Source organism: Bacteroides sp. RTP21281st1_H5_RTP21281_210402 (genome assembly GCF_040918965.1).
Classification (GTDB): Bacteria; Bacteroidota; Bacteroidia; order Bacteroidales; family Bacteroidaceae; genus Bacteroides; species Bacteroides congonensis.
Genome location: NZ_JBCOWR010000016.1, coordinates 57,672 through 99,853, shown reverse-complemented (window position 1 = coordinate 99,853; position 42,182 = coordinate 57,672). Strand labels below are relative to the sequence as shown.

Genomic DNA, 42,182 nt, shown 5'->3' with positions numbered 1-42,182 from the left:
GCTGTACACCTACCCAGCCACTGTATGTCACGGTAGGCGAACTGACCTTTCCTTTCTTTGTAGTCACCAGAATTACCCCATTCGCACCTCTCGCACCATAGATAGCCGTAGCCGACGCGTCTTTCAAAATTTCAATAGATTCGATTTCTTCGGGGTTCAGCATATTTCCCACCGCCATTTCCAGCGGAAAGCCGTCCACTACATATAATGGGGAATTATCCTGAGTCACCGAGTTATTACCACGGATGACAATCTGCAAGTCACTGCCCGGCTGTCCGTCGGACGAAGTAACCTGTACACCTGCCACACGCCCTGCAAGACTTTCTTCAAAGTTAAAAACCGGCGCTTTGCGCATATCTTGCACATTCGCCTTCGCGATAGCTCCCGTCAAGTCCTTACGAGGGCCGGAACCATATGCAGTAATCACTACCTCATCCAGCAATTCTGAAACGGCACGCAAGCGGACAGTCAGCTTCTTTCCATCCGCTACCGTTACTGTCTGCTTTTCGTATCCAATAAAAGAAATCTCCAAGTTTATATTATCCCCATCTACCCGGATAGAAAAATTCCCATCCAAGTCACTGATAGTACCCACACTTTTCCCAGCGACCGCCACAGAAGCCCCGATAATAGGCTCTCCTGTTTCAAAATCAATCACCGAGCCAACTACCGTCCGCGTTTTTGCCTGTTGGGCAATCGCCACACTGTTCATTTTTGAAACATCCTCTGCCGAATATACTACAGAAGAAAAGGAAACAGATAAATACACAAGACTACAGCATCTAATGTACCACTTCGCTTTTGAAATAATTGCGTTCTTCATGGTGCAATACTTAATTTCTCGTTAACAATTTAAATGGTATATCTAAGTTTTCAATCTTAGCAACTGGTCTACTCTGGTCTGCTAGACTTTGCAAACATAGCGATTATTTATTAAACTCCAAATAAATTTAAAGAAAAAAGTATAATCATTCTTGCCGGATGCCCTGAGAAGCCCATAAACAAAGGAAAGTACAGTTTTATTTTTTTTCAGAAGCAGAAATAAAGAAAAGCGAGACACACCTCTTTAATATAGAAAAGACTATGTCCCGCAAATAATCCGATACGAGAAAACGAGGTTTCAACTCGTCTTCCTAAGAGAAGATTCCCTGATATTCAGTTTGGCATCCAGAATGATTGACTTCGAAAGCATTTTATCTTCATTATTGATATTATGCTTGATTTGCTCCAGTAATAATTGCGCGGCATTCCGCCCCATCTCAAAAGTAGGCTGCTCCACACTAGTCAGATTGGGTTCCACAATAAATGCCGCTTTCGATTCGGAAAAACCGACTACCGCCATATCCTCCGGTATTCTGATTCTGTTTTTCTGAAGAGTTTTCATCGCCCCTATCGCCACCGGATCGTTCACCGCAAAGATTCCATCCGGCATTTTCTCCATTTCAAGAATCTGGTGAGCCGCCATTATTCCTTTCTCCATCATTATTCCGCAGTCGATAATCAAAGATTCATCAACCGCCAAGCCATACTTCCGCAAGGCATCCATATATCCACTCTTGCGTTTCTGCGCGATAAGCAAATCCTCAGAGCCTGCCAAATGGACAATCCGGCTACACCCCTGCCGGATCAAGTGTTCGACCGCAGCAAAAGCCCACTTATAATCGTCAATAACCACATGGGGGGCATTCAACCCCGCACAAATCCGGTTGAAGAAAACCACCGGAAAATTATTCCGGATCAAATCAGAGAAGTAACTGGTGTTTTCCGATTCCTGAGTAACCGAAATCAGAAAGCCATCCACCATCTGCGCTTCCAATGCCTTCATATTCCGCAATTCATTCTCATGCGATTCATTAGACTGCATTATCAGCACATGATACCCTTCGGGATTCAGCACACTCTGAATGCCCATAATCACTTCAGAGAAGAAAGAATTGACAAATTCAGGGACAATCACTCCGATAAACATGGACTGGCTTTGTTTCAGGCTCAGAGAAATCGGATTCGGCTTATAATTCCACTTTTCCGCAAGCTCCAGAACAGCTTTGCGTGTCTCAGGATTCACATCCCATTTATCACACAAGGCTCTGGAAACAGTAGAAGTCGAAATCTTCAATTCCCTGGCCAAATCCTTGATAGTCACTCTTGGTTTACTCATAAACTGCTCCTCATTCTAAAAAATTTCCCGAATATAATCAAATTCCGGTAATTGGAAGGTTAAAACTCCAAGAGTTTAATTTCGGGAACGTTTGCGGTAACGTTCCCGATGATTTATATTCCGAATTGCTTGTTTATCTGTAGAATCGAAAATATATTTGCTGCCGGCTTAGATGTTTTTCAAGCCTGTTTTGTTAACTAAATCATTTGATATGACTACTCTTGACATCATTACTATCGTACTATTTTCCCTTGGAGTTGTTTTAGTCGGACTGGCTTTCTCCAGAAAAGGTAAAAGTATGCAATCTTTCTTCGCCGCCAACGGAACCATGCCGTGGTACATGAGCGGCCTCTCACTGTTTATGGGATTTTTCTCTGCCGGCACATTCGTCGTATGGGGTTCTATTGCTTATTCCATGGGCTGGGTGTCAATCACTATCCAATGGACAATGGCAGTTGCCGGTTTCATTGTAGGGTTACTCATCGCACCCAAATGGCATAAAACGGGAGCACTCACAGCAGCAGAATACATACATAAGAGACTGGGCAAGTCGACGCAGAAGATATATACCTACCTGTTCTTGTTTATCTCCGTGTTTCTTACCGCTTCTTTCCTCTATCCGGTAGCCAAAATATTAGAGGTTTCCACCGGACTGCCTTTAAATACCTGCATTTTATTATTAGGCGGGCTATGCATTTTGTATGTGTCCGCAGGCGGATTATGGGCAGTAATCTCGACGGACGTACTTCAGTTCGTCATCCTAACAGCGGCGGTTATCATCGTGGTTCCTTTATCTTTCGATAAAATCGACGGAGTCACTGCCTTGATAGAGCAGGTGCCCGACACATTCTATAATCTTCTGAACGATGAATATACGTTCGGCTTCCTGATAGCATTCGGTATCTACAACACTATATTCCTGGGTGGAAACTGGGCATACGTACAGCGATATACCTGTGTCAAGACGCAGAAGGACTCCCGGAAAGTAGGTTACCTGTTCGGAGCTTTATACATAATCAGTCCGGTGTTATGGATGCTCCCGCCAATGGTTTACAGAGTATATGACCCTTCGCTCTCATTGCTTGAAGCAGAAGGCGCATATCTGATGATGTGCAAGGAAGTACTTCCCAACGGACTTTTGGGCTTAATGATCGGCGGCATGATTTTCGCGACCACCAGTGCGCTGAATTCAAAGTTGAACATTGCTTCAGGGGTCATCACCAATGATATATTCAGAAACCTGAGACCGAAAAGTTCCGACCGTACCCTTATGTACGTTGCGAGGATTTCGACTATTCTCTTCGGGGTATTCAGCATATTGATAGCTATGCTCATTCCTAAAATGGGGGGAGTCGTCAACGTTGTTATCAGCCTAGCGGCATTGACAGGTGTCCCTTTATATCTGCCCATCGTCTGGACACTCTTTTCTAAAAGGCAGACCGCAGTCTCTAATATCACTACCACTTTACTAAGTCTGGCTGTCAATGGTTTATTCAAATTCATCACTCCGTCAATGGGCTTCTCCCTCAATCGTGCCGAGGAAATGATTCTCGGAGTTACTTTCCCAATCCTATGCCTGGCTATTTTTGAGGTATATTATAAAGCAAAGAACAAGGAATCGGAAAGGTATCAATCTTACTTAATATGGAATAAGGAGAACAATGCCCGGAAGTTGAAAGAAATCAAAGAAAATGAATCGGCAGAGAAAGCGGGCAATAATTTCAGCAAACGGGTAATCGGTTATGGTATCTTCGCTTCCGGAGCCGGCATTGCCATATTGGGTGGCATGGCAGATAACGGACAGCAACTTATCATCACAACGGGTGTCGTTTTTGCCTTGCTCGGGTTAGTGATGACAAGAAACCCAAAATCATTCATAAAAAGGGGAACTCCTGAATAAATCCATTCCATGTAAAAGAAAATACAGGCTGATATATTCATATTCTCATTTAATGCTTATCTTTGTCTATATTTCATTTACAAAACAGCCGTATATCATGGAAATGAATTTCAGAAGATACCCGATAGGAATACAAAATTTCGAACAGTTGCGTACTGACAATTACGTATATGTAGATAAAACGCCCTTAGTTTATAAATTGGCGAATACCAATACGACTTATTTTCTGAGCCGCCCCCGACGTTTTGGAAAAAGTCTGTTGGTATCCACACTCGAGGCATATTTTCAGGGAAAGAAAGAATTGTTCACCGGGCTGGCAATGGAAACTCTGGAAAAGGAATGGACAGTGTATCCGGTGTTGCATATAGATTTCAGTATAAGCAAATATGTAGTTGCCAGCAGTTTATGTGCATATCTTCATTATCAATTGGCCCTGTGGGAAAAAGTCTATGGAAAATCTGAAGATGAAGGAACATTCAGTCTTCGCTTCGGTGGCGTCATCCGCCGTGCTTATGAACAGACAGGAAAGCGGGTTGTGATATTGATTGACGAATACGATTCACCGATGCTGGACAGCAACAATAACGAAGAAGTTCAATCGGAAATCCGGAATATTATGCGGGACTTTTTCAGCCCTCTCAAAAGTCAAGGGCAATATTTACGCTTCCTATTCTTAACGGGTATCAGTAAATTCAGCCAAATGAGTATTTTCAGCGAACTGAATAATCTGCAAAATATCAGTATGTGGGATGAATATAGTGCGATTTGCGGCATCACAGAAGAAGAATTGCGTTCTCAAATGCAAATTGATATCGAACAGATAGCACAGGCTAACAGCGAAACATATGAAGAAGCCTGCGCGCATTTAAAACAACAATATGACGGTTATCATTTCAGTAAGAATTGCGCAGACATTTACAATCCTTTTAGTTTAATCAATGCATTTACTCAGAAGAGTTATGAGAATTTCTGGTTCTCAACCGGAACCCCTACATTCCTGATAGACCTTCTGCAAGAAAGCGACTTTGATATACGCGATTTGGATGCCACTACTGCCACAGCGGAACAGTTTGACGCCCCCAGTAATAGAATTACCGACCCGCTTCCGGTGCTCTACCAGAGCGGTTATCTCACCATAAAAGGTTACGACCCGAATTTTCAAGCCTATACATTGGGATATCCCAACAAAGAGGTAAGGAAAGGGTTTATCGAATCTCTCATGCCTGCCTATGTACATTTGCCTGCACGCGAAAATACATTCTATGTCATATCGTTTATCAAAGACTTACGTGCCGGGAAATTGAACGAATGCTTGGAAAGGATGAAATCTTTCTTCGCTTCCATCCCTAACAAACTAAACAATAAAGAAGAGAAACATTATCAGACTATCTTCTATCTGTTTTTCCGCTTGATGGGACAATATATAGATGTGGAAGTAGACACAGCTATCGGTAGAGCCGATGCAGTCGTCAAGATGCAAGATGCCATTTACGTCTTTGAATTCAAGGTGGACGGCACACCGGAAGAGGCGTTGGCACAGATTAACAGTAAGGGGTATGCCATTCCTTATCAGACAGGGAGTTTGAAAATAATAAAGATAGGCGTGAACTTCGACAGTGCAACAAGAACCATAGGCGACTGGAAGATTGAAGAATAATATTCTTGTTTGATGCACCAATCAGTTTCTTTCTCCGAAAAAAGTAATAACTTTGAGTGCATAAACTAATCCGTCCGGCTATAGGCAACCTTTCGTCCGCCTATAGGCAAACGCAAGATTACCTATAGGCGAATTTTCGTATGACTATAGGCGGACGAATTAGTCTATGAAGAAAGAAGAATTATTTATAGAACAAAAAAGAACAAATGTAGCTATGAGCGTCTATTACGATTTATACACAAGCGGAAATCCGCAAAAACACGATGAACAGCAACCACTTTACGCGCGGGTCATTCCCTCAGGAACCATCGACGCCAAGAAGTTTGTCGAAATGGTATCAAAAGCAAACGGGTTCAGCGAGGCAACCATAGAAGGCTGTCTGCAAGCAGTCACGAATGAACTGCAACATTGGCTCTCCCAAGGTTGGACAGTAGAAGTAGGCGAACTAGGACATTTCTCCTTATCACTGAAATGTGAACGTCCGGTAATGGAGAAAAAGGAAATCCGTTCTCCTTCTATCCATTTAAATAAGGTAAACTTACGTATCAACAAAAAGTTCCGCGAAAGTCTGGAGCCTTTACAACTGGAACGTATGGAATCACCTTATCGGTCTAATAATAATCTTACCGAAAATGAATGCCGTACACGATTGATACAACATATAAACGAACAAGGTTGCATCACCCGCTCCGATTTCATGAGATTAACAGGAATCAGCCGGAACAAGGCTATCGAATTACTCAAAGAGTATCAGGAAGAGGGAATTATCCGGAAATATGGCGGTGGCAAGACAGTGGTATATCTGAAAATACAATAATTTTGCAGCCACTATTCACTAGCGGCTGCAAAATATCAAATGCATTTTTTCATCAATTTGCTGAGATTTGTTTAAGGATATGTTGTGTGTTAAGTATTGTCTTTTCTGCTGTCCGGCCACTGGCTATATCTACGCTCTTTAGCGCAGCATCCAAAGCCGGAGCAGATACTATTTTAATTTTCTCATAATCCTGGATACCTTCGCGAAGCATCTCAAAACGTATACTGGCTACCGCCTTGCTTGATGCCGTGTTATCCGTACGGTATATCATATGGAAATCTCCGGCAGTATTGGTTCCATCCTGTATATTCAGGGGGTCAGGATTCTGCCAATAATCAAAAGCCCACCGGAGATAACCATTCAATCCTTTTGACGCGGCATACCATGACATCCAGACCATTTCTGCCGAAGATGTCTCCTTGGATACATAATTGTTAGGAAACATTTGCGAACAACTGGTGTAGAAAGTTGAAACCGGATTGGTGGAAGCTCTCTCATACCCCAGAAGCGTACAATAGTCATAGAGCTCATCCTCAATATCGGCAGCAATACGGCTTCCTGCCAGCCCTATTTTCCAATCCGAACCATTTTGCCTGATAAGATTCACCACTTTCCGGGTTTCTTCGTCACGCGCTTCATCAAGGAATAAAACGGTTTTATCAAACCAGCCTTTAGCAGTCAGATGTGCACGGAATGAGGTGAGAAATGCTGTCCAGACTTCATTATATTCATCCGTTCCTATCGGCAGTTCTTTGGTCTTGTAACTCAAAGTCGTTCTATCAAAATACCCTATTGAGTTGTTCCAACCTACTAAAGAAAAACAGTCTATCTGCTTGTTAATCCCTAAAGAGAACATGAATTCCACGAACTTGTCAAAATTGGCATAGTCAAAGCTCCACGTATTATCCTCATTCAAGCTCCAGTTGACCATCGTCTGCCCTCCCAAAAACGCCCCGTCTTTGATATAGGTCGTGACAGCCTTTTGACCGGCATCCGCCAGCATCTTATAGAACGAAGACATCAGAGATTCGTAAGCCGGAGAAAAAGGTTCTACCTCGTTGCCGTTCTTCCCGCATAAAGTAACCAACTGAAAAGGGAACTGCCATATATCCAGGTGATACGTCCAGTCTTTGACATCGGGCAAAGTGTGGTCTGTCACAAGAAGCTGAATATTGAAAGACAGTTTTTCTCCTGTTTCCTCCTGTTTCACGTCAATGCTTCCTTCATATAAGCCGGGCGAGGTATTCTTAGGGACATCAATCGTCACCCACACCTTTGTCGGGTCGGTTGAAGAAATTTGAGTCACCTGCTGTTCCGACAGCGCATCGGCAATGTATGCCGACTGGCGTGAAGTCTGCATACCGCAATCCAAAGCTTTTGTATCCCCCAATACATAGGTAGGGAATCGCAAACGGATATTTGAAGAAGATAACGTCTGTGCACCGCACTTCAAGTCATTCACCTGATAGCTTATCCCTTTCATATTCGTTTCCGCCCAGAGAATAAGTTGGGTATGCACACGCTCGTTTCTCCAGACCGTATCCCGCCATTGAGTCACAATCTTGTCAGGAAAACTCTGACCCTCATGTTTATCTCTCTGCGCATATCGCTTATATTTACTTTCAAAAGAGCCTTTCATGTTTTGAGGCGCTTCCACAGGCGGTTGTCCTCCACCTATGTCCGGAGCATCTTTTTCGTCACCACCGCAGCCCGGAAATGCGAGCAGCAAACAGAACATTGCAGTTAATATCATATGTTGTTTCATTTCAGTTATTTTAGTATTGAACAAGCAGTTTCCTGGCATTCTCAAAATCCGTAACAGCTTTTTGCCGTCCGTCCCGGTTTCTCACAGCCATGTCAATCGCTTCTTTTTTCTGTTTCGAGTCCACTATCTTGAGCAATTCAAAGTCTTCGATACCTTCTTTCAGCAATTCCCAACGAATGGAGCTGACAGGGCCGTTTTCTCCCGGATAAATATAATAATCATCCCCCTGAATAAAATTGAAAACTGGTTTGTTGTACGGCTCCTTATCAGACCAGCTGTTATATGCCCACCGCAGATATCCGTCGAGTCCGTAATGCGCCGCCAGCCAAGGTATCATCCTTGCCTCGATAGCAGGAGAATAGGTCAACGTATTCGGATGCGCAGGGTCGCCGCACAAATAAAAGTTCGTAATCTTATTCGGGTCTTTTTTCCTTTCCTGCAACCAGGTAGAGATTTCATCACCCGCAGTCAGTTCTTCGGGCAAGAAGGAGTAGAACAGCGAAAATGACTTTGCCAATGAAGAAGCCTCTTTCCTGCCTGCTATTGAAAATTGCTGCAGGAATACAGGCGCGCTATCACCCACTATATCCAAAATCGACTCGATCACCTCATGCGGACTTTCATCAAAGCTCAGATAAGTTTTACTTAGCCAGCCCTTTGAAGTCAGATGAGTTTCGAAGTCGCGCAAGAAAGATTTCCATACTTCTTTATATTCAGGAGCAAACTGGTCGTAATACAATGTATCCGAAGCGTTCGTCTCCTTATGACGGTAAACAATCTCGCGACGATCCGTCTTATGATTGAAAGGAGATAACGAAAACGCGTCAATACGCCGGTCAATCCCATGCTTGAAACAGGCCTCTACAAAGCGGTCGAAGACCGTATAATCAAAACTCCATTTTCCCGAACCGTCCAATAGCCAGGTAATCATGGCGGGATAGCCCATATAAGTCTGCGGACGCTGGCTGCCCGCCAGCCAGTCTACTTTCCAGGGATAAGGCACGATAGTGGTCGTGATGGTTTTCGCCCCTCTTGACGCTAAATCTTCCAGATATGGGTCTATCAGCTTCCAGTGTTCTTCGGACCATGCTTCCACTCCCTTCTCCACGGCTACCGCATTGGGATTGAACCACAAATCCAGGAAGAAACTATAATTTTCGGGTGCCGGCAATACTGGTTCCAGCACATTCACAGCCAGATTAAGGGCTACTTCCTGATACTGATCCGTATGGATCACAAGCTTCCCACGATAAATATCGGGAATGGCGGATTCCGGTATTTCTACCGTGAACCAGACAGGCTGCGCCCTGTAAGCAGGCACATCCACCACCGACAATTCCATCAAAGGGTCGGCAACGACATCCGGCGCCCCTGTCCCACTCACTTCCTGACCATAGACATCTTCCTGACGGGCAGTCCACGTATATTCGCTACGGGCGCGCTCCACAGGTACATAACGGACATACCTGACTTTCACACAACCGGCATCCAGCGTATCCCCCTTTTCCGAAATTAAATCTTCCACCCTGACAGAAAGTCCGGTGAGTTCGTGAACCGCCGCAACCGAGAGTTGAAAAGACTGCTGCTCGTTACGCACGCCCGTAATTGAATGAATGGCTGAAAAATCAACAGGCAGGATATCAAACGGCGAAGGCTGCTTGTCATTCTCATGCTTGGGCGCAGGAAATCTGGGAACCCGTATCAATGACGATGTCGCAAGCTCCCCGGTAGGTATCCATACATTCAATGAATCCGAGGGCAAGGCCGACTCCACCGTCACTTTCAACCATTCGGGAATTTCGGTGACAGGGTCCATTACCTGATTACGGACTGTTCCTCCTGACTGCGCCTGTCCGCAGCCACATAGAGCAGCGGACATACAAAGCGCATATATACTTAAACTAATACTATTTTTCATCTATTCAATAACTTTGATTAATACTCATTCTGGTCGAGAATACCCGGGATTATTTCCGTACCCGGTTTGGGCAGCAACCGGGCAGTTTCTTTCACATTCGGCAAGCGTTCCGCATTGGCCGTGACTACCATTTCTCTTCTGACAAGGTCATGCCACCTGTCCCCTTCGCAAGCAAACTCCCATGCCCTTTCCTCCAGGACTGCCCTGTCAAATTCATTTTGGGATGTCCGGAGTGTATATGGGGAACTTTCACCCCGTCCCCGGCTATATACCCTGTCGAATGCATCCAACGCTGCCTGATCCGGACCATTATTCACATAGTTAGCCGCTTCCGCATAAATCAACAAAACATCGGCGAAACGCAACATCGGACGGAAACCTTCACTGGAAGTACTCACCCGGCGACCACCGTCACGATATTTGGCTATAAAAGGTTCGACACCCGCTTCCGTAAAAGTCGTACCGTCGGCAAATACGGAAGTGAAAGTGGCATCTTTTCGGGGACCTTCGGGAAAAGCGTCGAAGAAGCGGGTTTCACTGAAATAGTCTCCCCATCCGCCTTCGCCGTTACCAAAGTATCTTGTAGCCAAATCCATGTGGCTTCCAGCCACTCCGTCTTCTGCAACCGAACCGTAGAAAGTGAAAATAAACTCTTTTGACTTCAGCTTATTAGCCTGTTTCCACAAATCGGCGAAATCTTCTTCCAGGTCATATCCATACTTTTCATCCATCACTTCCGCAGCCTTGTCTCTGGCCAACACGTAATAAGACTTATCATTCAATGGCCAGCCGGTCATGGTCAAATACACTTTAGCCATTAGAGTCTTTGCCGCTCCCCTTGTCGGTCTGCCTTTTTCCGCAAATGAAAGAGGCAGTTTGACTTCAGCTATCGACAGGTCTTCAAGAATGGCGTCATACACTTCGGCTACACTCGACTGTCTTACGGTTTCAATATTATTCTGATTCTCATAAGTCGTCACCTGCACAGAACCGAAAAAGCGAACCAGATAAAAATAGGTGAAAGCACGCAGGAACCTTGCCTGTCCTTCAAGCGCATCCAGTTTTTCCGCCGGAACGTCTCTGGCATTCTGAAGTTTGCTAATCAACGTATTGGCATTGGAAACCGCCTGATAGCATTTCATCCAGAAATCGTGAATGACAAGTTCACGGTCGTTGGGAACCAACCGGTCGAAATTTTTAAACAGGTCTGCGTCGGAACGAATATCCTCTGCCCCGGACGCCAGGATGAGGTCATATCCATAATCAAATCCCGACCAGTCGGAGTAAAGGGCTTTGATAATACCCGTCAAGGCGGCGTTATACTCGCTTTCCGAGGTATAAAAGTTTTGTGGCGACAAGTCTGACGGCGGATTCTCGTCCAAATCCACGCACGAAACGATCAAGGGCATTGTCAGGCACAACAGGGAAAGTCGTGCAATGTTTTTTATAAGTTTCATAATGTATATCTTTTTGATTATCATTCTTTAATTCTTTTTGCCAACACTATCAGAAAGTAATATCCAGACCGATTGCATACTGTTTCTGCGAAGGATAGGAAGCCATGTCAAATCCGGTAAACGGTCCCGAGTTATTGCCGGAAGCAATGCTGGAAGCATTATTGGCTTCGGGGTCAAATCCCGAATAGCTGGTGAAAGTCAACAGGTTCGTCCCGGTCACATATACTTTCACTGCGTTTATCTTGAATTTCTTCAGGAATTTGGAAGGTAGATTATAGCCGAAAGTGATGTTTTTCACCCGGAGATACGATCCGTTCTCTACCCACTGGCTGGAGTTCCGCTGATTTCCAAGTACATCGTGCCCCGCAACGTTCGTATTTTCATTTTCAGGCGTCCAGCGGTTCAGAAGGTTTCTGCCGACTCCGTCCGCGCCTCCCTCCAACATAAACTTTCCAAGGTTCACGATATCATTTCCCTGCACCCCGACAATCAGTACATTCAGGAACAGGTCTTTATAACGGAAGCTATTACTCCAGCTATACGTGAAGTCCGGCAGTGTTTTAGCAATTGTCACCATATCCTCACTATCTATCACTCCGTTATTATCCTTGTCGAAATATTTCGGAGAGCCGGGAGTGACTCCATACGCACCTGCCAGAATCTTCTCATCGCTTTTCCATACTCCGTCATACCTGAAACCTTTTACCAGACCGATAGGCTGCCCCACTTCCAAGCGGACTGCATCCGAGAATCCGGGCATACCGGCTCCTCCAAGAATCATTTCGTCCACTCCTTCATTGAGTGCCAGCACTTCACTACGGTTGGCGGCATAAGTCAGGTTGGTAGTCCACTCGAAGTTCTTCGTCCGTACAGGTGTTCCGCCCACAACCAACTCTATTCCCTGATTGCGGATTTTCCGGCGTTCACCAGTTGAGTGGCTTGTCCGGAAGCCATTTTCAGTTGTTTTTCAAACAACAAGTCCGAAGTTATCTTCCGGTAGGCATCGGCAGTGAGGTTGAGCCTGCCCTTAAATAAGGAAAGGTCGATACCTGCATTCCACTGTTTGGTAGTTTCCCATTTCAAATTCGGATTTCCCGCCAAAGTAGACAATGAAACGCCTTGGTGAAGTTTCTCACCGTCAAATGCATAAGCCGCTTTAGAACCTGTCACCAACAAGTCCAATGACTGATAAGGGGAAATAGCCTGATTGCCGACCACTCCGTAACTCAATCTCAACTTCAGATTATCTATGACGGAGACATTTTTCAAGAATTCCTCGTTTGAAATATTCCATGCCAGTCCGGCGGAAGGGAAATACCCCCATTTATTGTTCTTCGCAAATACCGACGAACCGTCTGCACGCATTGTCACCGTAGCCGAGTAACGGTCGGAATACGTATAACTGATTCGTCCCATATAGGATAAGAGCGTCTGGTCGGCCCTGTAAGAACCGGGCTGAATGGTTTCATTTCCGAGTCCCAGGTTATTATATAATTTCTCGTTCGTGAAGAAGCCTTTGGAAGAAGCATAGCTGGAAGTCGATTTAGATAATTGCTGTTCCAGAACCGCAGTGGCAATCAGATGGTGTTTGCCTGCAAAGGTATGGTCGTAGGTCAGCATATTCGTATTCTGGAATTGCATCCACTTATCATTACTTATGCTGGCTGTGCGTGTCGATTCGTCTCCATTAATCACTTTTTCGGTGTAATACCAGTCACTCTCCCCGTCTGTCATCTGCCAGGAGACGGACGACTGGAATTTGAGGTCTTTGAATAACTGGACGACGATTTCAGGATTAATGATATTCATTTTCTGGCGATATACATTCGTCTGTTCATTGGCAAGCGCCACCGGATTATATTCCGTATTCGAGCCGTAACCACCTCCCGGCTGCGAATAAGTGCCGTCACTCTCATACACGGGTCTTGTCGGCGCAAAGTTCAGAGCGGCATAGATAGGGCTTCCGTAAGCATCCCGCGCATTCTGAACCGTCGGATTATCTTTAGACGAAGAAAAGAAAGTATTCAGGTTCAGTTTGATTCTTTTGTTCAGGTCGATAGAGAGATTCGAGCGCAGCGACATTTTCTGGAATTTCGAGTTGATGACAATTCCCTTGGCTCCCAGGTAATCTCCCGCAATATTATAAGAGATAATCCCCGACTTCCCGCTGATACTAAGATGATGATTCTGCGTCATCCCGGTTCTGAATATCTCATCCTGCCAGTCGGTGCTGTTATTTTCAAAAACAGACACGTCGTCAAATACGGCAGGCAGTTTTCTCGCTTCCCTGTTCGTATTAATATATTGCGCATATTCCGAAGCGTTCATTATATCCAGCTTTTTGCGTACTTGCTGAAGGGCGCCGAATACATTGTAAGTGATAACCGGCTTTTGGCTGCCGCCCTTTTTAGTCGTAATCAGAATAACCCCACCAGCTCCCCGCGAGCCATAAATGGCAGTGGCTGAGGCATCTTTCAGAATCTCAATAGACTCGATATCATTGGGGTGCACGTTCGACATCGAGCCGCCCTGCATTCCATCGATGATAACCAGCGGGTCACTTGCGGCATTGATTGAATTTACCCCACGAATCCGGATGGAGATACTGGAATTGGGAGAGGCATCATTATTGACTACCTGCACTCCGGCTATTTGCCCCTGAAGCGCCTCATCGGTACGCGTGAAGGCTGCGTTCCGTATGTTTTCCGATTTGACGGAACTTACCGAACCGGTAATATCACTTTTTTTCTGGATACCATAGCCCACAACGACCACCTCATCCAGCAAAGCGACATCTTCTTCCAGCAAAATATCCATATTCGTCCGGCTACCCACCGGTATCTCCTGTGTCTTATAGCCTATAAAGCTGGCTACAAGTATATCTCCGGACTTCACATGGATAGAGAAGTTACCGTCCAAATCGGTGATTCCGCCTGTCAGCGTCCCTTTTATTGCAACAGATACCCCCGGAAGCGGCTGCTTATCGGCTTTCGACCGTATCGTACCTTTTAATGTCTGCTGTGCAAAGGCCGAAAAAGAAACAATCAGCCCAAGCATGATTAATAATACTATTTTCTTCATATCTTTCATATTATCCGATTATTAGTTTAGTCCGTAATCTCCACGTCAAAGTCCTTGACGGTACCAAATCTCACGCTGCCGCACGGTTCGAAAACAGAAAGGTCGACACCCCATGAGTCCACAGTAGCCGCACGCATACGTACCACACCAAGTGATGCATCTGCCGGAACATGCACGGATATGCTATACGGCCCATCGTTTGTTCCTTCAAACTCGCCGAACACTGCAATACGTTCTCCGTCATTCGTGAAATTCCTGTCACCGTTCCAGTCTATCCACACAGCACTGCATGACCAGTTGTTCGATTGTACCAGATGAAGGGTAAAGTCACTGCCTCTCTTCACGACAAGGCGGTCTTCGGGATAGTACTTATAATTATTAGTCGGTACGGCAGTATTCACGTGTGACAGATTTTGCGCAGCTCCCTCGGTGCGTACTTCATCCGGGCAATAGTCGCCATAACCTGTTATCGTACAATATTCTTTGCCGAACACCGGCGGATTGCCGCTTACAAATACTTCGACGGACGCGCTTCGTCCACCTTCCACCGTAGTGGCTGTTATGATGGAAGAACCTCGCGAGAGCGCTGTCACCACGCCATTATCGACACTGGCTACTTCGGGGTCGCTCGAAGTCCAGGTCAAATCCTGAATAGACGCGTCCGCCGGTGTGAAAAGAACATCATACCGTATTTTCCCCGGAGCTATGGGAACCTCAGGCGACAACCTTATTCCCGTCACTTTCACAATCACCCTGACCGGAAGCGACTGTTTCACTTTTCCGTCCGCAGTAGAGGCGGTTACGGTAGTGGTTCCCACCTTCAGCCCGATAATGCCCGATACCAATCCCTGTTCATTGGATTGCACCTGCGCTATCTCAGGATTAGCCGATTCCCATCTCAGCTTATCCGTCATATCGTCTGGAGACGCAACAGCTACAACAGACTGTATTTCATCAATACCTATCAATATATCCGACGTATTTAACGTAAAACTTTCGAGCGCAATGTTCTGCTCTTCCTCTTTACAGCCGTACTGCAACAAAGAAGCTGCAAGTAACAAAAAATAAAGGATTTTTTTGTAAACCAATTTTCTCATAAGCATTTTGATTTTTAATTATTATTCAGTTAACTAAGAAAATGACCGCCGTTGTGTGATTTCGATTCGCAAAATACGGCAATAGTGGGCTATAAAGGGGATACAAATTCGTAAAATAGGTGCTGTAAATTCGTAAACAAGGGATTTCGGTGGATATTCGAGCAAATAAAAACAGGAAGTTCTGAAAAAATATTGTAGTTTTGCTATCATCATTCCTTAAAAAGAAAATCCGATAATAGATGATTCTTATGAAAAACAACACACTGTTTACAGGAATCCTGCTCCTGTTCTTCCTTACACTGACAAACGCCCAAGCGCAACTCCGGCATACCGAGTTTCTAAACATAGGTGTCGAGAACGGTCTTTCGCACAGCAGTGTCACCTGCATTGCCCAGGACAGCATCGGATTTATCTGGGTGGGAACCAAGCACGGATTAAACAGGTATGACGGAACTAACTTCAAAGTCTACTCCCAACACCAACCTTATCAAATAGGAAACGATATTTCCGTTCTGAACATTGACAGCCGGAACCGTCTTTGGGTAGGGACTAACGGCGACGGTCTTTTCCTCTACAATCCTCTCAACGATACCTTCCAGCCCATATCCCTGGACTCCTCTCCCGGTAGAAGCAATCACTACATGGAAATCCACGCACTGTATGAAGATAAGGACGGGATTATGTGGATTGCCACCGAAAAGGGGCTTTACTCGTATGATGCATCCGGTAAGTCCGGACATTACCAACTGAAAGAGGACAAATCCGATTCATCAAACAAGAATGATATCAGGGCCATGCTCGAAGCACCTGCCGACCGGATCTGGATTGGCACATTCGGCTCGGGGCTTTATCTTTTCGATAAGAAATCGGGTGAGTTCACGCATTTCGATACAAAGCCATTCGACGGATTAAAGGACAATACCGATTATATCAATACATTATTTACGGACGAAAAAGGGAACTTACTTGTCGGAACCAACGGACAGGGACTGAAATATTTCGATTTCCAACAAAATAGAATTTCAAACTATCTGGCAGGCACTCCGTATGACGACCTGCTCATCGTCAGATGCATCTGGCAGGACAAACTCAACAACCTGTGGATAGGCACCGACGGGCTAGGCATATTGCACATCACAAGAAAGTCCGGACAGCCGCTCGCAATTAAAAACTTCCAGAACAACCATAACGTACACAATTCTCTTTCCTCAAATACGATTAATGTGTTTTTCGAGGACCGGCAATCCAATCTTTGGATAGGCAGCGCGAAAAAAGGTATCAACCTGATAAAAAAGGAAACTACAAATATCGAACAGTATTATAGCGACGGCAAAGGGGAATATAAGATACCTGTCCTTTCTGTTTTTCACGACAAGCACGGACTTTGGATAGGGACTGACGGAGAAGGGCTGACTCTATTAAGACCTCAGCATGAGAAGGCTTCTTACGAGATTTCCCGTTTTTTCTGTAAAGCGACCAACAACGGATATGTAGGCGATTTCATCCAATGTATCAAACCTGCCAATGACGGAAGTCTCTGGATAGCCATTTATGCCCAGGGGCTGCACCGTTTCTATCCGGAAATACAAAATACCCGCGATGAAACAGAAAAGTCCATTCCCCGTCATTTCGTTTTCCACAACAACGTTCAGGACATTCTTGTCTTGCCTTCCGGCGACTTATGGATAGCCACCTGGGGCGGCGGGCTTGTCTATTTCGACACCAAGGTTCAGATGAGTTGGCCATATAAGCACGAACCGGGAAATCCGGCATCACTCGGCGGGGATAATGTGCTGGCATTAAGTCCTGATAGCGACGGATGCTTATGGCTGGCAACGTATGGTGACGGGCTGTCAATGTATAATCCGGTCACCAAGAAATTCAAGAATTACAAAGTTGAAGATTATCCCGGACTAGCCAGTAACTACATTTTCGCCTTGCTGCGTGGAGACGACAACTGTCTATGGCTGGCTACGAAAGAAGGCCCTGTCCGCTTCAATCCCAAGACCTCAGAATTTGAAACGATTCCGATGAATGGGGCTGATATGCAACGCCGTAACACCGTAAGCCTGCTGAAAGACAAAGACGGGAACATCTGGGCAGGCACTCAGAAAGGAATCATGCGTATTCAAAAGGATGATAATAAGGTGAGTTTTATCCCCGGTCTTTATGACAATTTTTGTCTCAAATCCGCTTTTAAAGATGAAGACGGGAAGCTGTACTTCGGCAGTAACGAACGGGTAGTGGCGTTTTATCCTTCCCAAATACAATTTGAGACGCCCGTTCCCACAATGTGTCTCACCGACTTCAAACTGTTCAGCAAGTCTGTAGCCATAAATGCCCGAAGTGTGCTGAAACAACAGATATGTTTTGAGAAGAAAATAGTTCTCAAACATAACCAGACCGTATTTTCCATAGAATATGCCGCTTTGGACTATTCTTTCTCCAGGAATATAAACTATGAGTTCAAGTTGGCCGGCAGGGATGAGGACTGGCAAAGTGTAGGTACTCAGAATACAGTTACTTTCACTAATCTTCCGGCCGGCAAATATACCTTTATGGTACGTCCCGCCGGTGAGCCTTCTTATCAGCAGGCAACACCCGCACAAATTGAAATTCAGGTGCTTCCACCCTTCTGGCTTACTTGGTGGGCTTACCTTATCTATTTATCTCTTATCATAATCACCCTGTATCTATTCCGCAGATATACCTTAAAATGGTCGGAAATCAAAAATGAATTGAAACTTGAGAAATTCAAGCGTGAACAGGAAGAACATATCTACGAACTGAAACAGCATTTTTTTACGAATATCTCACATGACATCCGTACGCCGCTCACTTTGATTGCAGGCTCTATCAACAAACTCTTCAATAGGGAAAACATGGATGCAGCCGAACAGAAATACCTGAAACTGATAAGAACCAATACCAACCGCCTGCTGAACCTCACCGGAGAATTACTGAATTTCAGAAAACTGGAAACGGGAAACGTCACCCTTCGGGTATCCAGGGAAAATCTGGTTGAGTTTGTGCAAGAAATCTACATCAGTTATACCCAGTTTGCCATCAACAAGCATATAGCGTATAAATTCGAATATTCACAACCGGAAATCAGCGTCTGGATAGATAAAGTGCAATTTGAGAGAGCCGTTTGCAACCTCATCTCCAACGCGTTCAAATACACTCCCGAAAAAGGGGAAATTTCAGTGAGAGTCAATTATACCGATGCCGGGGAAGCGACAGTTTCAGTCGCCGACACAGGGGAAGGAATCGAAGCCGAAGAAATCAGCCATATCTTCAATCGTTTCTACCAGGTGGACAAGCAGGCTGAAGGTAACGGTTTCGGCGTAGGATTAGCCATTACACGTGAAATCGTACTGTTACATGGCGGTAATATCCAGGTGAAAAGTACCAGAGGAAAAGGTTCTGAATTTACCATTCATCTCCAACCGGGAAAAAAACATTTAAAAAACGCTGAGTTTATATCATCTCCTTCAAAAGCCGGTATTCTGTCGGAGTATTTCACGGATGACGAGGTAAAGGTATCTCCCGACCGCCTACCGGAACAGGAAGTAAAGGAGTTCTCCGTATTACTGATTGAAGACAATCCCGACATCAGAACTTATCTGACAGACCTGCTATCGCCACAATATTCGATATACGAGGCTTCAAACGGGCAGGAAGGTTTCGAAAGGGCATTGGAGCTTGTTCCCGACATTATTATAAGTGACATTATGATGCCCGTCATGGACGGCATTACTTTTTGCCGAAAACTAAAAAGTGATATGAGAATCAGTCATATTCCTGTTATTCTGTTAACTGCCAGAACCTTGGTCAATTCTATTATCGAGGGATTTGAAACCGGAGCCGATGAATATCTGACCAAGCCATTCAACGAACGTATCCTGTTGACCAGAGTCAACAACTTATTGCAAAACAGGAAAAGAATCAGGGAACAAATTAGTAAGGAAGCGATTATCAATCCGCAGGAGATAAGCCTGACGTCACAGGACAGTATCTTTCTTTCCAAGTTAGTCAGCTATATCGAGGAACATATTGAAGAACCGGAACTAAATATCGCCCAAATGGCAGGTACGATGGCAATGAGCCATTCCAACCTGTATAAAAAGATAAAAGCGCTTACGGGCATGACAGTTATCGGATTCGTGAAGGACTTCCGATTGAAAAGAGCCGCACAACTGCTTGTCCAAAACCAACTGAATATCACCGAAATCGCTTATATGGTAGGTTATTCGGAACGACGCTATTTCAGCGATGATTTCAAAAAGAGATTCGGGCAGAGTCCTAAAGAGTATATGGAGAAGCATAAAATCACGAATTAACATAAGGAAACATAGTGATGTAAGTATAAGAGAACGGATAAATACGTATAGTTCAATTCATTACACCAATATTCACGATTTTATTCACGCACTTCTTCAAAATTACTTGCCTGGTAAATTCAGTTACCCTATCTTTGCATCGTGATCACAAAATAAGAACTAGAATTACTAACGATTAAAACTATTAAAGATTATGGCACTGAAATATGTAGTCAAGAAAACAACCTTTGGCTTTGATGAGAATAAAGCCGAAAAATATGTAGCACGTCCATTTAATGTGGTTACTGTGGATTTTAAAATGTTATGCGACCAGGTAACCAAAGTCGGGTTCGTTCCACGCGGTACAGTAAAGTCTGTGCTCGACGGATTGATTGATTCCCTGAAAACATACATGGAAATCGGGGCATCTGTCAGCCTTGGAGAATTTGGTACTTTCCGCCCTTCCTTTGGATGTAAAAGCCAAAATAACGCAAAAGGAGTAACCACGGAAACGTTGAAGAACCGTAAAATCATTTTCACTCCGGGCAGTCTATTGAAAGGGATGATAAAAACTGTCAGTATTCAAAAACTGGAGCTACCGGATAGTGAGGCTTCTACTCCGCCTAGTGGCGGCGGAAATGAAGGTGGCGGTGAAAATGGCGGTGAAACGCCAGACCCGGCAGCATAAACATTCTCTTGTTTATTAATATTTAAAAGAATCCGGTTTGGGAGTACTCAAGCCGGATTTTTTAATATACCTAAGATTTGCTTATTTCACAAAAATTCCCGAATATTGCAGCATAAATACTAATCGAAAGGGCTTCATGAAAAGAGTCGACTCCGTTATTTCCCTGATATACTCACTATCGAAATCAGAAAAGAAACACTTCTCCTTGCAGGTCGTCAAAGACAAGGAGGAGAAGGATTATCTGGTGATTTACGATATTATCACGAAGAGTAAGCAGCCTGACGGAAATGCGGTGAAAGAAGAGTTTTATAAGCGCAGGCCGAAAGGTTCTTTTGAAGTGTCCATTCAATACTTATATGAGAAACTGGTAGATACATTACTCACATTAAGAAAGAAGAAAGATATCTACTATGATTTGTTGAACGACCTGTGCAAAGCCCGTATGCTATATGAGCGTTCCCTGTTTGAAGAGTGTTTCGAGATACTGTCCAACACAATAAAGCAGGCGCAATTCTACGAAAACAATGAGATTCTGACAATTGCACAGAAACAGGAACTGGAATATCTGCTACGGCTGAATTTCCCCAATATGACAGAGCAGGAACTGTTTCACAAACATTTTATCCAAAATGAATCTTTAAAGAAAATTCGGAAGATAACGGAGCAATCTTCTCTGCACAATTTATTGAAATACCGTCTTTCTCATATCGGAGCCATACGTACTGCGAAGCAAAAACAAGATATGAACGACCTTATGGTCAACGAACTGTATATAGCCGCTTCTTCAGACGCGGAAGGGAATTTTGAATTGACACGAAATCATAAACTTTTTCAGGCAAACTATTTAATGGGAGCGGGAGATTACAGAGCCGCCCTGAACTCATACAAAGAGCTGAATTCTTTGTTTGAGCAGAACCAACAGTTCTGGTCGAATCCACCTATTTATTATTTGTCAGTGCTCGAAGGGGTGCTCGGCAGTTTACGTTCAGTGGGCAACTACAACGAAATGCCGTATTTCCTGGAGAAATTAAAGAAACTAATCGTAGCGGACTCTTCACTGGAGTTTAAAGTGAACGCCACCTGCCTGCTCTTTCAATACGAGCTGTTCCCGTATTTGGATAAAGGTGATTTTTCCAGTTGCACAGAGCTCATGAATCATTATCAGGAGTTACTATACGACAAAGAAGCATGGCTGAGTCCTATACGCAAAAGCGAGCTATTACTCTACACAACTCTTATACACATCGGCAATCAGAACTACAAGGCAGCGAAGAAATATATAAGCAACGCCATTATAGATCATAATATCAAATACTTGCCGCTAATGAGGACGATTCGCCTGGTTCGTCTTATAGCATACTATGAAACACAGGAATTTGAACTGATAAAGCACGAATCACGCTCCATTACGCGCAGTCTGTCTTCACCGAAAGAGCAGACATTCAAGACAGAACGGATTATTCTATGGTTTCTAAATAAAAGGAACCTCCCTATCCTGCGCAAAGACCGGGAAGCATTTTGGGGAAAGTTATCTCCGGAAGTTCAGGAATTATATAATGATAAATACGAAAACCAGCTTTTACGCATCTTCGATTTCACTGCATGGATGGAGTCGAAAATCCGGAAAGAAAAACTTTCCGAGGTGCTGGGATGGCGTATGATTGCTAAAGAACTTTAAAACAAAAGATTGACGCCCTCTTTTTTCATCACAAAAAAGCACTTCCAAAACTCTTTTTTTCTCTTTGTAATTATATAAATGCACTTTATATATTTACCTTATTTCTCCATATTATCAAGAGAGATTTATCATTTTATATCCTTTTTGAAATTATATAAATCAATTATTAATGTCGAAAACTATACACTATTATTTCTTTCATTTGTATCGTCTTAATTTTTAATACCATGGAAACTGTATCTATTCATAAACCCAAAGTAGTAGTGATTGGAAGTTGCAACACTGACATGGTTGTAAAAGCCAATCGGCTACCAGTGCCGGGAGAAACCGTACTAGGCGGAACATTCTATATGAATCCTGGTGGTAAAGGAGCCAACCAAGCTATCGCAGCATCCCGGTTGGGAGCCGAGGTTACTTTCATCTCCAAAATCGGATATGACCTGTTCGGATTACAGGCACTGGAAATATATAAGTCGGAAAAGATTAATACCGAATTTATCTTCACTGACCAAAAAAATCCGTCAGGAGTAGCACTCATTTCCGTTGATTCTTTCGGAGAAAACAGTATAATCGTCGCACCGGGAGCCAGCCGTTCACTTTCCGAAGAAGATATCAACAAAGCTGAAGAAAAAATCAAGGAAGCTGATATTATCCTTATGCAACTTGAAGTTCCGATAGAAACTGCAGAATATGCAGCCACTATCGCCAATAAATATGGCAAAAAGGTAATACTCAATCCTGCGCCCGCATCTACCTTGAGTGATACGTTCCTAAAAAATGTTCACACTATACTTCCTAACCGGATTGAAGCCGAAATGCTGTCCGGAATTAAAGTTATGGATATGGAAAGCGCTCACCGTGCCGCTAAAACAATCGGAGATAAAGGTATAGAGAACGTTGTCATTACATTAGGAAAAGACGGTGCTTACGTGAAGGAGAAAGACAAATACGTCATGATTCCCGCCAAACAAGTGGAGACAGTCGATACTACCGGAGCCGGAGACGTATTCTGTGGCGCATTCAGTGTTTACCTATCCGGAAAACATTCACTGACGGAAGCGGTAGAATTTGCCAATGCAGCGGCAGCGATTGCCGTTACCCGTATCGGCGCACAGAGTGCCATCCCTTATAAAATGGAAGTCACTTTATAAAAAACAAAAAAGACCTAGGTTAAATATAAATCTGATTCACAATGAAAGTAGTAGTTATTGGAAGCTCAAACATCGACATGGTTGCCCAAGTCAACCATCTACCGGCACCCGGCGAGACTGTCGGCGATGCCTCTTTTATGCAATCCCTTGGTGGAAAGGGGGCGAACCAGGCCGTAGCTGCAGCACGGTTGGGTGGTTCCGTCACTTTTGTCACTTCATTAGGGAATGACATGTATGCCGACATACTCAGAAAAAATTTTGAAAAAGAGGGAATCACTACGGATTACATAATCAATGATACCCAACACCCGACAGGAACCGCACTTATTTTCGTGGCGGATAGCGGAGAAAATTGTATAGCCGTAGCCCCGGGAGCAAACTACTCTCTATCTCCCGACTCTATCAATCGCTTTTCCAAAGTAATTGACGAGACGGAAATAGTAGTTATGCAAGCCGAAATTCCTTACAATACAATTAAGAGTATTGCCCTGTTAGCACAGCAAAAAGGTAAAAAGGTGTTGTTTAACCCCGCACCTGCCTGCCTGATCGATGCAGAACTGATGAAAGCTATTGATATTTTGGTAGTCAATGAAGTAGAAGCAGCTTTTGTGTCAGGTATCAGACATACAGGAAACAATCTGGAAGAAATTGCCGGAGCATTAATTGCCGCAGGTGCGCAAAATGTTGTGATAACACTGGGAAGCCATGGCGTGTATATGAAAAACGCTTATACAAGCGCCCGGCTTCCCAGTTACAAAGTGAATGCCATTGACACAATTGCAGCCGGTGACACATTCTGTGGCGCTCTGGCTGTAATGTGTGCTCAAAAAGAGATAGACATGGAAACTCTCAAGTTTGCCAATGCGGCAGCGGCAATTGCCGTCACCCGCTCGGGAGCGCAACTATCTATCCCTACTCTCGAAGAAGTAAACCACTTCATCCTAAAAAACGAATTACCTTATCGCTCAACTTTTAAATTTAATGAACATGAAAACCTACTCGAACCGACGATTCATTCTATCAGGTAGAAATCTTCTGTCAGCAACTGGCAGTATAAGTCATAAGCTTATACTGTTACTAAGCTGCCTATTCATCTTCTCAATGAATATGTATGCTCAAAATACGGTATCAGGTACCGTCAGAGATGGTAATGGCGAGGCCCTGCTCGGAGTTTCCGTCATCGTTAAACATGGAAAAACAACTACCGGCACCGTTACAGACCTCAATGGTCACTATCAAGTGAAAGCAGATCCGAACGCTACCATTGAATTCAGCTTTGTCGGATTCAAATCGGTAACAGTACCAGCTAACCAGAAAGTTATCAATGTAACTTTGCACGACGACAATCAATTGTTGGATGAGGTGGTCGTTGTCGGATACGGTACCCAGAAAAAGGTCAACCTGACAGGTTCTGTCAGTCAGGTTACAGCCGAAGTGCTGGAAAACCGTTCCACCTCTTCCGTCACACAAATGTTACAGGGAGCTATGCCCAACGTTAACATCCAGGTAAATACCGGAAGCCCCGGAGCAGGCGGAACAATCTCAATCCGTGGAATGGGTTCTGTGAATTCAAGCTCCCCCCTTATTCTGGTGGACGGTATCCCCGGCAGTATAGACCAGTTGAATCCAAATGACATAGAGTCTATTTCCGTCCTCAAGGATGCTTCTTCGGCTGCCATCTATGGTGCACGTGCCGCATTCGGTGTAGTCTTGGTCACCACAAAGAAAGCTAAGTCCGGGAAAGCCAAAGTATCTTATGACGGTTATTTCTCCTGGTCGAAGCCGACAGTTTCTACCGACTTTGTCACTTCCGGCTATGACCATGCTTATATTTATGATACCTCTTACATGGGACAAAAAGGCTTCATGGGAGCTGCCACCGGATATACGGAAGAAGATTACAAAGAATTGGAAGCCCGCCGGTATGATACGACCGAGAACCCGGATCGCCCCTGGGTAGTCACAACCACAGAAAGCGACGGCAGGCAGAAGTACAACTACTACGCCAACTTCGACTGGTGGAACTGGATGTATAAAGAAAGAATGCCATCGCAATCCCATAATGTAAGCATCTCGGGCGGTACTGATAAAATCCAATATTACGTATCCGCAAACTTTTACACGAAGGATGGTATGATGAAACGGGTAGACGAAAAATACACACAATACACATTAACTTCCAAATTCAGTGCTGAAATAAAATCATGGCTGAAAATCGGAAACCAGACAAACTACTTTGACAGTTCCCACACGTATCCCGGTGAAAATGCAGCCAATGCAGCTTTTGCCAGAACCATGATAAACTGTGCACCTTACTACGTACCCATCGGCCCGGACGGCAACTATACCGGTCTGATGAAAAACGGAAAAGTCATCAACGAAGGGCGTGTTGCGGATATCTACGGTGGCGTATCCAAAGGTAATGTAGGAAAAAGACGTTTCCGGAATACATTCTCTGTCGAAGTTACCCCCATCAAGAATTTATCCGTAAATGCCGATTATACATTCGGTTTCACCATGGATGACAACTGGAAACGCCAGGGGGTGGTATCTATCTCAAACGGATATGCCAACGAAACACAATTAAGCACCACTTCCACACATAAAAAAGACTATATACAAAAATCAATGTCCTACAATCCTTCTCATGTATTCAATGCATACGCTACCTACGGCAACACTTTCGCGAAAGTGCATAACGTATCGGCAACAGTAGGTATGAACTATGAGAAACAACAGAACCACGACTTGCTCGGCTATCGTACAGATGTATTATCCGAGACATTGAATGACCTGAATCTGGCAACTGGAACCGGTGCGTCAGATCTCAAAGCCACGGGCGGTGCATCTGCCTATGAACTATTCGGCCTTTTCTTCAGAGCCAATTATAATTATAAGGAACGCTATCTGCTGGAAGTGAACGGAAGATATGACGGTTCTTCCAGATTCCTATCAGGAAACAGATATGGTTTCTTCCCTTCCGTATCTGCCGGATGGAGAATCAGTGAAGAGCAATTCATGAAAGGATTGAATATCTTTGATAACCTGAAAGTAAGAGCCTCATACGGTGTACTTGGAAACCAGTTGGGAGTAAGCATGTATCCCTATTCCACAATTACCCAAAAACAATCCTCTTATATTATAGGTAATTCACTGGCTTATTATCTGACCACCCCTGCTCCCGTAGCAGGTGACTACACCTGGGAAAAGGTAGGTACTCTCAATATGGGCATAGATATCAGTGTACTGGATAACAGACTGAATTTTAGCGGAGACTACTTTATCCGGAAAACGTCTGACATGTTCGTTGACGGTGTTACGCTCCCTGCTGTTTACGGTGCAAATCCTCCCAGGCAAAACGCCGGAGAAATGAAGACAAAAGGATATGAACTAACCGTAACCTGGCGCGACAATTTCAAACTGGCCGGAAAGTCACTGAGTTATGAGGTATTCGGTTCCTTGGGTGACGCTACCTCTGAGATTACCAAATATCAGGGAAACGATACGAATATCCTGACAGATTATTATGTAGGAAAGAAAATCGGTGAAATCTGGGGATACAGAACCGGTGGATTATTCCAGTCGGATGAGGAAGCTACGGAATGGACTAGCAAAATAGACCAGTCGGCAGTAAACAGGGATATTTTAAAGAGTCAAGGCAAATGGTCGGTTGCCCGTGGTGGAGATGTGAAATACCTCGACAAAGATGGCAATAACATTATCAACAATGGAGCAAACACACTCGACGACCATGGCGACCTCGAAGTAATCGGTAATGAGACACCGCGCTACAACTATGGTTTCGGAGCAAATATCAACTGGTACGGGTTTGATTTCTCCATCTCATTCCAGGGTATCGGAAAAAGAGATTTGTATCCGAACAAAGAAATGGAAAAATTCTGGGGTTCATGGGGACGTGTCAACAGTGCTTTTCTTCCTAAAGGAATTGCCGAACGAGCCTGGTCGGAAGACAATAAAGGAGCCTACTTCCCCCGACTCGAACGTGGTAGTGCAGCTTACAACGATAACGGACAGATGCAAGTTGTCAACGACAGATACTTACAGAATCTGGCATACCTGCGTTTGAAAAATCTATCGATAGGTTATACACTGCCTGCCAAGCTTACAACCAAAGCGGGAATCGAACGGCTGAGAATCTATTTCGCCGGTGAGAACTTATGTTACTGGTCACCTTTCAAGACCGATTACATAGACCCGGAACAAGCCATGTCCGCCAATGATGCACGTATCTATCCATTCTCAAAAACAGTATCTGTCGGTGTAAATCTGACTTTCTAACTTCTTCAAACTAAACATCTATAAGTATGAAAACAACAACGATACTAAAGAAAGCCTTTTTGATAAGTTCACTATCGCTTTCATTCTGTGCCTGCGACTTGGAACAGTTGCCACAAGATAAGATGACTCCGGAAAACTCCCTGAAGAATGAAACGGAGCTCAGGTTATACATTAACGGACTTCTGCCCATGTTGTCCGGAGCATCCAATGTAGACAACGGTGCCAGCGTAGCCGCCGGAAGAATGATGGAAAAGACCGACGATGTGATATGGCCTACACTTCCCGATTATATGACCGGCAAAAGAAGTTCAACACAATCGGCCGGAAGCTGGGACTGGGACAATCTGCGAAAGATTAATATTTTCTTAAAATACTCTGTAAACTGCCCCGACGAGACAGTCCGCGAGAAATATAACGCTATGGCATACTATTTGAGAGCACAGTTTTACTATGACAAGCTGAAAACATTCGGTGGGGTACCTTGGTACGACACTGTGCTCGAAGACAACAGCCCGGAACTATACAAACCGCGTGACTCCCGGGAAATGATTGCAGACAAAATACTGGAAGACTTGGATAGAGCCATAAAAAACGGTGTAGAAGCCAAAAGTCTGAATGAAATAACCAAATGGACTGCATTGGCTCTGAAAAGCCGTTTCTGCCTGTTCGAAGGAACATTCAGAAAATACCATAATATAGAAGGTTCGGAAAAGTTCCTGAAAGAGTGTGTATCGGCTTCTGAGGCACTAATGGCTTCGGGGAAATATACCATTGACAAGGGAGAAGGCACAGACGTAGCTTATAGGGACTTGTTTGCGCAACCTGCCACAAACAGTGCCAGTGATGTGGAAGTAATCACAGCTTATGCTTACAGTATTTCGTTAGGTATAAAACATAACACGAACTATTCCATCATCAACGCCAGCGGAAACCAGATTGGACTCAGCAAAGCATTTATGGATTCCTATCTGATGAATGACGGCAGCCGTTTCACAGACAGGCCGGGTTATGAGACTATGATTTTTGGCGAAGAGTTTGAAAACAGAGACCCTCGTATGTTCCAGACAGTCAGATGTCCCGGTTATGCCCGCATCGGAAAAAGTCATGACGTAAACAGATTGTATGAAGCCATGCAAATCTCTGCCACCGGATATATGCCGATTAAATATGTACAATCCGGCGACCATGACAAGCAGACCAGTAATGAGAATGATATTATCCTGTACCGCTATGCGGAAGTCCTGTTGAACTACGCTGAAGCTAAGGCCGAATTAGGTACACTTGTCCAGACAGACCTGGAACAAAGTATCAAGTTAATACGTGATCGTGTCGGAATGCCGAATATGAACATGGCGGCAGCAAATGCTAATCCGGATCCGGTATTGTCCGCACAATATCCGCTTGTATCAGGCAGCAACAAAGGAGTAATCCTCGAAATCCGAAGAGAACGCAGAGTAGAAATGGTTATGGAAAACCTGCGCTATGACGATATCATGCGTTGGAAGGCCGGTCATTTGTTTACCGAACAATTCAAGGGAGTTTATTTCTCAACAGTTACCGCACCTTCAACCAAATATGATTTGGATAAACCTGCATACACAGTCAGAAATGCCAACTTCCACATTTACATAGGTGAACGCCCCAGCAATCTTACAGAAAAGAATTCCATCGGACTGAATGTAGGTATCTTCCTGAGCAATGGAAACTCCGGTAACAAAGTGGTCAACACGGATAAAGTAAAGATCTGGAATGAAGAACGTGATTACCTGGCTCCATTGCCTAGCTCCGCACTTGTTGTCAATCCGAATCTGAAACAGAATCCGCATTGGGACAGTCCTTCCGATTAATTAACTTATCATAAAACAGTATATAAATGAAACGACGTGATTTTATAAAAAACGCAGGTTTGGCATTATCCGCAGCATTTGTCCCTAATATAGCATTCCCCTCTTTTTTAAGAGGGGGTGCTCCTCTAAACAATGTCCTGTATAATGGTGTCACACTACCTGACGTTTGGCCACCCAAAAATATCGGCATGAATTACGATCCAATGCCGGTACCTTATCTAACCAATCGTCCGGAAATTATTCCTATTGACTTGGGAAGGCAACTATTTGTAGACAATTTTCTGATTGAGCGGACAGATATGGAGCGAAGGTCATACAGACCTCGCAAAATGAGCCTCAACCCGATACTCAAACCGGAGACGGAACTGGAACAAGGGACTTACGGCATCCCCGGAGCCAGTGCCAAAGATGGCGGCGTATGGTGGGATCCGAAAGACCAACTCTTCAAAATGTGGTATGAAGCCGGATGGCTGCACAGAATGGCATACGCCACAAGCAAAGACGGGATACATTGGGAACGTCCTAATCTGGATGTAGTACCGGGAACCAACCAAATCGTTCCGGAAATTGTAGCTGACTCTTCTACTGTATGGCTGGATCACTTTACAAAAAATCCCGAAGAGCGTTTCAAAATGTTCCTGCGTTCTCCCAACTCGATTCCCGGCTCCACAGAACGCTTCAATTATGGATTCAGCATGGTTTCGCGGGACGGCATCCATTGGGGAAAACCTGTCAAGACAGGGCCATGCGGAGACCGGAGCACAATGTTCTATAATCCTTTCCGACAGAAATGGGTATATAGTCTCCGGAATCCGGAAAACATAAACCGCGTACCTATCGGACGCTTCCGCTATTACCACGAGCATTCTAATTTTCTGGAAGGAGCTAAATGGACAAAAGAAGATCTGATTTTCTGGCTTGGCGCTGATTATCGGGATGATCCGGATCCATATATCGGTGACAAGGCACAATTATACAACTTGTCTGCTGTGCCTTACGAAAGTATCATGCTATCATTGCCCCAGATACACTTGGGGCCATCTAACGAAAGATGCAGAGAGGCAGGAGTCCCTAAAATCACCGAACTGAAAGTGGCTTATAGTCGTGACGGTTTTTATTGGGATCGAACCGACCGCCATACCTTTATCCCTGCCGAACGAAAAGAAGGCTCATGGGATAGAGGGTATGTACAATCCGTGGGCGGGTTGTGCACTATCGTAGGTGACCAACTTTGGTTCTACTATATAGGCTTCGAAGGAAACAAGAGAAAGAAAAGTCCGGTATATGAAAAGAATGGTATGCACGCCAATGGAAGTACCGGTATAGCCGTATTGCGCAGAGACGGTTTTGTATCTTACTCTGCCCACAAGGAAAAAGGGACATTACTAACCCGTCCGGTAACATTCACCGGCGAATACATGTTTGTAAACGTAAACTGCCCGAACGGGGAGCTGAAAGTGGAAATTCTAGATGCAGATAATAATGTAATGCCGGGATTCTCCGCAAATGATTGCAAACCTCTCTCGACAGACAGTACTATCGCACAGATAAAGTGGAAAAATAAAAAAGACCTGTCCGCCTTAAAGAACCAACCGGTGCGATTCAAATTCTACCTTACCAATGGTGATTTGTATTCATTCTGGGTAAGTCCCGACACAGAGGGTGCCAGCAACGGATACAACGCAGCAGGTGGCCCGGGATTCGACGGCGGCACAGACAGAGAAGGGAAGAGAGCCTACAAAAAAGCAGAAGCCTTCCCAAACTTATTAGAAAGATGTTAAGATAATAATCAACAAAAAAAATAGACTATGATGGACAAAAAATTATTTGAAGGCGTGATAACTCCGATGGTGACGCCCCTTATCAACAGAGAAAATATAGATTTCAAAGGCTTGGAAAAATTGCTTGACCACCTGATAAACGGGGGAGTCAGCGGTGTTTTCCTCATGGGCACTACAGGGGAAGGAACAAGCATTTCTCCCCGAATGAGAAAGGAACTAATCAAATATTCGGTAGAATATGTAAAAGGACGTGTTCCCGTATTTGTCAGTATCGCCGACTGTTGCATCGAAGAAAGCCTGAATATGGCTCGTTACGCAAAAGAATGTGGAGCCAGTTATCTGGTATCTGCACTTCCGTTCTATTTAGGATTGACTCAGACAGAAATTATCGACTATTATACAACGATTGCCGATAATGTACCTCTACCCTTGTTTTTATACAACATCCCGGCGCAAACCAAATTAATGATTTCCGTCGAAGCAGTCAAGACATTGGCAAAACATCCGAACATCATCGGCATGAAGGACAGTTCCGGCAACGGTACCTATTTCAATACGTTACTTGCAGAAGTGAAAGCTGAGCATCCGGATTTCACCATCCTCGTAGGACCGGATGAAATGTTAGCCTCTACAATGGCGTTAGGTGGCAATGGCGGTGTAAACTCCGGTTCCAACTTGTTCCCCGAACTTTATGTCAACCTGTTCAAAGCTTGCAAAGCAAAGGATACGGAAAGAACACTCAAACTACAAAAGCTGGTAATGAAGGTTTCTACCGGAGTTTACTCTGTTGATAAATCGAGTGTATCCTTCCTTAAAGGGCTGAAAGCCGCATTATTTACAGAAGGATTGATAACCGACTACATCTGCGAACCTTTACAAAAAGTAAACGGCACTGACCTTGAGACAATCAGAAAGAATGTAGCAGAATTGAAACAACAAATCTCTCAGGTATTATGAAAATAACATTCAAATTAATCACTCTATTAATAACTATTGCTATGACTTGTTCCTGTGGAAATACTAGAAAAAAGGCTGTGCCTGTCGCATCCGGCACTGATTCTACGGAAGTAGACTGGAAATACGGATGGACGGTATCTGCCAGCCCGGCACTTGACATGGATGCTTTAAAAGAACATCAGGCCCAATATCCCGAAAGATGGAAAGCCACATTCGAATATTTAAAAAACACGGATTTGAGCAAGCTTTCTCCCGGTGAACACGAAATCATAGGGCGCGAAGTGTATGCCATTGTCAGTGAGTATGTTCCTAAAGAAGAAGCAGAATGTAACTTTGAAGCACATCGAAAATATATCGACTTCCAATACCTGATTAGCGGAAAAGAAAAAATGGGAGTAACGACACTAGACAAGGTTGCCCCAATCGGCGAATATGACGAGAAGAAGGACATTATCTTTTTCAAGCCTGACGCACCGGCCATATATGAAGTGGCAACTCCTGAAGTTTTCTATATTTTCTTTCCTAAAGATGCACACCGTCCCAGTATAAAAGACAAGGACGGAGTGACCGTGAAGAAAATAGTCATTAAAATCAAAATGTAGATATGCTGAAAGATAAGAAATTTTATCCATGGATGGTAGTAGGGATGCTCGTTGTAGTGTCTCTACTCAACTATTTAGATAGACAGATGCTGGCTACGATGCGTCCATTCATCATGGTGGATATCAAAGAGCTGGAATCTATCACCAATTTCGGACGGCTGATGGCTATATTCCTTTGGATATATGCCTTTATGAGTCCCATATCAGGAATGATTGCAGACCGTTTGAACCGTAAATGGCTGATTGTTATCAGCTTGTTTGTATGGTCTACCGTCACTCTTATGATGGGATATGTACATGACATCAGCCACTTGTATATATTAAGAGCGCTAATGGGAGTCAGCGAGGCATTTTACATACCTGCCGCCTTGTCTCTCACAGCCGACTATCACCAAGGAAAAACAAGGTCTATTGCCATCGGTGTACTGACCTCGGGAATTTATCTGGGGCAAGCCATCGGCGGATTCGGAGCTACAGTAGCTGCCCATACTTCCTGGCAATTCACTTTCCACTCTTTCGGAATGATTGGCATCATTTATAGTTTTGTACTCATCACATTATTACATGAAAAAAAAACTTATGTAGTACAAACCGAACAACGGAGAAGCATCAAAGAAAACCTTTCAATGACCTTCAAAGGACTAGCCGTATTGTTCAGCAATATCGCGTTCTGGGTAATGCTGTATTATTTTGCAGCTCTCAATCTCCCCGGATGGACAACCAAGAACTGGCTACCGACCATGGTTTCCGATACCTTGAATATGGATATGGAGTTCGCAGGCCCGCTCTCCACTACCACTTTAGCCCTTTCTTCATTCGTCGGAGTATTTCTCGGCGGGTTTATTTCCGACAAATGGGTGCAAAAGAATATGAAAGGAAGAGTTTACACCAGTGCTACCGGATTGTCACTGATCGTTCCTGCCCTTTTGATGATGGTATATGGAAATAATATCGTATTCATTGTAGCGGGAGCCATACTCTTCGGACTTGGTTTCGGTATGTATGATACCAATAATATGCCGATTCTTTGTCAGTTCATTCCCTCGCGTTATCGTGCCACAGGTTACGGGCTCATGAATTTTGTCGGAATTGCTGCCGGAGCTATTATCACCAACGAACTGGGCAAAGCGTTCGAAGCTAATTATAAAGACCTCGTCTTTTTGATAATGATCCTCTCTGTATGTCTGTCCATATTCCTGCAATTGAAAGTGCTGAATCCCAAAACTATGGATATGACGGACGAATTAATGGCTGAATCGAAAAATAAATAAAGACATAAACTGAACAATTATGAAATATACAGACTCATTTCTCAGATTAATCAAACTACCTGCAAGCATTATCATGTTCTTGCTATGTTGTTTAGTATCTTACAGTTGTGGCGGTTCGGATGACGGAATATCCGAACCACCGGGAAACTCCGGTACAGACCCCGCACCGGATCCTGACGACCCGTCGGATGATTGGAGAACCCTCTACAATGGAATCATATTACCTTCCGTATGGCCACCGAAAAATATAAATATCAGTTCGTACGAACCTATGAAAGTTCCTTATCTGGAAACTCCCCCGGAAGTAGTTCCTATTGATATAGGACGTCAGCTATTTTTTGATAACTTCTTGATAGATAATACCGATTTGGAACGCAAATTCTATAAACCTAAGAAATACGCACAGAACCCTATACTAAAGCCTGAAACGGCTCTGGAAACATCGAAGATTCCCGGTGCTTCCGCCAAGGATGGCGGAGTATGGTGGGAGCCTAGAGAACAGATATTCAAAATGTGGTATGAAGCCGGATGGCTCAATAAGATGGCTTATGCAACCAGTAAAGACGGTGTCAACTGGATGCGCCCGGATTTGAATAATGGTTCGAACGAACTTCTGACATTATCCAGATTCCCCGCAAATTCATGCGCAGTCGTACTGGATTACGATGCATCCGACAATGAAAGATATAAGATGTTCCTACGCTCGCCGAACGCTGACGCAACGGACAATGCCGGCTACTGCATGATTTCTTCGAATGGAAAGCAATGGAGCTGGTTTACTAAAACTGGCCCATGTGGTGATAGAAGTACCATGTTTTATAATCCTTTCCGCAAAAAATGGGTATTCAGCATACGTACCCTCGGTGTATTGGGTAACTCCCCACATGGTAGAGCCAGATATTATAGGGAACATTCCGACTTCCTGACCGGTGCTGTCTGGACAAAAGCCGATGTTGTATTTTGGTGCAATGCGGATAACAAGGACACCCCGGATCCGGAATTCAATCTGCCACCGGAACTTTATAATCTGAACGCTGTTGGCTATGAAAGTGTCATGCTGGGATTGCATCAGATTCTAGTGGATGAGAATGAAATTGCCAAAGCTGCCAACAGGCCTAAAATCACAGAGTTGAAAGTTTCTTTCAGCCGTGACGGTTTCCATTGGGACAGGCCTTACAGAGAGGCATTTATTCCGGCTACCCGCACAGCCGGCAGTTGGGATCGTGGTTATGTGCAATCCGTTGGGGGAATCTGTACAGTTGTAGGCGACCAACTAAGATTCTACTATATCGGATTCAAAGGTGGAGATCCCTCAAGCTATATGCATTCGAACGGTGCTACCGGTATGGCAACACTTCGCAGAGATGGATTTGCTTCCATGTCGACAACTGGAGAAGGTAGCCTGACAACCCGCCCTGTCAAATTCAGCGGAAAATATATGTTTGTCAATGTCAACTGTCCGGCAGGTGAACTCAAGGTAGAAATCCTGGATAAAAACAACAAAGTTATTGATGGCTTCTCGGCCGATAAATGTAAAGCTGTTACTATTGATTCTACTATTCAACAAGTGGAATGGAATGGCATCAGTGACTTATCCTCTTTGGCAGGAGAAGAAGTCAGATTCAGATTCAAGCTCAAAAATGGTGATTTATACGCATTTTGGGTAAGTCCAAGTACTAATGGCGAAAGTAATGGATACGTTGCCGGTGGTGGCCCCGGATATACAAGCAATAAAGATACGGAAGGGAAAAAAGCTTATGAAAAAGCAAATGGTTTCCAAAAGTTCTAATTTATTTATCATGAAGTATTTACAGTTTGTTTCTATTATAATATTCTCCTGCATGTGGACAAATATGTTCGGGAAAGCTCCTATTCTAAAGTTAATAGAAATACGAGTGACTCCCGCACATAAAAGTTGTCTATATAAAATAGGAGAAAAAGTACAGTTCAACGTGGCTGTATTAAGGTGTGGCATACCTTTGGACGATATAGAAATACGATATGAAATATCCGAGGACATGATGGAAGCACACAAAACCGGGACAACACTGCTCAAGAACGGTATAGCGGAAATCAATGCCGGTTCGATGAAACAGGAAGGATTTCTACGTTGCCAGGTTTTCGCCGACTATCAGGGATATGAATACAAAGGAATATCTACGGTGGGGTTCAGCCCTGAAAAGCTTCAGCCTGTCACTTCTCTTCCAAAAGATTTCCTTACATTCTGGAATACCAATAAGGCAGAAGCAGAGAAATATCCGTTAAAGCCTATTATGACACTGTTGCCGGAGAGATGTACGGATGTGGTGAATGTCTATCACATCTCTTTCCAAAACAACGGTAACAATTCACGGATATACGGTATCCTTTGCATACCTAAAGTTCCGGCCAAGTATCCGGCTATATTGAAACTTCCCGGCGCAGGAGTCAGTGAATACAAAGGAGAAATAGCAAGAGCTTCCAAAGGATTTATCATTTTAGAAATAGGGATTCATGGCATTCCTGTCAATATGCCGGGAACAGTCTATCAGGACTTATATAAAGGGGCTCTGAAAGATTATTATTTCATGAATTTAAGTGATAAAGATAATTACTATTACAAACGTGTTTATATGGGTTGCGTGAAAGCTATTGATTTCATTTATTCATTGCCTGAGTTCAATGGGGACTTGGCGACTTTTGGCGGTAGTCAAGGCGGAGCGCTTTCCATTATTACTGCCGGACTGGATCAGCGCGTGAAAGCCTTGGCAGCATTCTATCCGGGACTGTGTGATATAGCAGGATATATACACGGACGTGCAGGCGGATGCCACCAAATGTTTAAGGACGGAAAGAGACGCACTCCCGAAAATATAGAAACGGCACGATATTACGACGTTGTGAACTTTGCACGTCAAATCAAAGTTCCGGGATTCTATTCTTTCGGATACAATGATATGACTTGTCCGCCTACTACCATTTATTCCGCTTATAATGTGATTGATGCTCCTAAAAAGTTATTTATTGCAGAAAACACAGGACATTACACCTATCCGGAACAAATGAACAGTGCATGGGATTGGATAATGGATTACTTAAAATCACAAGCTCAAAATGCAAAACAAACAAAGTAATGAATAGTCCTAAACAATTTCTCTAATTATAAATATAGATGAGGGTCCCTTTTCAAATACCCTCATCTATATTTTTAGACATACATCAGCTCATTGAATTTGTCATTGTATCTTTCCAGCAGGGCGAACTTCCTTCCCCTTCCTATGCATATTACTATCCCCGCATTGCTTACGCATAACCTCAAGAGCTTGTTTCAACCGCTCTACTTCTTTGGGATAAAGACTCTTAACATCGTACCGTTCCCCCGGATCACGTCGCAAATCATAAAGCGCCCAGTCCGTATAAGCTTTCGTTCGCGGTCCGGGTGTACCGTCATCATGAGGCAACGTACCATCATAAGTTATATAAAGATGAGGTTCGACCAATTTGAACCGTTCGTCACGGACAGCATCCAATTGATTCTTTTGATCATAATAATAAAAATAGTCATGAGGCTTAAAACTTTTATCCCCTTGCATTAACGGCAGGATATTCACACCGTCAATTTTCCGTTCCGGTAATTGCCCGTCAACAATTGCAGTTATCGTAGGTAGAATATCAATACCACTTGTCAATTGATTACAAATCCATCCGGCAGGAATCTGCGCCGGCCATTTCATGATACAAGGCACGCGTTGTCCACCTTCATAAGTAACATGCTTTGCATCCCGCAGACCACCTGTAGAACCAGCCCTCATTCCAAAATTTATCCAAGCTCCATTATCGGATGTAAATATAACCAATGTATTTTCTTCTAAACCCGCTTCACGAACAGCTTTCAAGACTTCCCCCACACTCCAGTCCACTTCCATCATTGCATCACCAAAAAGCCCTTGTTCGCTTTTACCTCGAAATTTATCTGAAACAGGCAACGGAACATGTACCATTGTATGAGCAAAATAAAGAAAAAAAGGCTTTTTCCGTTGTCGATGAATAAAATCAACCGCATACTTAGTATAAAGTTCTGTCAATGAGTTTTGATCATCCATGGTTTTGATATACTTTTCGATTTCATTACCATTATAAAGAGGCAATTCCGGACGTTTCATCACCCGTTCGGTTGGCACTTCCCCGGGACGTACCAAATAACCATAAGGCCACATGTCATTCGAATAAGGTAATCCGAAATATTCATCGAACCCTCGTTGCAAAGGCAAATACTCAAACTCACTACCCAAATGCCATTTTCCCACAATTGCTGTCCTATAACCTACTTTCTTGACAATCTGTGATATAAAAATTTCATCAGGATGTACACCAATACCAGTTTCCGGCTTAATAGCTCCATAAATACTAATCCGATTCGGATAACATCCAGTCATTAATCCAGCCCGTGAGGCAGAACTGACTGAAGAAGGACTGTAAAATTGAGTAAAACGGACACCCTCAAAAGAAAGACGATCAATATTGGGAGTGCTATACCCCTGTGCACCTGTAACAGTCAAATCGCCATATCCCATATCATCCATATTAATCAGAATAATATTGGGACGTTTTATAGAAGGCTTATACACCTTCTCCCCTCCCATCGCAACAAGCGGTGAGAGAGCCATTGAAATAAGCAGTTTATACATATCACATTTCTTTTTACTATTTTATACAAAAATAGACGGTTTCCCCGTAAGCAAATGGCAAATATTAAGTTACTTCCATAAATACAAAACAAATGGCATTACCTTTATTCACCTATTTATCAAGCAGATAAACAAGAGAAACAATGCATATATATATAAACCTGCCTGTTACTTCTTCTATCACTATTATTATTAAGACTACAAAAAGAAATAATAATCCGACCTTTCATTCTTATATACAATGAAATCATATGTTTAAATAATCCGATGTAGTAAAATCTGTTTTTTCTACCCCCTAAGTTCAGTTATTTTTAGAAGTAGGCCCTAAAAGCAGCTATTTTTTTATAATCGTTAAGATATTCATCTGAAACTTTTATCAGAACTTTTGTTCTTGAATGGTATCATTTACATGATATCTGGAACGATACGAGCCATAAAAAGTCATCTATTAACTTGAAACGATTAAAAAATTATATCTATGGTTTACTTAAAATTCTTTAGTATTACGAAGAACAGAATTAATAAACTGGCGATAACCCTTATGTTGGCAGCAGGAACCTGGATTACCGGTCAAGCTCAAGAGGTAGCCGTGAAAACCAATCTGCTGTATGATGCAACAACAACCTTGAACCTTGGGGTAGAAATAGGTCTGGGAAGTAAAATGACGCTGGATATATCGGGAAATTATAATCCGTGGCGGTTTCATGATTACCGGCTGAAACACGGATTGATTCAACCGGAACTGCGTTACTGGACTTGCGAAAAGTTCAACGGACATTTCTTCGGACTTCACGGTTTCTACGGAAAATACAATGTCGGCGGACTGCCTTTCAACAGCAATATGAGACACAACCGTTATCAGGGGCATCTGTTTGGCGGTGGCATTTCTTATGGATATCAATGGATCCTGAATGACCACTGGAATCTGGAACTCTCACTGGGAATAGGTTATGCACACCTGCAAGACAAAAAATATCCTTGTGCCGATTGCGGTGATATGATAAAGAAAGGACATCATAATTACTTTGGTCCTACCAAAGCCGCCGTCAGCATTATATATGTCATCAAATAATTACATATCACATTTATACTGAAAACCATGGGAAGAATACTACTTTACACTCTCTTTGCCCTACTATCCCTTTCTGCCTATGCAGCAGAAAAGTCCGGACTGAAAGTCATTGACTGTACCGCCCTCCATAAAGGCGATCTCATAGAACTGAACATTCTATTCGAATGTGACGGCATCGCTATTTCCCCTAACGAACAACTCACAGTGCACCCGGTTCTCATTGGGAAAAGCGACACTCTCCGCCTGCCTCCTCTCCTGTTCACAGGAAACGTCCGGAATAAAGTTAATCATCGACTCGCCCGTTTCAACGGAGAAGCAACAAGCGAGTTCCCTGACTATAATATGAAACAACTGATAGAATCGGGTCATACCCAAATAGCTTATTCACACCGGATTCCTTTCCATTCCTGGATGTATGGCAGCCGGTTAGTATTAGAGAGCACAGTCACAGGTTGTGCCGATTGTCAGCATGACCTGGAAGACATATCTCTGGCATACATTCCCAAGAAGTTGAATGTAAGCTACATTATCCCCAAAGCCGAACAGAAAGTTCTTCACAAGAATGTCTCCCTTTACCTCAACTTTCATCAGGCCAAATGGGATATTCTGCCTGACTTCATGAACAATCATCTTGAACTGGCCAAAGCGGACAGCCTCATTTCCGAGCTGGCAAATGACCCGTATATCACAGTCGATTCAATCAGCATTGTCGGTTACGCCTCTCCGGAAGGGAAATATGATTATAACACCCGTCTTTCCGGCAACCGTGCACAAGCATTGAAGGAATTTCTGGAAAAAAGATACACTCCGAAAAGATATATATTGAACACCGTCGCCGCTTCCGAGGACTGGGACAGACTACGCAGAAGTATCACGAAAGAAAATCCTCCTTACCGTGACCAACTGCTAGCTATCATCGACAGCATCTCAAATCCGGATGTACGTGACAGTTATATCCGCAGGCTTGACAACGGTGCCGTCTACGCCAGCCTGTTACACAACATTTACCCGTCTTTACGCCGCGTGGTATGTGATGCCGGCTATACAGTGAAACCTTTCACCAGAGAACAAGCCGAAGAGCGGCTTGCCACTCATCCGGAACAGGTAAGCCTGAACGAAATGTATATCATCGCACAAAGCTATCCGGCAGGTTCACCGAAGTTTAATGAACTGTTCGGCGAAATGCTCACCCTTTATCCCGATAACATTGCCGCCCGAAACAATCTGGCTGCCGTAGCCATTGAAATGGGGGACATGGGACGCGCCCGTTCCTGCCTCGAGAAAATCAGCCACTCACCGGAAGTACAGAATAATCTTGGCATCCTGCTCTACCGGGAAGGAAAAATAAATGATGCCAAACACTGCTTCGAGAAAGCATGTGCCTGCGGCTGTAAGGAAGCAGTAGCGAACTTGCAGGAAATCAACACACTTATGGCTATTCAATAGCACCAATTATATTAATTATTAATCCTAAACCTTTTTAAAAATGGAAATTAAAAAGACCAATTTGTTAGTGGCTATGTTTGCATGCCTGGCCGCTTGTTCGGATGACGCAACGGTAGACAACACCCTGTTACCGGACAACAGTGAAACAACCACCGTCAAATTTGAGATGAATGCGAATACGGGGAATTACTATTCACCACTTTCGCGCAGTGTTAATCCGGCAGCCATCACGAAGGATAACTTCCGCATCATGGCATTCAAGAAAACACCCGCCGGCGAAGGATACTTCTACGCACAGGACATCCCGACCGCCGGTATGAATTACGAGAATAACGTTTTGTCCGGAACCGTCCGCCTGCCCATAGGCGAATACAAGTTTGTCTCCACCTACGGACTAGCAAAAGACGGCGGGTTTGCTCTCCCTTCCCTTACTCCGGTGACAACAGAATTGACCGACGACCTCAACATTAGCCATGGAACGGTAGACGGCTCATCTGTGTTCTTCCTGGAGAAAGGTACGATCGAAGCTCTGCATTCCTACACATTAGGCA

The 42,182-nt window shown here is 43.9% G+C and carries 28 protein-coding genes (1 of these 28 only partly in view); 19 read left to right on the top strand and 9 right to left on the bottom strand.

Annotated features, from left to right (window positions below; genetic code table 11):
* Together AB5443_RS20235 and AB5443_RS20230 are read right to left on the bottom strand one after the other, a co-directional pair.
* Nucleotides 1-823, bottom strand: an 823-nt coding sequence (locus tag AB5443_RS20235) for a TonB-dependent receptor plug domain-containing protein (protein WP_368119630.1), incomplete at its 3' end; no start/stop codon positions are given.
* A gap of 297 nt (nucleotides 824-1,120) precedes the next feature.
* Nucleotides 1,121-2,158 (bottom strand): LacI family DNA-binding transcriptional regulator, encoded by a 1,038-nt coding sequence (locus AB5443_RS20230; RefSeq protein ID WP_277134898.1) that lies wholly within the window; start codon nucleotides 2,156-2,158, stop codon nucleotides 1,121-1,123.
* Nucleotides 2,159-2,369: 211 nt separating this feature from the next.
* On the opposite strand from AB5443_RS20230, the gene AB5443_RS20225 reads away from it, so the two are divergent.
* The 3 genes from AB5443_RS20225 (at nucleotide 2,370) to AB5443_RS20215 (ending at nucleotide 6,532) form a co-directional block, all read left to right on the top strand.
* Nucleotides 2,370-4,058: a sodium:solute symporter family protein gene (locus AB5443_RS20225; RefSeq protein WP_277134897.1), complete on the top strand. Its 1,689-nt coding sequence runs from the start codon at nucleotides 2,370-2,372 to the stop codon at nucleotides 4,056-4,058.
* A 97-nt stretch (nucleotides 4,059-4,155) separates the two neighbouring features.
* Complete coding sequence (locus tag AB5443_RS20220) at nucleotides 4,156-5,715, top strand: ATP-binding protein (RefSeq protein ID WP_277134895.1); 1,560 nt, start codon at nucleotides 4,156-4,158, stop codon at nucleotides 5,713-5,715.
* A gap of 214 nt (nucleotides 5,716-5,929) precedes the next feature.
* Entirely contained in the window at nucleotides 5,930-6,532 is a 603-nt protein-coding gene (locus AB5443_RS20215) for a DNA-binding protein (RefSeq protein ID WP_044654245.1), read from the top strand.
* Between the two features lie 52 nt (nucleotides 6,533-6,584).
* Here AB5443_RS20215 and AB5443_RS20210 read toward each other — a convergent pair whose 3' ends face one another.
* From AB5443_RS20210 to AB5443_RS20185, 6 genes are read right to left on the bottom strand one after another with little or no spacing between them, the layout of a single operon-like run.
* Complete coding sequence (locus tag AB5443_RS20210; protein ID WP_277134894.1) at nucleotides 6,585-8,297, bottom strand: glycoside hydrolase domain-containing protein; 1,713 nt, start codon at nucleotides 8,295-8,297, stop codon at nucleotides 6,585-6,587.
* A 10-nt stretch (nucleotides 8,298-8,307) separates the two neighbouring features.
* A complete protein-coding gene (locus tag AB5443_RS20205; RefSeq protein WP_277134893.1) occupies nucleotides 8,308-10,215 on the bottom strand; it encodes a glycoside hydrolase domain-containing protein in 1,908 nt (635 codons plus the stop codon).
* 17 nt (nucleotides 10,216-10,232) lie between these two features.
* Complete coding sequence (locus AB5443_RS20200) at nucleotides 10,233-11,672, bottom strand: RagB/SusD family nutrient uptake outer membrane protein (RefSeq protein ID WP_277134892.1); 1,440 nt, start codon at nucleotides 11,670-11,672, stop codon at nucleotides 10,233-10,235.
* 49 nt (nucleotides 11,673-11,721) lie between these two features.
* Nucleotides 11,722-12,558, bottom strand: coding sequence for a hypothetical protein (locus AB5443_RS20195; RefSeq protein WP_277134891.1), 837 nt, complete (start codon nucleotides 12,556-12,558; stop codon nucleotides 11,722-11,724).
* Nucleotides 12,559-12,566: 8 nt separating this feature from the next.
* Nucleotides 12,567-14,753, bottom strand: coding sequence for a SusC/RagA family TonB-linked outer membrane protein (locus AB5443_RS20190; protein WP_277134889.1), 2,187 nt, complete (start codon nucleotides 14,751-14,753; stop codon nucleotides 12,567-12,569).
* A 26-nt stretch (nucleotides 14,754-14,779) separates the two neighbouring features.
* Nucleotides 14,780-15,850, bottom strand: coding sequence for an Ig-like domain-containing protein (locus tag AB5443_RS20185; RefSeq protein WP_277134888.1), 1,071 nt, complete (start codon nucleotides 15,848-15,850; stop codon nucleotides 14,780-14,782).
* A gap of 248 nt (nucleotides 15,851-16,098) precedes the next feature.
* Here AB5443_RS20185 and AB5443_RS20180 point away from each other — a divergent pair, with 248 nt between their 5' ends.
* The 13 genes from AB5443_RS20180 to AB5443_RS20120 all read left to right on the top strand — a co-directional run bounded on the left by AB5443_RS20180 (nucleotide 16,099) and on the right by AB5443_RS20120 (nucleotide 37,559).
* On the top strand, nucleotides 16,099-20,193 hold the full coding sequence (locus AB5443_RS20180; RefSeq protein ID WP_277134887.1) for a hybrid sensor histidine kinase/response regulator transcription factor: 4,095 nt from the start codon (nucleotides 16,099-16,101) through the stop codon (nucleotides 20,191-20,193).
* 193 nt (nucleotides 20,194-20,386) lie between these two features.
* A complete protein-coding gene (locus tag AB5443_RS20175; protein WP_044653121.1) occupies nucleotides 20,387-20,860 on the top strand; it encodes an HU family DNA-binding protein in 474 nt (157 codons plus the stop codon).
* Between the two features lie 136 nt (nucleotides 20,861-20,996).
* Nucleotides 20,997-22,538 carry a hypothetical protein gene (locus AB5443_RS20170; RefSeq protein ID WP_277134886.1) on the top strand — a complete coding sequence of 514 codons (1,542 nt, stop codon included), beginning with the start codon at nucleotides 20,997-20,999 and terminating at the stop codon, nucleotides 22,536-22,538.
* 227 nt (nucleotides 22,539-22,765) lie between these two features.
* Nucleotides 22,766-23,689, top strand: a complete 924-nt coding sequence (gene rbsK / locus AB5443_RS20165) for a ribokinase (protein ID WP_277134885.1) — start codon at nucleotides 22,766-22,768, stop codon at nucleotides 23,687-23,689.
* Nucleotides 23,690-23,730: 41 nt separating this feature from the next.
* Complete coding sequence (gene rbsK, locus AB5443_RS20160) at nucleotides 23,731-24,717, top strand: ribokinase (protein ID WP_277134884.1); 987 nt, start codon at nucleotides 23,731-23,733, stop codon at nucleotides 24,715-24,717.
* Between the two features lie 73 nt (nucleotides 24,718-24,790).
* Nucleotides 24,791-27,988: a TonB-dependent receptor gene (locus tag AB5443_RS20155; RefSeq protein WP_277134883.1), complete on the top strand. Its 3,198-nt coding sequence runs from the start codon at nucleotides 24,791-24,793 to the stop codon at nucleotides 27,986-27,988.
* 26 nt (nucleotides 27,989-28,014) lie between these two features.
* A complete protein-coding gene (locus tag AB5443_RS20150) occupies nucleotides 28,015-29,835 on the top strand; it encodes a RagB/SusD family nutrient uptake outer membrane protein (RefSeq protein WP_277134882.1) in 1,821 nt (606 codons plus the stop codon).
* 26 nt (nucleotides 29,836-29,861) lie between these two features.
* Nucleotides 29,862-31,616 (top strand): glycosyl hydrolase family 32, encoded by a 1,755-nt coding sequence (locus AB5443_RS20145; RefSeq protein ID WP_277134881.1) that lies wholly within the window; start codon nucleotides 29,862-29,864, stop codon nucleotides 31,614-31,616.
* 27 nt (nucleotides 31,617-31,643) lie between these two features.
* Nucleotides 31,644-32,573, top strand: a complete 930-nt coding sequence (locus AB5443_RS20140; RefSeq protein WP_231590121.1) for a dihydrodipicolinate synthase family protein — start codon at nucleotides 31,644-31,646, stop codon at nucleotides 32,571-32,573.
* Entirely contained in the window at nucleotides 32,570-33,175 is a 606-nt protein-coding gene (locus tag AB5443_RS20135) for a YhcH/YjgK/YiaL family protein (protein WP_277134880.1), read from the top strand. Before AB5443_RS20140 ends, AB5443_RS20135 begins: the two co-directional genes overlap by 4 nt.
* A gap of 2 nt (nucleotides 33,176-33,177) precedes the next feature.
* The gene (locus tag AB5443_RS20130; RefSeq protein WP_277134879.1) at nucleotides 33,178-34,446 is read left to right on the top strand and encodes an MFS transporter; all 1,269 of its coding nucleotides are present in this window, start codon (nucleotides 33,178-33,180) and stop codon (nucleotides 34,444-34,446) included.
* Between the two features lie 19 nt (nucleotides 34,447-34,465).
* Nucleotides 34,466-36,235 carry a glycosyl hydrolase family 32 gene (locus tag AB5443_RS20125; RefSeq protein WP_277134878.1) on the top strand — a complete coding sequence of 590 codons (1,770 nt, stop codon included), beginning with the start codon at nucleotides 34,466-34,468 and terminating at the stop codon, nucleotides 36,233-36,235.
* A gap of 7 nt (nucleotides 36,236-36,242) precedes the next feature.
* Nucleotides 36,243-37,559, top strand: coding sequence for an acetylxylan esterase (locus tag AB5443_RS20120; RefSeq protein ID WP_277134908.1), 1,317 nt, complete (start codon nucleotides 36,243-36,245; stop codon nucleotides 37,557-37,559).
* Nucleotides 37,560-37,661: 102 nt separating this feature from the next.
* Here the strand turns inward: AB5443_RS20120 and AB5443_RS20115 are convergent, their stop codons facing one another.
* Nucleotides 37,662-39,113 carry a sulfatase gene (locus tag AB5443_RS20115; RefSeq protein ID WP_277134877.1) on the bottom strand — a complete coding sequence of 484 codons (1,452 nt, stop codon included), beginning with the start codon at nucleotides 39,111-39,113 and terminating at the stop codon, nucleotides 37,662-37,664.
* A gap of 541 nt (nucleotides 39,114-39,654) precedes the next feature.
* Between AB5443_RS20115 and AB5443_RS20110 the strand changes: the two genes are divergently transcribed.
* The 3 genes in view from AB5443_RS20110 to AB5443_RS20100 are tightly spaced (at most 40 nt apart) and all read left to right on the top strand, a layout consistent with a single transcriptional unit that may run on beyond the window.
* Nucleotides 39,655-40,185 (top strand): DUF3575 domain-containing protein, encoded by a 531-nt coding sequence (locus AB5443_RS20110; RefSeq protein ID WP_195661826.1) that lies wholly within the window; start codon nucleotides 39,655-39,657, stop codon nucleotides 40,183-40,185.
* A 27-nt stretch (nucleotides 40,186-40,212) separates the two neighbouring features.
* A complete protein-coding gene (locus tag AB5443_RS20105) occupies nucleotides 40,213-41,631 on the top strand; it encodes a hypothetical protein (protein WP_277134876.1) in 1,419 nt (472 codons plus the stop codon).
* A 40-nt stretch (nucleotides 41,632-41,671) separates the two neighbouring features.
* Nucleotides 41,672-42,182, top strand: the 5' portion of a protein-coding gene (locus tag AB5443_RS20100; RefSeq protein WP_277134875.1) for a hypothetical protein. It continues 626 nt past the right edge of the window; 511 of the gene's 1,137 nt are visible here — the first part of the coding sequence; its start codon is at nucleotides 41,672-41,674; its stop codon lies off the right edge, out of view.

Bases quoted from the DNA above. Each gene is read 5' to 3' on its own strand.
- AB5443_RS20230 (WP_277134898.1), bottom strand. From the start codon at position 2,158: ATGAGTAAACCAAGAGTGACTATCAAGGATTTGGCCAGGGAATTGAAG.
- AB5443_RS20225 (WP_277134897.1), top strand. From the start codon at position 2,370: ATGACTACTCTTGACATCATTACTATCGTACTATTTTCCCTTGGAGTT.
- AB5443_RS20220 (WP_277134895.1), top strand. From the start codon at position 4,156: ATGGAAATGAATTTCAGAAGATACCCGATAGGAATACAAAATTTCGAA.
- AB5443_RS20215 (WP_044654245.1), top strand. From the start codon at position 5,930: ATGAGCGTCTATTACGATTTATACACAAGCGGAAATCCGCAAAAACAC.
- AB5443_RS20210 (WP_277134894.1), bottom strand. From the start codon at position 8,297: ATGAAACAACATATGATATTAACTGCAATGTTCTGTTTGCTGCTCGCA.
- AB5443_RS20205 (WP_277134893.1), bottom strand. From the start codon at position 10,215: ATGAAAAATAGTATTAGTTTAAGTATATATGCGCTTTGTATGTCCGCT.
- AB5443_RS20200 (WP_277134892.1), bottom strand. From the start codon at position 11,672: ATGAAACTTATAAAAAACATTGCACGACTTTCCCTGTTGTGCCTGACA.
- AB5443_RS20190 (WP_277134889.1), bottom strand. From the start codon at position 14,753: ATGAAGAAAATAGTATTATTAATCATGCTTGGGCTGATTGTTTCTTTT.
- AB5443_RS20185 (WP_277134888.1), bottom strand. From the start codon at position 15,850: ATGAGAAAATTGGTTTACAAAAAAATCCTTTATTTTTTGTTACTTGCA.
- AB5443_RS20180 (WP_277134887.1), top strand. From the start codon at position 16,099: ATGAAAAACAACACACTGTTTACAGGAATCCTGCTCCTGTTCTTCCTT.
- AB5443_RS20175 (WP_044653121.1), top strand. From the start codon at position 20,387: ATGGCACTGAAATATGTAGTCAAGAAAACAACCTTTGGCTTTGATGAG.
- AB5443_RS20170 (WP_277134886.1), top strand. From the start codon at position 20,997: ATGAAAAGAGTCGACTCCGTTATTTCCCTGATATACTCACTATCGAAA.
- rbsK (WP_277134885.1), top strand. From the start codon at position 22,766: ATGGAAACTGTATCTATTCATAAACCCAAAGTAGTAGTGATTGGAAGT.
- rbsK (WP_277134884.1), top strand. From the start codon at position 23,731: ATGAAAGTAGTAGTTATTGGAAGCTCAAACATCGACATGGTTGCCCAA.
- AB5443_RS20155 (WP_277134883.1), top strand. From the start codon at position 24,791: ATGAATATGTATGCTCAAAATACGGTATCAGGTACCGTCAGAGATGGT.
- AB5443_RS20150 (WP_277134882.1), top strand. From the start codon at position 28,015: ATGAAAACAACAACGATACTAAAGAAAGCCTTTTTGATAAGTTCACTA.
- AB5443_RS20145 (WP_277134881.1), top strand. From the start codon at position 29,862: ATGAAACGACGTGATTTTATAAAAAACGCAGGTTTGGCATTATCCGCA.
- AB5443_RS20140 (WP_231590121.1), top strand. From the start codon at position 31,644: ATGATGGACAAAAAATTATTTGAAGGCGTGATAACTCCGATGGTGACG.
- AB5443_RS20135 (WP_277134880.1), top strand. From the start codon at position 32,570: ATGAAAATAACATTCAAATTAATCACTCTATTAATAACTATTGCTATG.
- AB5443_RS20130 (WP_277134879.1), top strand. From the start codon at position 33,178: ATGCTGAAAGATAAGAAATTTTATCCATGGATGGTAGTAGGGATGCTC.
- AB5443_RS20125 (WP_277134878.1), top strand. From the start codon at position 34,466: ATGAAATATACAGACTCATTTCTCAGATTAATCAAACTACCTGCAAGC.
- AB5443_RS20115 (WP_277134877.1), bottom strand. From the start codon at position 39,113: ATGTATAAACTGCTTATTTCAATGGCTCTCTCACCGCTTGTTGCGATG.
- AB5443_RS20110 (WP_195661826.1), top strand. From the start codon at position 39,655: ATGTTGGCAGCAGGAACCTGGATTACCGGTCAAGCTCAAGAGGTAGCC.
- AB5443_RS20105 (WP_277134876.1), top strand. From the start codon at position 40,213: ATGGGAAGAATACTACTTTACACTCTCTTTGCCCTACTATCCCTTTCT.